Annotated in this window: 49 protein-coding genes, 1 other RNA gene and 3 pseudogenes (1 of these 53 running past the window's edge); 26 read left to right on the forward strand and 27 right to left on the reverse strand. The window is 71.5% G+C overall.

Annotated features, from left to right (window positions below; translation table 11 throughout):
• From ACIOHC_RS03495 to ACIOHC_RS03525, 7 genes are all read right to left on the reverse strand, one after another.
• On the reverse strand, positions 1–25 hold the 5' end (the start) of the coding sequence (locus ACIOHC_RS03495) for a hypothetical protein (RefSeq protein ID WP_351079630.1). Its footprint begins 812 nt before the window's first position; 25 of the gene's 837 nt are visible here — the first part of the coding sequence; it begins with the start codon at positions 23–25; its stop codon lies off the left edge, out of view.
• 192 nt (positions 26–217) lie between these two features.
• Complete coding sequence (locus ACIOHC_RS03500) at positions 218–1,159, reverse strand: N-acetylmuramoyl-L-alanine amidase (protein ID WP_351079633.1); 942 nt, start codon at positions 1,157–1,159, stop codon at positions 218–220.
• A gap of 24 nt (positions 1,160–1,183) precedes the next feature.
• A complete protein-coding gene (locus ACIOHC_RS03505) occupies positions 1,184–1,840 on the reverse strand; it encodes a class I SAM-dependent methyltransferase (protein ID WP_389635451.1) in 657 nt (218 codons plus the stop codon).
• A gap of 164 nt (positions 1,841–2,004) precedes the next feature.
• Positions 2,005–2,598, reverse strand: a complete 594-nt coding sequence (locus ACIOHC_RS03510; RefSeq protein ID WP_351079636.1) for an NAD(P)H-dependent oxidoreductase — start codon at positions 2,596–2,598, stop codon at positions 2,005–2,007.
• A 187-nt stretch (positions 2,599–2,785) separates the two neighbouring features.
• Positions 2,786–4,114 carry a M20/M25/M40 family metallo-hydrolase gene (locus tag ACIOHC_RS03515; RefSeq protein WP_351079639.1) on the reverse strand — a complete coding sequence of 443 codons (1,329 nt, stop codon included), beginning with the start codon at positions 4,112–4,114 and terminating at the stop codon, positions 2,786–2,788.
• Positions 4,111–5,499, reverse strand: coding sequence for a cytosine permease (locus ACIOHC_RS03520; RefSeq protein WP_351079642.1), 1,389 nt, complete (start codon positions 5,497–5,499; stop codon positions 4,111–4,113). Before ACIOHC_RS03520 ends, ACIOHC_RS03515 begins: the two co-directional genes overlap by 4 nt.
• On the reverse strand, positions 5,499–6,452 hold the full coding sequence (locus ACIOHC_RS03525) for a DUF1177 domain-containing protein (RefSeq protein ID WP_351079645.1): 954 nt from the start codon (positions 6,450–6,452) through the stop codon (positions 5,499–5,501). Before ACIOHC_RS03525 ends, ACIOHC_RS03520 begins: the two co-directional genes overlap by 1 nt.
• Before the next feature lie 167 nt (positions 6,453–6,619).
• Here ACIOHC_RS03525 and ACIOHC_RS03530 point away from each other — a divergent pair, with 167 nt between their 5' ends.
• Both ACIOHC_RS03530 and pepE read left to right on the forward strand, forming a co-directional pair.
• Entirely contained in the window at positions 6,620–7,450 is an 831-nt protein-coding gene (locus ACIOHC_RS03530) for an IclR family transcriptional regulator (protein ID WP_351079736.1), read from the forward strand.
• Between the two features lie 80 nt (positions 7,451–7,530).
• A complete protein-coding gene (gene pepE / locus ACIOHC_RS03535; protein ID WP_351079648.1) occupies positions 7,531–8,259 on the forward strand; it encodes a dipeptidase PepE in 729 nt (242 codons plus the stop codon).
• A 75-nt stretch (positions 8,260–8,334) separates the two neighbouring features.
• On the opposite strand, the gene ACIOHC_RS03540 is transcribed toward pepE, so the two are convergent.
• Positions 8,335–10,149 (reverse strand): MFS transporter, encoded by a 1,815-nt coding sequence (locus ACIOHC_RS03540; protein ID WP_401841178.1) that lies wholly within the window; start codon positions 10,147–10,149, stop codon positions 8,335–8,337.
• A gap of 377 nt (positions 10,150–10,526) precedes the next feature.
• On the opposite strand from ACIOHC_RS03540, the gene ACIOHC_RS03545 reads away from it, so the two are divergent.
• From ACIOHC_RS03545 to ACIOHC_RS03555, 3 genes are all read left to right on the forward strand, one after another.
• Positions 10,527–12,704 (forward strand): acyl-CoA dehydrogenase, encoded by a 2,178-nt coding sequence (locus ACIOHC_RS03545; RefSeq protein ID WP_401841181.1) that lies wholly within the window; start codon positions 10,527–10,529, stop codon positions 12,702–12,704.
• Positions 12,705–12,758: 54 nt separating this feature from the next.
• The gene (locus ACIOHC_RS03550) at positions 12,759–13,955 is read left to right on the forward strand and encodes a lipid-transfer protein (protein ID WP_365688446.1); all 1,197 of its coding nucleotides are present in this window, start codon (positions 12,759–12,761) and stop codon (positions 13,953–13,955) included.
• Positions 13,956–14,040: 85 nt separating this feature from the next.
• Positions 14,041–15,471, forward strand: a complete 1,431-nt coding sequence (locus ACIOHC_RS03555) for an MFS transporter (protein ID WP_351079657.1) — start codon at positions 14,041–14,043, stop codon at positions 15,469–15,471.
• Positions 15,472–15,495: 24 nt separating this feature from the next.
• Here the strand turns inward: ACIOHC_RS03555 and ACIOHC_RS03560 are convergent, their stop codons facing one another.
• The 4 genes from ACIOHC_RS03560 to ACIOHC_RS03575 are packed head-to-tail and all read right to left on the reverse strand — an operon-like array spanning position 15,496 to position 19,017.
• Entirely contained in the window at positions 15,496–16,128 is a 633-nt protein-coding gene (locus tag ACIOHC_RS03560; RefSeq protein WP_351079742.1) for a response regulator transcription factor, read from the reverse strand.
• Between the two features lie 5 nt (positions 16,129–16,133).
• Positions 16,134–17,366, reverse strand: coding sequence for a histidine kinase (locus tag ACIOHC_RS03565; RefSeq protein WP_365688369.1), 1,233 nt, complete (start codon positions 17,364–17,366; stop codon positions 16,134–16,136).
• A gap of 11 nt (positions 17,367–17,377) precedes the next feature.
• Entirely contained in the window at positions 17,378–18,097 is a 720-nt protein-coding gene (locus ACIOHC_RS03570; RefSeq protein ID WP_351079663.1) for an ABC transporter permease, read from the reverse strand.
• Positions 18,097–19,017: an ABC transporter ATP-binding protein gene (locus ACIOHC_RS03575; protein ID WP_389635950.1), complete on the reverse strand. Its 921-nt coding sequence runs from the start codon at positions 19,015–19,017 to the stop codon at positions 18,097–18,099. Before ACIOHC_RS03575 ends, ACIOHC_RS03570 begins: the two co-directional genes overlap by 1 nt.
• Positions 19,018–19,324: 307 nt before the next feature.
• On the opposite strand from ACIOHC_RS03575, the gene ACIOHC_RS03580 reads away from it, so the two are divergent.
• The 3 genes from ACIOHC_RS03580 to ACIOHC_RS03590 all read left to right on the forward strand — a co-directional run bounded on the left by ACIOHC_RS03580 (position 19,325) and on the right by ACIOHC_RS03590 (position 22,321).
• A complete protein-coding gene (locus ACIOHC_RS03580; protein ID WP_351079669.1) occupies positions 19,325–20,197 on the forward strand; it encodes a MaoC/PaaZ C-terminal domain-containing protein in 873 nt (290 codons plus the stop codon).
• Between the two features lie 43 nt (positions 20,198–20,240).
• Entirely contained in the window at positions 20,241–21,317 is a 1,077-nt protein-coding gene (locus tag ACIOHC_RS03585; RefSeq protein ID WP_351079672.1) for a Zn-dependent alcohol dehydrogenase, read from the forward strand.
• 62 nt (positions 21,318–21,379) lie between these two features.
• Entirely contained in the window at positions 21,380–22,321 is a 942-nt protein-coding gene (locus ACIOHC_RS03590; protein WP_351079675.1) for a 3-oxoacyl-ACP reductase, read from the forward strand.
• Between the two features lie 374 nt (positions 22,322–22,695).
• Here ACIOHC_RS03590 and ACIOHC_RS03595 read toward each other — a convergent pair whose 3' ends face one another.
• Positions 22,696–24,000: a hypothetical protein gene (locus ACIOHC_RS03595; RefSeq protein WP_351079678.1), complete on the reverse strand. Its 1,305-nt coding sequence runs from the start codon at positions 23,998–24,000 to the stop codon at positions 22,696–22,698.
• Positions 24,001–24,197: 197 nt separating this feature from the next.
• On the opposite strand from ACIOHC_RS03595, the gene ACIOHC_RS03600 reads away from it, so the two are divergent.
• The 4 genes from ACIOHC_RS03600 (at position 24,198) to ACIOHC_RS03615 (ending at position 28,335) form a co-directional block, all read left to right on the forward strand.
• Entirely contained in the window at positions 24,198–25,241 is a 1,044-nt protein-coding gene (locus ACIOHC_RS03600) for an iron-siderophore ABC transporter substrate-binding protein (protein ID WP_351079681.1), read from the forward strand.
• Between the two features lie 222 nt (positions 25,242–25,463).
• Positions 25,464–26,306, forward strand: a complete 843-nt coding sequence (locus ACIOHC_RS03605) for a Nif3-like dinuclear metal center hexameric protein (protein ID WP_351079684.1) — start codon at positions 25,464–25,466, stop codon at positions 26,304–26,306.
• A complete protein-coding gene (locus tag ACIOHC_RS03610) occupies positions 26,303–27,046 on the forward strand; it encodes a C4-type zinc ribbon domain-containing protein (protein ID WP_351079745.1) in 744 nt (247 codons plus the stop codon). Before ACIOHC_RS03605 ends, ACIOHC_RS03610 begins: the two co-directional genes overlap by 4 nt.
• Entirely contained in the window at positions 27,046–28,335 is a 1,290-nt protein-coding gene (locus ACIOHC_RS03615) for a bifunctional RNase H/acid phosphatase (protein WP_401841187.1), read from the forward strand. Before ACIOHC_RS03610 ends, ACIOHC_RS03615 begins: the two co-directional genes overlap by 1 nt.
• A gap of 82 nt (positions 28,336–28,417) precedes the next feature.
• Here the strand turns inward: ACIOHC_RS03615 and eda are convergent, their stop codons facing one another.
• Both eda and yaaA read right to left on the reverse strand, forming a co-directional pair.
• The gene (gene eda, locus ACIOHC_RS03620) at positions 28,418–29,038 is read right to left on the reverse strand and encodes a bifunctional 4-hydroxy-2-oxoglutarate aldolase/2-dehydro-3-deoxy-phosphogluconate aldolase (protein WP_351079690.1); all 621 of its coding nucleotides are present in this window, start codon (positions 29,036–29,038) and stop codon (positions 28,418–28,420) included.
• Positions 29,039–29,109: 71 nt separating this feature from the next.
• Positions 29,110–29,910, reverse strand: coding sequence for a peroxide stress protein YaaA (yaaA, locus tag ACIOHC_RS03625; protein WP_365688374.1), 801 nt, complete (start codon positions 29,908–29,910; stop codon positions 29,110–29,112).
• Positions 29,911–30,069: 159 nt separating this feature from the next.
• On the opposite strand from yaaA, the gene ACIOHC_RS03630 reads away from it, so the two are divergent.
• Positions 30,070–31,512, forward strand: a complete 1,443-nt coding sequence (locus tag ACIOHC_RS03630) for an RNB domain-containing ribonuclease (RefSeq protein WP_401841190.1) — start codon at positions 30,070–30,072, stop codon at positions 31,510–31,512.
• Here ACIOHC_RS03630 and ACIOHC_RS03635 read toward each other — a convergent pair.
• Together ACIOHC_RS03635 and ACIOHC_RS03640 are read right to left on the reverse strand one after the other, a co-directional pair.
• Complete coding sequence (locus tag ACIOHC_RS03635; protein ID WP_401841192.1) at positions 31,457–32,320, reverse strand: hypothetical protein; 864 nt, start codon at positions 32,318–32,320, stop codon at positions 31,457–31,459. The genes ACIOHC_RS03630 and ACIOHC_RS03635 overlap by 56 nt on opposite strands.
• Entirely contained in the window at positions 32,317–33,060 is a 744-nt protein-coding gene (locus ACIOHC_RS03640; RefSeq protein ID WP_351079701.1) for a MerR family transcriptional regulator, read from the reverse strand. Before ACIOHC_RS03640 ends, ACIOHC_RS03635 begins: the two co-directional genes overlap by 4 nt.
• Positions 33,061–33,231: 171 nt before the next feature.
• Between ACIOHC_RS03640 and ACIOHC_RS03645 the strand changes: the two are divergent.
• The 3 genes and pseudogenes from ACIOHC_RS03645 to rnpB form a co-directional block, all read left to right on the forward strand.
• Positions 33,232–33,321, forward strand: a pseudogene (locus ACIOHC_RS03645) (Uma2 family endonuclease); the annotation flags it as partial.
• Positions 33,322–33,325: 4 nt separating this feature from the next.
• Positions 33,326–33,659, forward strand: a pseudogene (locus tag ACIOHC_RS03650) (Uma2 family endonuclease); the annotation flags it as partial.
• 53 nt (positions 33,660–33,712) lie between these two features.
• Positions 33,713–34,114: RNase P RNA component class A (rnpB, locus tag ACIOHC_RS03655), an RNA gene on the forward strand.
• 103 nt (positions 34,115–34,217) lie between these two features.
• Here the strand turns inward: rnpB and ACIOHC_RS03660 are convergent.
• Complete coding sequence (locus ACIOHC_RS03660) at positions 34,218–35,372, reverse strand: glutathione-independent formaldehyde dehydrogenase (RefSeq protein ID WP_351079703.1); 1,155 nt, start codon at positions 35,370–35,372, stop codon at positions 34,218–34,220.
• A 554-nt stretch (positions 35,373–35,926) separates the two neighbouring features.
• Here ACIOHC_RS03660 and ACIOHC_RS03665 point away from each other — a divergent pair.
• Positions 35,927–36,817, forward strand: coding sequence for a metallophosphoesterase family protein (locus ACIOHC_RS03665; protein WP_401841195.1), 891 nt, complete (start codon positions 35,927–35,929; stop codon positions 36,815–36,817).
• 15 nt (positions 36,818–36,832) lie between these two features.
• Positions 36,833–36,943: pseudogene (locus ACIOHC_RS03670) on the forward strand (glycosyltransferase family 2 protein); the annotation flags it as partial.
• Positions 36,944–36,971: 28 nt separating this feature from the next.
• Here the strand turns inward: ACIOHC_RS03670 and ACIOHC_RS03675 are convergent.
• Positions 36,972–37,439, reverse strand: a complete 468-nt coding sequence (locus tag ACIOHC_RS03675; protein WP_351079709.1) for a hypothetical protein — start codon at positions 37,437–37,439, stop codon at positions 36,972–36,974.
• A 232-nt stretch (positions 37,440–37,671) separates the two neighbouring features.
• Between ACIOHC_RS03675 and ACIOHC_RS03680 the strand changes: the two genes are divergently transcribed.
• On the forward strand, positions 37,672–38,484 hold the full coding sequence (locus ACIOHC_RS03680) for a class I SAM-dependent methyltransferase (protein ID WP_351079712.1): 813 nt from the start codon (positions 37,672–37,674) through the stop codon (positions 38,482–38,484).
• 15 nt (positions 38,485–38,499) lie between these two features.
• Here the strand turns inward: ACIOHC_RS03680 and ACIOHC_RS03685 are convergent, their stop codons facing one another.
• Positions 38,500–39,162, reverse strand: coding sequence for a ScbR family autoregulator-binding transcription factor (locus ACIOHC_RS03685; protein ID WP_351079715.1), 663 nt, complete (start codon positions 39,160–39,162; stop codon positions 38,500–38,502).
• Positions 39,163–39,295: 133 nt separating this feature from the next.
• Between ACIOHC_RS03685 and ACIOHC_RS03690 the strand changes: the two genes are divergently transcribed.
• Both ACIOHC_RS03690 and ACIOHC_RS03695 read left to right on the forward strand, forming a co-directional pair.
• Entirely contained in the window at positions 39,296–40,348 is a 1,053-nt protein-coding gene (locus ACIOHC_RS03690) for a ScbA/BarX family gamma-butyrolactone biosynthesis protein (protein ID WP_401841198.1), read from the forward strand.
• The gene (locus ACIOHC_RS03695) at positions 40,345–41,274 is read left to right on the forward strand and encodes an NAD-dependent epimerase/dehydratase family protein (protein ID WP_401841201.1); all 930 of its coding nucleotides are present in this window, start codon (positions 40,345–40,347) and stop codon (positions 41,272–41,274) included. The genes ACIOHC_RS03690 and ACIOHC_RS03695 overlap by 4 nt, the downstream gene beginning before the upstream one ends.
• Before the next feature lie 22 nt (positions 41,275–41,296).
• Here ACIOHC_RS03695 and ACIOHC_RS03700 read toward each other — a convergent pair whose 3' ends face one another.
• From ACIOHC_RS03700 to ACIOHC_RS03710, 3 genes are all read right to left on the reverse strand, one after another.
• Complete coding sequence (locus ACIOHC_RS03700; protein ID WP_351079724.1) at positions 41,297–42,178, reverse strand: PhzF family phenazine biosynthesis isomerase; 882 nt, start codon at positions 42,176–42,178, stop codon at positions 41,297–41,299.
• 243 nt (positions 42,179–42,421) lie between these two features.
• The gene (locus tag ACIOHC_RS03705; RefSeq protein WP_351082535.1) at positions 42,422–42,889 is read right to left on the reverse strand and encodes a lamin tail domain-containing protein; all 468 of its coding nucleotides are present in this window, start codon (positions 42,887–42,889) and stop codon (positions 42,422–42,424) included.
• A gap of 146 nt (positions 42,890–43,035) precedes the next feature.
• On the reverse strand, positions 43,036–43,806 hold the full coding sequence (locus ACIOHC_RS03710; protein WP_351082533.1) for an SDR family oxidoreductase: 771 nt from the start codon (positions 43,804–43,806) through the stop codon (positions 43,036–43,038).
• A 262-nt stretch (positions 43,807–44,068) separates the two neighbouring features.
• Here ACIOHC_RS03710 and ACIOHC_RS03715 point away from each other — a divergent pair, with 262 nt between their 5' ends.
• Complete coding sequence (locus tag ACIOHC_RS03715) at positions 44,069–45,697, forward strand: alkaline phosphatase D family protein (protein ID WP_401841203.1); 1,629 nt, start codon at positions 44,069–44,071, stop codon at positions 45,695–45,697.
• Positions 45,698–45,742: 45 nt separating this feature from the next.
• Here the strand turns inward: ACIOHC_RS03715 and ACIOHC_RS03720 are convergent, their stop codons facing one another.
• A complete protein-coding gene (locus tag ACIOHC_RS03720; RefSeq protein ID WP_401841237.1) occupies positions 45,743–46,747 on the reverse strand; it encodes a Gfo/Idh/MocA family protein in 1,005 nt (334 codons plus the stop codon).
• An 87-nt stretch (positions 46,748–46,834) separates the two neighbouring features.
• Between ACIOHC_RS03720 and ACIOHC_RS03725 the strand changes: the two genes are divergently transcribed.
• Entirely contained in the window at positions 46,835–48,157 is a 1,323-nt protein-coding gene (locus ACIOHC_RS03725; RefSeq protein WP_351082525.1) for a multidrug effflux MFS transporter, read from the forward strand.
• Between the two features lie 5 nt (positions 48,158–48,162).
• On the opposite strand, the gene ACIOHC_RS03730 is transcribed toward ACIOHC_RS03725, so the two are convergent.
• Entirely contained in the window at positions 48,163–48,687 is a 525-nt protein-coding gene (locus ACIOHC_RS03730; RefSeq protein ID WP_351082523.1) for a hypothetical protein, read from the reverse strand.
• An 88-nt stretch (positions 48,688–48,775) separates the two neighbouring features.
• Positions 48,776–50,083, reverse strand: coding sequence for a hypothetical protein (locus ACIOHC_RS03735; RefSeq protein WP_351082521.1), 1,308 nt, complete (start codon positions 50,081–50,083; stop codon positions 48,776–48,778).
• Positions 50,084–50,224: 141 nt separating this feature from the next.
• Here ACIOHC_RS03735 and ACIOHC_RS03740 point away from each other — a divergent pair, with 141 nt between their 5' ends.
• Positions 50,225–51,232, forward strand: coding sequence for a small ribosomal subunit Rsm22 family protein (locus tag ACIOHC_RS03740; RefSeq protein ID WP_351082519.1), 1,008 nt, complete (start codon positions 50,225–50,227; stop codon positions 51,230–51,232).
• A gap of 35 nt (positions 51,233–51,267) precedes the next feature.
• Here the strand turns inward: ACIOHC_RS03740 and ddaH are convergent, their stop codons facing one another.
• The gene (gene ddaH / locus ACIOHC_RS03745) at positions 51,268–52,083 is read right to left on the reverse strand and encodes a dimethylargininase (RefSeq protein WP_401841205.1); all 816 of its coding nucleotides are present in this window, start codon (positions 52,081–52,083) and stop codon (positions 51,268–51,270) included.
• 171 nt (positions 52,084–52,254) lie between these two features.
• Between ddaH and ACIOHC_RS03750 the strand changes: the two genes are divergently transcribed.
• The gene (locus ACIOHC_RS03750; RefSeq protein WP_365688387.1) at positions 52,255–52,893 is read left to right on the forward strand and encodes a TetR/AcrR family transcriptional regulator; all 639 of its coding nucleotides are present in this window, start codon (positions 52,255–52,257) and stop codon (positions 52,891–52,893) included.
• 122 nt (positions 52,894–53,015) lie between these two features.
• Entirely contained in the window at positions 53,016–53,762 is a 747-nt protein-coding gene (locus tag ACIOHC_RS03755) for a bifunctional DNA primase/polymerase (RefSeq protein ID WP_351082513.1), read from the forward strand.
• Positions 53,763–53,853: the final 91 nt, after the last annotated feature.

Here is a 53,853-nt window from a genome sequence, read left to right on the forward strand (position 1 = left end):
CTCGAGTGAGGGAGCGCATATTCACGTAAAGATCCTTAGTCGGTCGTCTCGTCGGGGTGGTCGTCGCTGCGGCCCGCCGGGGTACGGCGGGCACGACGCAAGGCTCGGGGGTGGCTCCCCATCGTACGGATGAATCTATCGTCTGCCGGGCAGGGCTGTGTCCCTGACCGGACCCTGGACGCACTTCCCCCCAATTTCGCCGCAGAACTACCTCTTGTTACCCCTTGAGGTAACTGCTGATGCCATCGGCAATGCCCTGCGCAGCCTTCTGGCGCCAGTTCGCGCTGGTGAGCAGAGCGGCGTCCTCACGGTCACGCATATTGCCGCATTCGATGAACACTTTGGGCACGGTCGACAAATTAAGTCCGCCCAGATCCTCGCGGATGTCCAACCCGCTATTGCCGCCGACATAATTGGAAGGCGCACTTCCGGTATCGCGGACGAAGAGACCGGCGATCCGGGTACCGAGGTCGCGGGACGGCTCGACGATCTTCGTGGTGTCCGCCTTCCCGCCCCGTACCGGCCCGGGGAGGATCACATGGAAACCGCGATTGCCGGCTGCGGAACCGTCCGCGTGCACCGAGACCACCGCATCGGCCTTGGCCTCGTTGCCGATTCGGGCCCGCTCGTCGACACATGGGCCGTACGGACGGTCGTTGTCGTGCGTCAGCACGACGCGTGCGCCCTGTGCCTCCAGGAGCGTGCGCATCCGGTGCGACACATCCAGGGTGAACTCGGCTTCCGGATAGCCGGAGTTGGTCGAGGTGCCGGTGGTGTCGCACTCCTTGTGCGCGGTGCCGATGTCGACCTGGCGGTTGATCTCGCTGGTGTGCAGACGGTTGTTCGGGTTGTGCCCGGGGTCGATGACGACGGTCCTGCCCGACAGCGGCCCGGAGGCCCGGCCGCCCGTGGACCCGGAGGGCTTCGCCGAAGGGGCGGGGGAGGCGGACGTCCTCCCCGGAGCCGGAGCGGTCCTGGACGGCGAGGCCGGCTGCGGCGCCGCGGAGGTTCCGCCGCCGCCCTGCCGGGGCTCGGCCCGCGCTCCGCCGCTGTCGTCGCCCGCGCCGCAGCCCGCAGCGGTCAGGCACACGATGGCGAGCGCGGCGGCGAGCAGGGGCCGGCGGCGCGGGGTGGGGGGAACGCTCTCGTCGTACGGCACCACGCGATGCTATCGGGGCGCGCCTCAGATACCCGGTCCCGTGCGCCGCAGCACACGCAGCGAATCCGTTGCCGAGACCTCGCTGAACGCGCCGGAGGCCAGCGCCCGCAGATAGATCCGGTACGGGGCCTGGCCGCCGTGCGCCGGGTCCGGGAACACGTCGTGGATCACCAGCAGCCCGCCCTCGGCGACATGCGGCGCCCAGCCCTCGTAGTCACCGCCCGCGTGCTCGTCGGTGTGCCCACCATCGATGAAGACGAAGCCGAGCTTCCCGCTCCAGACGGCGGCGACCTGCAAAGACCGTCCGACCAGGGCCACGACGTGGTCTTCGAGACCCGCCGCGTGCAGGGTCCGGCGGAACGTCGGCAGCGTGTCCATGCGGCCGACCTCCGGGTCCACGACGGTCGGGTCGTGGTACTCCCAGCCCGGCTGCTGCTCCTCGCTGCCGCGGTGGTGATCCACGGTGAGGGCCGTCACGCCGGCCGCGCGGGCGACGTCGGCGAGCAGGATGGTGGAGCGTCCGCAGTACGTGCCGACCTCAAGGACCGGCAGCCCCAGTGCGGCGGCCTCGGCGGCGGCCGCGTACAGCGCGAGTCCCTCTACCACCGGCATGAAGCCCTTGGCGGCCTGGAAGGCGGCGAGAATCTCGGGCGACGGCTCGGCGACGGACTCGGCGGGCACGGGTTCCTCCTGGCGGGGACGGTTCTGCGGGGTTCGACGGCGCCCCATCGTGCCGTACACCCCTGCCGTGGGCGTCGGCGGGGGCCGGGCCGGTGGTACGGGAGGCTTACGGCCCGGTGCGGGCCGTAACGGCCTGGCGCACGACAGGGAGCAGGCTCCCGGCGTCAGACCAGCAGTGCGGCGGCCTGCTCGCGTGCCCGGCGCAGCCAGGAGGCGCGCGTCTCGTCGGACGAATCGGTGACCGTACGGAAGACGACCCGGCGCACGTCGGTGACTCCCACGTACGGCAGGACGCAAGCCGACCAGATCCGGTCCAGCGGGTCCCCGAACTCGCTCTCCTCGCGTGCGGCGGGAGTGTCCGAGGTGTTCAGGACCAGGGCCCGGCCGGCCTTCAGCAGCCCGGCGGGCTCGCCCTGCGCGCTGCCGAGCTTGTAGGCGACGCCCGGTGCGAGCACGCGCTGCACCCAGCCCGTGAGCACGGCGGGCGGCATGCCCCACCAGTTCGGGTGGACGAACACCAGGGCATCGAGGGAGGCCACTTCCGCCCGGTGCAGTGCCACCTGCGGGTCGGCGGAACGCGCTGCCGATCGGACCGTCCACGTCTCGTCGGCGGCGAGCACGGGTGCGAATCCCTCGGCACAGAGATCGTGCGCGACCACCTCGCACCCACGGCCGCGCAGCTCCTCCACCACGGCGTCGTACACGGCGTGGTTGAAGCTGCCCGGCCGCGGGTGTGCCAGATATACCCCTGCGCGCATTCCGCTCATCCCCCCGGATGTCGGTGGCCATCGGCCAATGATCCGACTGGATCCTAACTGCCGGTACGGAGAAGGCGGTTCGGGGCGGTCCTTCTTCATGCCGTACGCCCCCGCCGTAGGAATCGGCGGGGGCGTACGAGGGGTGAGCCCGGGTCGGGGCGCCCCCGGCGGGGCTGCGACACGGAGGTCAGCAGCTCTGCCAGAGTCGGGTCATGACGCGGACGCCGAAGCGCAGGCCCTCCAGCGGGACGCGCTCGTCCACGCCGTGGAAGAGGCGGCCGTAGTCCAGGTCGTGCGGGAGCTTGAGACCCTTGAAGCCGAAGCAGCGGATGCCGAGATGGGTGAAGGCCTTGGCGTCGGTGCCGCCGGGGTTGCAGTACGGGACCGGGTGGCCGTCCGGGTCCTCGGCGCGCACGGCCGCGCACATGGCGTCGACCAGCGGGCCGTCGAACGTCGTCTCCATCGCGATGTCGTGGTTGACCCACTCGCGGCTGACCGACGGGAGGAGAAGCCTGTCGATCGTGTCGACCAGCTCCTGCTCGTGGCCGGGCAGGAAGCGGCCGTCCACCCGGGCGGTCGCCTTTCCGGGGATGACGTTGGTCTGGTAGCCCGCGTCGAACATGGTGGGGTTCGCGGAGTTGCGGAGCACCACCTGCATGAAGTCGGAGACCGGGCCCAGCCGCTCCAGGCTGCCCTCGATGTCGTTCTCGTCGAACTCGACGCCGTAGAGGCGGGCGGCCTCTTCGAGCAGGGCGCGGACCGGTTCGATCAGACGGATCGGGAAGGTCTCGCGGCCGATGCGGGCCAACGACTCCGCGAGGTCGGTGACCGCGTTCTCGTCGTTGGGGGACGAGCCGTGGCCGGCCCGGCCGGTGGCGGTGAGCTCCATCCAGGCCATGCCGCGCTGGGCGTTCTCGATCGGGTAGAGGCGACGGGTGTCGTCGATGGCGAAGGAGAAGCCGCCGCCCTCGCCGATCGCCTCGGTGACGCCGGCGAAGAGCTCGGGGCGGTGCTCGACCAGCCAGTGGGCGCCGAACTTGCCGCCCGCCTCCTCGTCGGCGAGGAAGGCGAGGACCAGGTCGCGGGACGGCTCGGTGCCGGTACGGGCGAAGTGGCGGGCGGTGGCCAGCATGACGGCCACCGTGTCCTTCATGTCGATCGCGCCGCGGCCCCAGAGGTAGCCGTCGCGGATCTCGCCGGAGAACGGCGGGACCTGCCACTCGGAGGCGTCGGCGGGGACCACGTCCAGATGGCCGTGGACCAGGAGGGCGCCGCGCCCGGAGTCGCGGCCCGCGATGCGCGCGACGACGCTGGCGCGGCCCGGCGCCGACTCGATCAGTTCGGAGTCGATGCCCACCTCGGCGAGGCGGCCCACCACCCACTCGGCGCTCGCGCGCTCGTCGCTGGTGGGGTTGGACGTGTCGAACCTGATCAGTTCGGCGCAGAGATCGATGACCTCGTTCTGGGCCTCGTCGGAGGCCGCGACGAACGAGGCGGTGGGGTCGGAGGTGGTCATGCTGCTCCCACAGAGGTCGTAGCGCGGGCGGCGGGGGCGTCGGCGTCCTCGTCGTCCAGGGCGGAGGTGCCGTACGGCCTCACCCAGCCCAGCAGGCCGAGGACGCTGTACAGGACGAAGGCGGTGGCCAGCGAGTTCAGGGCCGGGATGCCGCCCTCGTAGAACTTGCCGACGCAGAACGCCGCGATCCAGATGACGATGGACATCGGCACCCAGGTCGGCGAGGACGTCGGCAGGGTCTCGGACTCCCGGGTGTCGTCCAGCGGCTTGCGCATCCGCTTCACGACCCAGTACTCGGCGACGATGATGCCGCCGATCGGCGGGATCGCGACGCCGAGGATGGAGAGGAACTCGGTGAAGTGGGTCATGATCCCGACCGCGGACAGGACCGTGCCGGCGATGCCGAGGACGATCGTGACCGCGCCGCGGTGGATCCGCTTGCCGAAGACGACCTGGAAGAAGTTGACGACGCCGAGCGAGGAGCCGTACAGGTTCCAGTCGTTGATCTTGGCGGTGGACATCAGGACCACGATCACACCGAAGGCACCCGAGGTGGAGAGCACGATGTGCGAGACCTCGTTGCTCTTGACCAGGTGACCCAGGAGCACACCGGTCATGCCGACGATGTACTCGGAGAGGATCATCGACGAGGCGCTCTGCAGGAAGACGTGCGAGCCCTTCGAGTTGTACCGGGTCATCTCCGGGGCCACGATCGCGCCGGTCATGAAGCCGCCCGCGATGGCGGTGGCGGCGACGGCGAGCGGAATCGTCTGGCCGGGGGCCGGCGAGTGGATCAGATCGCTGATCGAGTGGTCCTTCAGCGTCGAGACGATCGACCAGGCGACCATCGCGAAGAAGAGCGGCGTGACGATCTTGGCGAAGACGGCCATGTACTTGAAGCCGAAGATCACCAGCGCGGTGATGGCGATGCCCGCCAGTACGCACCACATCCAGGACGGGCCGCCGACCAGCGCCGAGACGCTGTTGCCGAAGATCGTGTTCTGGACGCCGAACCAGCCGACCAGACTGACCGCGATGACGAAGCTGACCAGCGCCGAGCCGTTGCGGCCGAAGCCGACCCAGCGGGTCAGCATCGGGGTCGCCAGTCCCTCGCGCATACCGGCCAGACCGATCGCGAAGATCACGATCTCCAGGATCACCGCGCCGAGCGTGAAGGCGAGGAAGGCGTTGCCGAAGGTCATGCCGACACCGATGGTGGCGCCGAGGGTGAACTGCGAGATCGAGCCGGACTGGGCCAGCCACTGGAGCAGCATGGACCAGAAGCCGAACCGCTTGTCGCGGGGGACGCGGGAGAGCGCGTAGTCGTCGCTGCCGATGGTCTTGGTCTCGTGGGCCACGGCCTCGGCCTGCGGGGCGGCTGCCATCAGGACTCCTGGGGTGTACGGCCGAGGGTCTGGAGGTGAGCCAGCGACCCGTAGCGGTTGACGAGGTTGTCGAACTCCACCGCGTCGTGGAAGTCCAGGTGGCCACTGCCGTAGGCCTTGGCGACCTCCACGGCGTAGCGGGCGGCGGACGCGATGTCCGTCTCGTGGCTCGCGCCCGTACCGCAGCCCGGTACCGCGGCGGCCGAGGTGATGGCCAGGCCGACGACCGGAGCGGCCGTCGCGGTGGCGGGCTGCAGGATCGAATTGATGTGGTGTGCCCCGTTACCGTACGGGGTGATGTCCTGCGTGGTCACGGGGTACGTGACCAACGGCTCACCGGTCACCACGGCGAGCAGCTCGCCGAGCTGCTCGCTGACCCGCAGCACCCAGCCCTCCTTGACGGTGGGCGACAGGGCGAGGCCCTTGTGGTTGATGATGCGGTTGCCCTTGGTGGTGTCGATGGAGAGCACGGCCTCCATCTCGCCGGTCACCTCGTGGCGGTTCATGGTGGCGATGTCCACGGGCGAGCCCATGAAGGGCACCGGGTCGTGCGGCTCGGTCGGCGCGTCCGGGCAGATGTGGGTGGCGACGATCACGTCGCCGGGCAGCACGTCGCCGCGGCGGCGCATGTCGAGCAGCTTGGCGGCGGTGGCGATCGCGGAGACCGCGCCGTCGGCGTCGGAGACCATGCCGGTCACCTCGGGCCGGGCGCCGATGCCGCCGAGCCGGCCCACCACGCCCAGCGTGCGGGCACTGCCCCCGGACGTACGCCCTTGGGTGCCGGGGATGCGGACCATCACGAAGTCCGTCGAGCCCCGCTCGCCGTTGACCGTGGTGACCTGGGCGGACGATCCCTCGGCCCCGCTCACGGAGTCGAGGTACTCGGCGACCGTCTTGCCATTGACCTGGGGATCGTCCAACAGCTCGACGATGTCCAGCACGTACTTCAACATGGAGGGCCTTTCTCACTCGGCCGGACACCCGGGGCGGCGCAGTCCGGGCACCCGGGCCGGCGCTCGACGGCGCGGGGCGGGGTGCTGAGGCAACATTCGGGATCGGATAGCGTTGAACGCAACTGTTTCCCGTTATTTGCAATTCAGGTCTGAATGGTGAGATGACGATGGCGGACTTCGATCTGGACCGGCGCACTCCCGCCGGGGCGCTGCAAACCGTCGACCGGGCGCTCCTGGTGCTGCTCGCCTTCGAACGGACGCGGCCCGACTGGGGCGTCACCGAGGTCGCCGAGGAGTTCGGCTGGGACACCTCGGTGGCCCAGCGGCTGCTCGCCACCCTCGCCGGGCGCGGCTTCCTGGTCTCCGACCCCGCCACCCGCCGCTACCGCATCGGCCCCGCCGTGCTGCGCCTGGGCAGGCTCTGGGAGCGTTCCGGCTCACTGGAACTGCTGGCCGGACCGGTCCTGGAGGAGCTGCGCCGGGTCACCGGCGACACCGTCCTGTTCTGTCTGCCGGACAGCTTCCACATGCGGTGCGTCGCCGCGGAGGAGGGCGAGGCCGGGCCGCTGCGCTACTACCCGCTGGTCGGCGAGCTCTACCCGGCGCACGCCGGGGCGACCAGCAAGTCGTACTACGCGTATCTGCCCGACGACCAGCGCCACCGGCTCTTCCGGGGCCGCCCGATGGCCCGCTTCACCGACCGGACGGTGACCGACCCGGACCGGCTGGAGGAGGAGTTCCTCAAGGTCCGCGCCCAGGGGTACGCCTGGACGGTCGGCGAGTACGACACCGGCATCGCGACCGTCGCCGTACCGGTGTTCCTCGGGCGCGAGCCGTACGGGAGCCTCAGCCTCGGCGGCGCCGAGGAGCTCTTCCGCGGGGCGCCCGAGGACCGGCTCGACGCCCTGCGCCACGCGGCCCAGCTGCTGGAACGGCGGCTGACCCAGCCCCCGCAGCGGCCGAAGCCCCGCGCCCGCCGCCCTCGTACCGACCGATGAACCAGAACAGAACCAAGAACCAAAACAGAACCAAGAACCAGAACAGAACCAAGAACCAGAACAGAACCAAGAGGAACCCTGTGAATCTGCTGCTGCTCTCCAACTCCACCCAGTACGGGCGTGGTTATCTGGAACACGCCCTCGACACCGTCACCGCGTTCCTGCCCTCCGGCGCCCGGCTGGCCTTCGTCCCCTACGCGCTCGCCGACTACACCGCGTACACCGCACGCGTCCACGACGCCCTCGCGCCGTCCGGCATCAGTGTCCGAGGGGTCCACGAGAACGCCGACCCGGTCGCCGAACTCGCCGCGTCCGACGCCGTGTTCATCGGCGGCGGCAACTCCTTCCGGCTGCTGAGCGCCCTGTACCGGACCGGTCTGCGGGACGCCGTGACCGAAGCGGTGCGCGGCGGGCTGCCGTACATGGGAGCCAGCGCGGGGACGAACATGGCGGCGCCCACCCTCCGCACGACCAACGACATGCCCATCGTGCAGCCGCCGTCCTTCGAGACCCTCGGCCTCGTCCCCTTCCAGATCAACCCGCACTACCTGGACCCGGACCCGGAGAGCACCCACAAGGGCGAGACCCGCGAGGAGCGGCTCACCGAGTTCCTGGAGGAGAACGACGTACCGGTGCTCGGCCTGCGGGAGGGGTCCTGGCTGCGGGTCAACGGGCGCCAGGCCCGGGTGCAGGGCGCCCACCCCGCCCGGCTGTTCACCCGCGGCGCGCGGCCGCAGGAGCTTCCGGCGGGGTCGGACGTCTCGCATCTGCTCACGACGACACCGCGGTTCGACGCCCCGGTGCGCTGAGGCCCTTCGTCCGGATCGGAGAGGATCGGGCCGGGTCAGGCCGCGGCAGGTCGGGTCAGGCCGGATCGGGGCGGGTCAGGGTGCGGCGCCGGGGCCCGCGAGCCCGGCATGATCCAGGCGAGAGGTCCCGGCCGTCAGCACCAGGTCGGCGTCGACCGGCAGCCCGTTGCCCGGGTAGACCGCCGGGCGGGCGCGCGGCGCGTACCCGGCGGCCGATCCGGCCAGCACGTAGCTGCCGCCGGACGGGGCGGCCAGCATGTAGTGGCCGTCCTCGTCCGCCACGGTGAGACCTGCCTGCCGGCCCCGGTGGTCGATCAGCGTGACATTGGCGCGGGCCACCGGCGCACCGTCCGCGTCCAGCACCCGGCCGCGGAAGCCGCCCGAGCCGGTGACGGGGCGGGAGACGGAGCGCGCGGTGACCGGCGCGTCGTCCTCGCTGCTCGCCAGCAGGGCCGGGCGCATCGCCTCGCGCCGCGACGGCAGGAACGAGGCCAGCACCAGTCCGACCACCACCGCGCCCGTCGCGATCAGGAACGAGATGCGGAACCCCTCCATCGAGGGCAGCGACACCCCGCCGGTCCGCACCGAGGTGTTGGCCAGCACCATGCCGATCACCGCGCTGGACACCGACGTGCCGATCGACCGCATCAAGGTGTTCAGACCGTTGGCCGCACCCGTCTCGGACGGATCCACGGCTCCGATGATCAGCGCGGGCAGCGAGGAGTACGCGAGTCCGATACCGGCGCCGAGCACCACCGCGATCACGACCGTCTGCCAGGCGGCGCTCATCAGCCCGAGCCCCGCCCCGTAACCGACCGCGATGATCAGCATGCCGAGCATCAGCGAGACCTTGGGGCCCCGACGGGCGGACAGCCGGGCGTACAGCGGGGCGACGAACATCATCGTCAGGCCCAGCGGCGCCACGCACAGCCCCGCGACCACCATCGACCGGCCGAGCCCGTACCCCGTCGACTCCGGCAGCTGGAGCAGCTGCGGCAGGACGAGCGAGACGGCGTAGAACGCGACCCCGACCATGATCGAGGCGAGGTTGGTGAGCAGCACCTCGCGCCGGGCCGTGGTCCGCAGATCGACCAGCGGGGCCGGGCTGCGCAGCTCGAAGAGGCCCCACAGGACGAGGATCACCACGGCGGCGGCGATCAGTCCGAGCGTGCTGCCCGACGTCCAGCCCCAGTCACTGCCCTTGGTGACGGGCAACAGCAGACAGACCAGGCCGAGCGAGAGCCCGAGCGCGCCGATCAGGTCGAACCGGCCGGGGGCGCGCAGCGTGGTCTCCGGCACGACGAGGACGGTGAGCGCCATCGAGAGCACGCCGAGACCGGCCGCGCCGAAGAACAGGGTGTGCCAGTCGGCGTGCTGGGCCACCAGCGCGGCGGCGGGCAGCGCGAGTCCACCGCCCACCCCGATCGAGGAGCTCATCAGCGCCATCGCCGAGCCGAGCTTCTCGCGCGGCAGCTCGTCACGCATGATGCCGATGCCCAGCGGAATGGCACCCATGGCGAAGCCCTGGAGCGCGCGCCCCACGATCATGATCACGAGATCGTCGGTGAAGGCGCATATCAGTGAACCGATCACCATCACGGCGAGACTGGCGAGCAGCATCTTCCGCTTGCCGTAGAGGTCGCCGAGCCGCCCCATGATCGGGGTCGCGACGGCGCCCGCGAGCAGGGTCGCGGTCATCACCCAGGTGGCGTTGGACGGATCGGTGTGCAGAAGGGCGGGCAGATCCTTGATGACGGGGACGAGCAGGGTCTGCATCACCGCGACGGTGATACCCGCGAAGGCGAGTACGGGGACGACCCCGCCGCCCGCCCTGCGCGGCTGCGGGTCGGGGAGTTCCCCGCTGTGCTGTTCGTTCGTCGGCTGTGGCATCCGTGCGGCCTCCGGGCAGCGTGATCGAGGGTGTGGAGCAAGGTGCGGATCCGGCGCGGGCAGCGCCGACCGCCAAGTATGTGCAGGGTGAAACCTTCCTTGTCGCCGGGGTATTCCGGTGAACGAGGAGCGAACGGGGCGCGACGGCGCGAACGAGGCGCAGCCGCGCACTCGGCCCGGAGCGTGCGCCGATCCGGGCGCCCCGAACCGCTCCATTGCTCGTTCCCCGACCATTCCCCGGCCGTTCCCCGGCTGTTCCCCGGCCCTCCCTGAGGCCGTCCCGCCGACCGTCATCCGGCGCTGCGCCGACCTTCCGTCAGAATGAAACGTGTTCTACTCTTGCGCCGTTCCAGTGGCTGCGACCGGCGAGGATCCGCATGGGCATCGGAATCACCGAAGAACAGAAGGAGTTGGCGCAGGCCGTACGGGGGTGGCTGGCACGCGCCGTACCGCCGGAGGAGATCCGCAAGCTCCTCGACGCCGACGCCCCCGCCACCCCCGGCGTGCGCCCCGGATACTGGGACGGGCTCGCCGAACAGGGCCTCCTCTCCATCCATCTGCCCGAGGCGTGCGGCGGCGGAGGCGGCCAACTCCTCGATCTGGCCGTGGTCCTGGAGGAGGCGGGCCGGGCCGCGCTTCCCGGTCCGTACCTCGCGAGCGCCCTCGCCTCCGCCGTGCTGCACGCGGCGGGCGCGGACGAGCAGGTGCGCGACCTCGCGGCCGGTACGCGCATCGGCGCCGTCGCGCTCGGCCCCGGCACCCTCACCGCCGTGGAGCACGGGGACGGCCATCTCCTCGACGGCACGGCCCCGCCGGTCCTCTCCGGCGCCGACGCCGACCTCCTCCTGCTCTCCGCCGAATCGGCCACCGGCACCCTGTGGTTCGCCGTCGACGCCGCCACCCGAGGGCTCACCGCCCGCCCGCACCGAAGCGCCGACCCGACCCGCCCCACGGCCGAGATCCGCGCCGAGGGCGTCCTCGTCCCCGCGCAACGTGTCGTACGGACCGACACCGCGCACGTCCGTGACCTCGCCGCCGTCCTCTTCTCCGCCGAAGCGTGCGGAACCGCGGCCAGGGCGCTGCACACCGCGGCCGAGTACGCCAAGGTCCGCGAACAGTTCGGCCGCCCCATCGGGCGGTTCCAGGGCATCAAGCACCTCTGCGCCGACATGCTCGTACGGGTCGAGCGGGCCCGCGCGCTGGTGTGGGACGCGGCCCGCGCCGCCGACGAGGAGGACCCGGACGTACGGTCCATGGTCGCCGCCCTCGCCGCGTCGGACGCCCTCGACGCCGCATACGGCTGCGCCAAGGACTGCGTCCAGATCCTCGGCGGCATCGGCTTCACCTGGGAACACGACGCCCATCTGTATCTGCGTCGGGCTCTGGTGGCCCGGCAGCTGCTGGGGGCCGGCGACGCCCACCGGCTGCGGGCCGCCCGGCTGGCCGAGGGCGGGGCGCGCCGCGAGCTCGTCCTGGAACTCCCCGCCGAGGCCGCCGCCCACCGCGCCGAGGCGCGCGAGGCCGTAGCCACCGCCCGGGGCCTCGACCCGAAGGCCGCCCGCCGCGCCCTCGCGCCCACCGGCCACGCCGCCCCGTACCTCCCCGCCCCCTACGGTCTGGGTGCCGGGCCGGTCCAGCAGCTCGCCGTGCAACAGGAGTTGAGGGCGCAAGGGGTGAAGCTGAGCGATCTCGGGATCGCCACCTGGGTGGTGCCCTCGCTCCTCGCCCACGGGACACCGCAGCAGCAGGAGCGCTATGTGCTGCCCACCCTGCGCGGCGAACTCCTCTGGTGCCAGCTGTTCTCCGAACCCGGCGCGGGCTCCGATCTCGCCTCGCTCCGCACGAGGGCGGAACGCACCGAGGAGGGCTGGCGGGTCAACGGACAGAAGGTGTGGACGAGCGCCGCCCGGTCGGCCGACCACGGAATCCTGCTGGCCAGGACCGACCCGGACGCCCCCAAGCACCGGGGGCTCAGCTACTTCCTCGTCGACATGAAGAACACCGAGGGCATCGACATCCGCCCGCTGAAGGAGATCACCGGCGACTGTCTCTTCAACGAGGTGTACTTCGACGACGTCCTGCTGCCCGCCGACGCCGTCGTCGGCGAGATCGACGACGGCTGGCGGGTCGCCCGCAACACCCTCGGCAACGAACGCGTCCACATGGCCGACCAGATGGCCTTCGACACTGGCCTGGAGGCGTTGATCGCCCGCTCCGGCGAACTCGACGGCACGTACCGGGCCCGTATCGGAGCACTCGCGGCCGAGGCCCACGCACTCGCCTGCATCGGACTGCGGACCACCCTGCGGCAGGTGTCCGGCCTGGAACCGGGCGCGGGGGCCTCCGTCCGCAAACTCGTCCAGACCACCCATCAGCAGAAGGTCGCCGAACTGGCCCTCGAACTCCTCGGCCCGGCCGGCGCGGTCGCCGAAGGCGCGGGGGAGCGGGCCGTGCACGGCTTCCTGATGTCCCGCTGTCTGACCATCGCGGGCGGCACCACCCAGGTTCAGCTCAATGTCGTCGCCGAGCGCATCCTCGGCCTCCCGCGCGATTGAAGGGACTTGCCCATGCAGCCCATGCAGTCCATGCCGATGAAGCCGATGAAGCTCATGAAGGCGTACATCGTCGGTGTCGGCATGACGAAGTTCGAGAAGCCCGAGACCCGCGACTGGCAGTACTGGGACATGGCGAAGGAGGCCGGGACGGCGGCCCTCGCCGATGCCTCGCTCCCCTACGACCAGATCCAGCAGGCCGTAGTCGGCTACTGCTTCCAGGCCTCCACCGCCGGTCAGCGCGCGGTGTATGGACTCGGGCTGACCGGCGTGCCCGTCTACAACATCAACAACAACTGCGCCACCGGCTCCACCGCGCTGATGACGGCCCGGCAGTTCGTCGAGGGCGGCGGCAGCGACTGCGTCCTCGCGCTCGGCTTCGAGAAGATGGCGCGCGGTGCGCTCGGTGGCGGCGGCGCCGACGGCGGCGCCTCGGACTTCAGGACATCACCCGTGGCCCGGCACTACGGGATCATGGCCGCCGCCCACGGCTTCGAGATGAGCCCGCCCACCGCCCAGATATTCGGCAACGCGGCCCGTGAGCACATGGAACGGTACGGGACGACCGAGGCCCAGCTCGCCGCGGTCGGCGCGAAGAACCACCGCCACTCGGTGAACAACCCGTACGCCCAGTTCCAGGACCCGTACACGGTCGAGGAGGTCCTCACCGCGAAGACCATCCACCGGCCGCTGACCAAGCTCCAGTGCTCACCCACCTCCGACGGTGCGGCCGCCGCGGTCGTCGTGTCGGAACGGTTCGTCGAGAGCCACGGCCTGGGCGACCGGGCGGTCGAGATCGTCGCCCAGGCCATGACCACCGATACCGACGACTCCTTCGCCTCCGGCACCTGCATCGACGCCGTGGGACAGCCGATGTCGCGCGCCGCCGCCCGACAGGTGTACGAGGCCTCGGGGCTCTCGGCCACCGACCTCGACGTCATCGAGCTGCACGACTGCTTCTCCATCAACGAACTCCTCACGTACGAGGCGCTCGGCCTGTGCGGCGAGGGCGAGTCCGGGAAGCTCGTCGAGTCCGGAGCCACCACGTACGGCGGCCGGTGGGTGGTCAACCCGTCCGGCGGGCTGATCTCCAAGGGGCACCCGCTCGGCGCCACCGGAATCGCCCAGGCCGCCGAACTCACCTGGCAGCTCAGGGGGGAGGCGCAGGGCAGGCAGGTGAAGGACGCGCGGGTCGGCCTGGCGCACAACATCGGGCTCGGCGGGGCGGCGGTGGTGACGCTGCTGCGGCGCTGACGACCGGCGCGCGTCCCGCTACGTCGCAGGACCGGGCCGGGGTCGGTCCGAATACCGATGTACGGGCCCCCGAACGGCTGCGAGGATGACCGTCATGATTGACGTCACGACGCCCGCACCCCGGCTGCACCGGCCCAGGACCCGCACCTGGGCGGCGGTGCTCGCCGCCTGTACCGGCCAGTTCCTCGTCGTGCTCGACGTGTCCGTCGTCAACGTTGCCCTGCCGTCCATGCGCTCCGACCTCGGGATGAGCGCGGCGGGACTGCAGTGGGTGCTCAACGCCTACTCGATCGCGTTCGCCGGATTCATGCTGCTCGGCGGACGGGCCGCCGACATATACGGGCGCAAGCGGATGTTCCTCATAGGCCTCGGGCTGTTCACCGCGGCCTCCCTGGGCGGCGGACTCGCCCAGGAGGGCTGGCAGTTGCTGGCCGCCCGTGCCGCGCAGGGGCTCGGTGCCGCCGTGCTCGCCCCCGCCACCCTCACCCTGCTCACCGCCGCCGTCCCCGAGGGCCCGGCCCGGACGAAGGCGATCGGCACCTGGATGGCCGTCGGCGCGGGCGGCGGCGCGGCGGGCGGGCTGATCGGCGGAGCGCTCACCGATCTGCTCTCCTGGCGGTGGGTGCTGCTGATCAACGTGCCGGTCGGTGTGCTCGTCCTGGCCGGTGCCGCCCTCTGGCTCGCCGAGGGCCGGGCGGGCGAGCGGCGACGGGTCGATCTCCTGGGCGCGGTCCTCGTCACGGCGGGCCTCGCCTCCGTCGCGTACGGCATCGTGCAGACCGAGGAGTCGGGCTGGACCGCCGCCGCGACCCTGGTGCCGCTGCTCGGCGGGGTGGCCGTGCTCATCGCCTTCGTGGCGGTGGAGGCCCGGACCGCGGAGCCGCTGATGCCGCTCAGGGTGCTCGGTGCGCGGGCGGTGACCTCGGCGAACGCGGCGATGTTCGTGATCGGTTCCGCGACGTTCTCCATGTGGTACTTCATGACGGTGTACGCCCAGACCGTGCTGGGCTACACCCCGCTGGAGGCCGGACTCGCCCTGATGCCCACGTCGTTGGCCATCGTGCTCGGCTCGAAGTGCGCGCCCCGCGTCATGGCCCGGGTCGGTGCGAAGAACCTGGCGCTCATCGGTACGACCGTCGCCGCCGCGGGCTTCGGCTGGCAGTCCACGATGGGGACCGACGGCTCCTACCTCACCTCGGTCTGTCTGCCCGGCGTCCTGATGATGACCGGTGCCGGCCTGGCGTCCACCCCGCTCGCCTCGCTGGCCATCACGGGCGCGGCCCCCGGTGAATCCGGTCTGGTCTCCGGCCTCGTCAACACCTCCCGCACGATGGGCGGCGCGCTCGGTCTCGCCGCGCTCTCCACCGTCGCCGCGGCACGCACCGCGGGTGGCACCGGGGCGGCCGAACTCACTGCCGGGTACGCACTGGCGTTCCGCACGGCCGGCACGGTCCTGCTGGGCGGACTGCTGCTGATGGCGCTCTGGCTGCCGCGCCACCGGTCCGCTCCGCACTGACCCGGACGGAGCCGTCCCGCCCGCCTACAGCCACCCCTGCCGCCGTGCCGCGCGCACCGCCTCCATCCGGTTGCGCGTACCCGTCTTGCCGATCGCCGACGACAGATAGTTCCGCACCGTCGACTCGGACAGATGCAGCTTCGCCGCGATGTCGGCGACCGTCGCCCCGTCCACCGAGGCGTTCAGCGCGTCCCGTTCCCGCGCGGTCAGCGGGCTGGGACCGGCGCTGAGCGCGGCGGCGGCCAGCGCCGGGTCGATGACCGTCTCGCCCCTCAGCACCCGGCGGATCGCGTCGGCGAGCTCCTCGACCGGTCCGTCCTTGACCAGGAACCCCGCCGCCCCGGCCTCCATCGCGCGGCGCAGATAGCCGGGGCGGCCGAACGTGGTGAGGATCAGCACCCGGCAGCCCGGCACCTCCTCGCGCAGATCGGCGGCGGCGTCCAGGCCGCTGCGGCCCGGGAGTTCGATGTCCAGGAGCGCCACATCGGGGCGGGACAACAGGGCGGCGCCCACGATCTCGTCCCCCGCGGCCACCTGGGCCACCACCTCGATGTCCGGTTCCAGTCCGAGCAGCAGCGCGAGCGCGCCGCGCATCATCCCCTGGTCCTCGGCGAGGAGGACGCGTACGGACGTGGTCGGACGGTGATCCTGCGGCATCTCGTTCACCGGCCCAGCGTATGGCTCGGGGCGTGCCCGGCGGCCGGTTTCCCGTCCGTCGGGTGCGGCCCGTCCACCGGCAGTTCGGCGGTGAGCACGAAGCCGCGCTCCGGCCCCGGGCCCGCCTTCAGGAAGCCGCCCGCCGCGGCGAGGCGCTCGGTCAGGCCGGTCAGCCCGGTGCCGCCGATGCCGGGTGTGGCCGGTGCGTCGGGGTCCGGTCCGTAGCCGTCGTCCGTGACCGTCAGCCGGACCCGTTCGGGCATGCCGTCGACCACGAACGTGCAGGTGGTGGCGCGGGAGTGGCGCACGACATTGGTGACGGCCTCTCGCACCGCCCAGCCCAGCAGCGCCTCCGCCTGCGGGGCGAGCGGTGGTCCGGAGCGGCGGAGCACCGGTTCGATCCCGGCGGCGGTCAGCGCGGAGCGGGCCCGGTCCAGTTCGGTGGCGAGGCTCCCCTCGCGGTAGCCGGTGACGGCCTCACGGATCTCGGTGAGGGCCTGGCGGCCGACGGACTCGATGTCCGCGACCTGGAGGAGTGCCGCATCCATGTCGCGCGGTGCCAGTCGGCGCGCGGCCTCCGACTTGACCACGATCACGGAGAGCGTGTGGCCCAGCAGATCGTGCAGATCGCGGGAGAACCGCAGCCGCTCCTTCTCGACGGCGGTGCGGGCCAGTTCCTGCCGGGTCGCGCGCAGTTCCATCACGGTCTCCGCGAGGGTGAGGATCGCGGCGGTCACGGCGCCGGAGATGAAGGTGCCGTACCCGATGGTCCACGGGGCGGAGCCGCCGTCCCCGCGCCACACGGCGATGACCGTGGCCACCACGGAGAGCGAGAGCAGACCGACGGCCAGCCGCCGGTCGCGCAGTATGGTGCCGCAGGCCAGCGAGAGCAGCGGGAAGAACAGCAGCCAACTTCCGCCGTAGCCGATCGCGAGCCCGAACGTGACGACGGCCATCGCCGCGAGCAGCCAGTACGACACCGGGCTCTCGCGCTTCTTCTTGTCGAAGCCGCGGAACGCCACCGAGATGTAGAGCGAGTTGAAGACGAACAGCCCGACACCGCCGAGCCAGGGGTTGGGCGCCTCGCCCTGGAAGAGGTTGGAGAAGGCGCCCATGCCCATCAGCAGCCAGGGCAGCAGGGTGTACGGTCCGGGCGGGCCCGGGCGCTGGTTCTCACACCGCTGTGCGCGCCGTGCCCGACGCGCACCCGTCCACCGATCCGTCCGGTTCCTGGCCATGTCCACTCCTGTCACACGGTCCTCGCGGACCGACGGTACGAGATCACGGCGTACGTACCGAACAGCAGGAGCCACGCGCAGAGCACGGCGATCGTGCCGCTGCCGGGCGCGTGTCCGTCGGTGGTCGCCCAGCCCAGGTCGGCGAACCGGTTGGCGGGGGTGAACCGGCCGATCGAACGGAGCCACCCGGGAAGCAGTTCCAGCGGGAACCACAGCCCGCCGGCGATCGCGAAGCCCATCAGACAGGCCATGTTGACGACCCCGGTGCCCTGCGGAGTGAGCCGGTAGCCGTTGCCGAGACCGAGCAGGGTGAACGGGAGCGCCCCGATCCACAGCAGCAGCGTCAGGGCGGTCCACTGCCAGGCGGACAGCCGTACCCCGTCGACCAGTCCGCCGGCCAGCAGCACCGTCAGGATCGTCGGCAGTACGGTCACCGAACCGCTGATCGCCCGGCCCACGACCGCGTGCGAAGGGGCGAGCGGGGTGACCCGCATCTGCTGCAGCCAGCCGAGGGTTCTGTCGGAGGCGACCCCGGTACCGATCGACATGGCGGAACCCAGTGCTCCGTACGCGGCCATGCCGACCATCGAGGCCGTCTTCCACTCATCGGCAGCGCCACCGCCGATGTTGGTGAAGAGCAGGTACATCATCACCGGCATCCCGGTCCCGAAGATCAGGAAGAAGCCGTCACGCAGGGTCCGGCGTACCTCCAGCACGATGTAGCGGAACATCACGCGATCTCCTTCTCGGTATCGGTCGGGGCTGCCCCGGCGGCCGGTGCGGTGAGGGCGAGGAAGGCGTCCTCCAGCGTGGCCCGGGAGACCTGGAGGCCATGGATCAGGCCGAGGCGGGCCAGCTCCACGACGGTGGCGTCCGAGTCGTCCGTGTGCAGCAGCACGCGGTCCCCGGTCACCTCCACGGTGACGATGCCGGGCAGCAGTTCCAGGCCCTCGGTCGGCCGGCCCGCCAGGTCGAAGGAGACGAGGCTGCCGCCGGCCGAGCCCCTGATCGTGTCGCCGTTCCCGTCCGCGACGATCCGGCCCCGGTCGATGACGACGATCCGGTCGGCGTTCTCGTCGGCCTCCTCCAGATAGTGGGTGGAGAACAGGACGGTGTTGCCGCGCCGGGCGTAGGCCCGCATCGACTCCCAGAACGTCCGGCGCGCCTCCACGTCCAGGGCGGCGGTCGGCTCGTCCAGGACGATCAGTTCCGGGTTGCCGGCCAGCGCGACGGCGAAACGGACGCGCTGGGTCTGGCCACCGGAGAGCTTGTCGACGCGCCGGTCCGCGTACCCGGTGACGCCCGCCAGGGCGAGCGCCTCGGCCACCGGCATCGGCCGCGGGTAGGTCGAGGCGACGAAGGTGATCAGCTCGCGGACGGTGACCCGCTGGATGGGCCGCCCGTCCTGGAGCATCGCGCCGACCAGACCGGCCCGGACCGCCTGCTCGGCGGTTCGGCCCAGCACCCGCACACTGCCGGACTCCGGCTCGTCCAGCCCCAGCAGGAGGGAGATGGTGGTGGACTTGCCCGCGCCGTTGCGGCCGAGCAGGGCGACGGTCTCGCCGCGGCCGATGGACAGGTCGATACCGTCCACGGCCCGTACGGTCCGGCCCGCCCGGCCGAAGGTCTTGACCGCCCCGGTGAGGTCCACCGCGGCCGGATTCCCCGTTGTCTGCTTCATGGCCACGACGCTACGGAAACGGGCCCGAGGCCCGGCAGGGGTGTGCGTACGGACTTCGCGATGACATTTGTCATGGGTGAGCGACGCGTCCGAGAACAGACCTGACGAGGCGTCAGCAGCGCTCTTCACAACTGCTGGGCGCTGCGTTATACATGGGGGCATCGGCTAGAACGCGTTCTAGAACGGGGCGTGGCGGCCGGTCCCGCACGACCTCGGTGCGGCCGATGGTGCGGACGGCCGCGCCGAGGTCTTCCCACCATCAAGGAGCAGCTTCGCCATGCCCATTGATGCCGAAAAGGCTGTCGCCGCCGAACCGCGGTCCACCCGGATCAGCTGGGACCACAAGGACGTGCAGCTCTACCACCTGGGGATCGGCGCCGGAGCCGACCCCGACCGGGCCGACCCGGCCACCGACCCCGGCGAACTGCGCTACACCCTGGAGTCACGGCTCCGGGTGCTGCCCTCCTTCGCCACCGTCGCGGGGGCGGGCGCGGGCGTCGTCGGCGGGCTCTCCTCGCCCGGTGTCGACATCGACCTGGCCGCCGTCCTGCACGGCGGGCAGTCCGTACGCGTGCACCGGCCCATCCCCGTGAAGGGCACCGCCGTACAGACCTCGAAGGTCGCCGCGGTGTACGACAAGGGCAAGGCGGCCGTACTGGTGCTGCGTACCGAAGCCGCCGACGACGAGGGCCCGTTGTGGACGAACGACGCCCAGATCTTCGTCCGCGGCGAGGGCGGCTTCGGCGGTGATCGCGGACCGTCCGAACGGGTCGCCCGTCCCGAGGCCGCGCCCGACCATGTGGTGGAGCGGCCGATCCGGCCCGACCAGGCGCTGCTGTACCGGCTCTCCGGGGACTGGAACCCGCTGCACGCCGACCCCGAGTTCGCCCGGTTGGCGGGCTTCGACCGGCCGATCCTGCACGGGCTGTGCACCTACGGAATGACACTGAAGGCCGTCACCGACACGGTGCTCGGCGGTGACGTGACCCGTATCCGCTCCTACCGCACCCGTTTCGTCGGGGTCGTCTTCCCCGGCGAGACCCTCCGCATCCGGATGTGGACCGGCGAGGACCGCGTCCGGGTCGAGGTGGGGGCCGTCGAGCGGGACGACGCCCCGGTCCTCGGCGACACCTTCGTCGAACACTCCTGAACCAACTCCGAGAGGTCCACGGACCCATGAGGGGAGCCGCACGATGCGCGCAGCCGTACTGCACGAGATCGGTCAGGACAAACTGGAGGTCCTCGACGACGTCGAGGCGGTGGGCTTCGGCCCCGGCAAGGTGAGGCTCCGCATCCGGGCCACCGGACTGTGCCACTCCGACGTCTCCGCGATGAACGGGGTGCTGCCGCAGCCCGCCCCCTTCATCCCCGGCCACGAGGGCGCGGGCGAGGTCGTCGACGTCGGCGACGGCGTCACCGGGCTGAGCGCGGGGGACCGGGTGCTGGTCTGCTGGCTGCCCGCCTGCGGGGCGTGTCCGTCCTGCAGACGCGGCCAGACCCATCTCTGCCTGGCCGGCTTCATGAACGCCGGCACCCCCAACTTCAAGCGCCCCGGGGGAGACGTCTTCGGCTTCGCGGGCACCGGCACCTTCACCGAGGAGGTCGTCGTCGGCGCGGGCTGCGCGGTGCCGATCCCCGACGACGTGCCGTTCGAGATCGCCGCACTGATCGGCTGCGGGGTGACCACGGGGCTGGGAGCGGCCATCAACACCGCACAGGTGGAGACGGGTTCGTCGGTCGCCGTCATCGGCTGCGGAGGAGTGGGCATCTCCACGATCCAGGGCGCCAGGGTGCGGGGCGCCGCCCAGATCGTGGCCGTGGACCCGGTGGCCTCCCGGCGCGAGGCGGCGTTGCGGTTCGGCGCGACCGAGGCCGTGTCCCCGGACGAACTCACCGACGCCAAGCAGCGGATCACCGCGGGCGAGGGCTTCGACTACGTCTTCGAGGTCGTCGGCAAGTCCGCCACGGCTCGCACGGCGTACGAGAACACCCGGCGCGGCGGCACCCTCTGCATCGTCGGCGCGGGCGCGATGGACGACAACTTCCAGGCCAACATGTTCGAGCTGTTCTTCGACGAGAAGCGGATCCTGCCCTCCATGTACGGGGGAGGGGACGTGCTCCGGTCGTACGAACGGGCCATCGCGCTCTGGCGGGCCGGCCGGATCGACCTGGAATCGATGATCACCCACCGGGTGCGGCTCGACGGCATCAACGACGCCCTCGACCAGATGAGGACCGGCGAGTCGCTGCGTACCTGCGTCGAACTCTGATCCCGGCTCTGCTCCCGTCCTGCTCCCTCCTTGTTCCCACCTGAGAGGACTCCGAGATTCCGATGTCACTTCCCCTGGACGGCATGTCCGCGATCGTCACGGGCGCGGGCCGCGGCCTCGGACGCGCCGAGGCACTGGAACTGGCGGGGCTCGGCGCGTCCGTCGTCGTCAACGACTACGGACAGCCGGGCCGCGACGGCTCGGGCGAGGCGTCCGCGACCCCGGCCGAGGAGGTCGCCGAGGAGATCCGGGCGGCGGGCGGCCGGGCGGTCGCGCACCTCGGCGACGTCTCCGACCACGACCAGGCCCGCGCCCTGGTGGAACTGGCCGTCGACACGTACGGAAAGCTCGACATCCTGGTCAACAACGCCGGGATCCTGCGCGACCGGATGATCTTCTCCATGACCGAGGACGAATGGGACTCCGTCGTCCGGGTCCACCTCAAGGGCCACTTCAACACCACGCACTTCGCCGCGTCCCACTGGCGTGCCCGCTCCAAGGAGTCCGGCGGTCCGGTCCACGGCCGGATCGTCAACACCTCCTCGGAGGCGTTCCTGGCCGGATCGGCGGGGCAGCCGAACTACGCGGCGGCCAAGGGCGGCATCGTCGGCCTCACCACCTCCACGGCCCTGGCCCTGGCCAAGTACGGCGTCACCGCCAACGTCATCTGCCCGCGGGCCCGTACCCGGATGACCGAGGACGTCTTCGCGGGCTTCCAGGAACCGGCGGACGGCCGGCTCGACGCACTCGCCCCCGAGCACGTCTCACCGCTGGTCGGCTATCTGGCCTCCCCGGCGGCCGCCAAGGTCAACGGGCAACTGCTCGTCGTGCACGGCGGGATGGTCGCGATCGTCGAACGCCCCAGGGTGGCGGCCAAGTTCGACTCGTCGAAGGAGACGTTCTCCTTCGACGAGCTGGACGAGCTGATCTCCCCGTACTACGAGGACCGACCGCCGAACGAGACCTTCGCCGCTGCGGAGGTGCTCGGTCTGAAGCGGGGCTGACCGGCACGGACACGGGTGGGCCCCGGCAGCCGTCCGGCTGCCGGGGCCCACCCGTCCCTCGTTGATGTTCCGCGCGGTCAGGCCGCCCGGCCGTCCCCCTCGGAGGGGCGCCGGTGGCGGCCGTGCGGCTGTGCCGACGTGTCCTCCGTCGACACACCCCCTCGGTGCTTTCCGGAGCCGCCGGCTTCGGCCCGTTTCGCGTCCGCCACCGGCGGACGCGTCTGGGTCGTGTCGGTTCGGGCTTCAGACATGTGGGAAGTCACCCCGTTGTGATCGCTTACGTGTGTGTCACCAGGGCCGATCACGCCACCGCGACACGGCGCGGTCGCCATCGGCGACCGTCGACGACGGCTGCGTGGCCCAGGCCCAGGATTTTAACCAGGCGCCGTGCGTCCCGTGAGAGGCGCCTGCGCAAGTGGAACCGGCCTGCACACGGGAAGAGTCGCAGCGGCGGCGGACGGTTGCATACCGCTTTCCGCGCCCGCCTCCTTCGCCGGTTCCGCGCCGTGTTCCCCTTCCTCCGGCGCCTCCAGCAGCGCCACCCCGCACGCCACGTTCTCGTTGGCGTACGGAAGTCTGAGCACGCCGTCCCGGGTCCACACCCCGCGACCGGCCTGCCACCCCTCGGGGGCGGCGAGTTGATGCAGCCGACGCCCCGTGGGACGCCACACCCCGACCCAGCTGCCCGCCGCCCCGTCGATCCGCAGGGCCACCGCGCAGCTCTCCGGCATCAGGGTCTGCCCGGGCTGGACGGCGAACGGTGTCACCGTGACATCCGCCGGGCTCAGACACTCCGGGAAACGCACCGGCAGACAGCTGCCCAGCACCCCCCACCCGAGCCGGTCGTGCCCCGGCGCGTCCGAGCGGATCAGCAGCAGCCCGCTGTCCGCGTCGGCCAGCAGCAGCCGGTCGTCGCTGTCCGGTGCGATCTGCAGCAGAGGTGTCGTCTCGCCGCCCCGCTCCAGGTCCACGGCGACCGCCTTGACCGGACCGCCGCCCGGCATCTCCCGGTCCAGGGCCAGCATCCGTCCCGCCCGGTCCAGCCAGATCCCGCCGGAGCAGAGCCCCGGCACCTCCGCGACCCGCTCGGGGCCGAAGGCGCCGCCCGCCACCAGCCAGACGGTGGTGGAGTGCGCGCCGACCGACAGGGCGTAGGCGCTCGCGCCGTCCGGTGACGGCGGCAACAGGGTCAGACGCGCGCATCCGACGGCACCGAGGGGCAGTTCACCGGTACCGGGGCCGGTCGGATAGAGCAGCGAGAAGGCATGCCGGTCCGCGACCCGACGCCGGATCAGCACCCGTCCGTCGGTCAGCGGCAGTACCTCGGAGTCCGGCTCCTCCGGCTGGTCCAGGGGAAGCGGCACGGCGTACGGCTCGTGCCCGTCGAGGGTCCAGCGCTCCACGAACCACGCCCGGACGGCCTCGTCGGACGGCTCCGCGGCGACATCGCGCAGGGCGAGCCGGGCCGCGTAGGAACCGTCGGCGGCGATCGTGAACGAGGCCGGGGCGAGGCCTGCCCCGCAGGGCGTGGCGGATCCGCCCCATGCACCGGGTGCGGCGGCCTGCTCGGGCGATATCTCCGTCCCACCGGTCGCGACCGGCTCGTCGTCCGCCGGGGCCGTGTCTCCGGCAGCCCCGGCCGGCCCCTCGGCCCCGTTCTCGATGGCACAGGCAGTCATGGACTGGTCACCTCCGGCACCCGAAGCTAGTTTTCGCACTTCCTGCCGAACAACGCGAGACCTGTCTCTTCACACATAAGGGTGGTGATGGCCGGGTTCGCCTGAGAGGGAGGGGGTGCCTGTGCTCGCCGCGAAGCAGGTGACTAAGGTTAGGCATCCCTAAGCAAGAGTTGCGTGATCCTCGACTGGAGCAAGTGATGTCCCTTCGTCGCCGCGGTACTGCCGCAGTCGGCCTGGCGGTGGCCGCCGCCCTTTCCCTCTCGGCCTGCGGGAGCGACGACGGGGGCTCGGCCGGCTCGGCCGAGTCCGAGGGCGGCGGTGACAAGAAGGCGGCCGTCGCGACGGGCGGCAAGGACTTCGCCGACGCCGCGAAGAAGACGGCGGAGTACGGGACGGACGCCAAGGCGGGCCAGTTCCCCCGGACCCTCACCCATGCCATGGGCAGGACCGAGATCAAGTCCGCCCCCAAGCGCGTCGTCGTGCTGGACGTCGGCGAGTTCGACAACGTGGTCTCGCTGGGCGTCAAGCCGGTCGGCTACGCCCCCTCCGAGGGGGACGCGGCCATTCCCTCGTACCTGAAGAAGGACGCGGGCAACCCCAAGAACGTCGGCACGATCAACAACCTCAACCTGGAGGCGATCGCCGGCCTGAAGCCCGACCTGATCCTCGGCAGCCAGCTGCGCGCCGCCGACAAGTACGACGCCCTCTCCAAGATCGCGCCGACCGTGTTCTCCATCCGTCCGGGCTTCACCTGGAAGGAGAACTACCTCCTCAACGCGGCGGCACTGGACAAGACCGCCAAGGCGAAGAGCGAGCTCGCCGACTACGAGGCGAAGGCCGAGAAGCTCGGCGAGGACATCGGCCCGGACAAGCCGACCATCTCCATGGTCCGCTACCTGCCGGACCGGATCCGGCTCTACGCCAAGGCGTCCTTCATCGGCACGATCCTTGAGGACGTCGGTCTGCCGCGGCCCAAGAACCAGCAGATCGACGACCTCGCCGCGGAGATCAGCCCGGAGAAGATCGACGAGGCCGACGCCGACTGGATCTTCACCGGCGTCTACGGGGACGTGAAGGCCACCAAGCGCGACACCACCCAGTCCAACCCGCTGTGGAAGAACCTCAAGGCGGTCAAGGACGGTCGGGCCAAGGACGTCTCCGACGAGACCTGGTACCTCGGACTCGGTGTCACGGCGGCGAATCTCGTCCTCGACGACCTCCGCGCCGACCTCGTGAAGTAACGATTTCCCCGTTTCTGTCGTCGGGCCGCCGGCCGGCCGCACGCCCCCGGGGCACGCGCGATCGCGGCCCCCGGCGCCCCGCTCGCGGCGCCGGGGGCCGCGCGGCCGTCCTCCGGGTCACCGCGGCCTGCCGACGACCGGGTCCGGCAGCGCTTAGGTCCGTTCGCACGGGTCGCCGAGGCCATGGGCGACGGGGCACCGGGGGCAGGTAGCCTTTTCCTTGTGCCCCGTCTGTCTGAAGTCCTCGCCGAGCTCGACGCTCTCTGGCCGCCCGAGCGGGCCGAAGGATGGGACGCGGTCGGCACCGTCTGCGGGGACCCCGGTTCCGGGGTCGACCGTGTGCTCTTCGCCGTCGACCCCGTCCAGGAGATCGTCGACGAGGCGCTCAGGCTCGGCGCCCAGCTGATCGTCACCCACCACCCGCTCTATCTGCGGGGTACGACGACGGTCGCGGCCGACACCTTCAAGGGCCGGGTCGTGCACACCCTCATCAAGCACGACGTCGCGCTGCACGTCGCCCACACCAACGCCGACACCGCCGATCCGGGTGTCTCCGACGCCCTCGCCGGCGCGCTCGACCTGCGCGTGGAGGGGCCCCTCGTACCGGACCCGGCCGACCCCAAGGGCCGTCGCGGCCTCGGCCGGATCTGTGTGCTCGACCACCCCGAGAGCCTGGCCGACTTCGCCGCCCGCGCCGCGGCGCGGCTGCCCGCCACCGCGCAGGGCATCCGGCTCGCGGGGGACCCGACGGCGACGGTGCGCACCGTCGCGGTGAGCGGCGGCTCCGGCGACAGCCTCTTCGACGCGGTGCGCGCGGCGGGTGTGGACGCCTTCCTCACCGCCGACCTGCGCCACCACCCGGCCTCCGAAGCCATCCAGCACTCCCCGCTCGGCCTGATCGACGCCGCGCACTGGGCCACCGAATGGCCCTGGTGCGAACAGGCCGCGGCGCAGCTCGACGCGATTTCCGACCGCCATGGATGGGGCCTTCGGGTCCATGTCTCGAAGCAGGTCACCGACCCCTGGACCACCACCACCCACCACTCTTCTGGAGCCCCCAACTGAACGCCGCGCCCGCCGACCAGATCCGACTCCTCGACGTCCAGGCCCTCGACGTACGTCTGTCGCAGCTTGCGCACCGGCGCAAGTCGCTGCCCGAGCACACCGAGATCGAGACGCTCATGCGCGACCTCGCGCAACTGCGTGACCTGCTGGTCGCCTCGCAGACCGAGGAGAGCGACACCGCCCGCGAGCAGACGAAGGCGGAGCAGGACGTCGACCAGGTGCGCCAGCGCGCCACCCGCGACCAGCAGCGCCTCGACTCGGGTGCGGTCACCTCCCCGAAGGACCTGGAGAGCCTCCAGCGCGAGATCGCCTCGCTGGCCAAGCGGCAGGGCGACCTGGAGGACGTCGTCCTCGAAGTGATGGAGCGCCGCGAGTCCGCCCAGGAGCGCGTCGCCGAACTGTCCGACCGGGTCTCCGCCGTCCAGGCCAAGGCCGACGACGCGACCGCCCGCCGCGATGCCGCGACCAAGGGGCTCGACGAGGAGACCGCGACCGTCACCAAGGAGCGTGAGCTCGTCGCCGGTTCCGTCCCCGCGGACCTGCTGAAGCTGTACGACAAGCTCCGCGTCCAGCAGGGCGGGGTCGGTGCCGCCCGCCTCTACCAGCGTCGCTGCGAGGGCTGCCGTCTCGAACTGAACATCACCGAGGTCAACGATGTGAAGGCGGCCTCCCCGGACACCGTCCTGCGCTGCGAGAACTGCCGCCGCATCCTGGTCCGTACGGCGGAGTCGGGCCTGTAATGACCCAGCCGCGCCAGCTCGTCGTCGAGGCCGACGGCGGTTCCCGGGGCAATCCCGGGCCCGCCGGTTACGGAGCGGTCGTCATCGACCCGGCGACCGGGGAGACCCTTGCCGAGGCCGCCGAGTACATCGGCGTCGCGACGAACAACGTCGCCGAGTACAAGGGCCTCATCGCGGGCCTGAAGGCGGCGAAGGCGCTGGTGCCGGACGCCTCGGCGGACGGTGCGCTGCGGGTGCGGGTCCGGATGGACTCCAAGCTGGTCGTGGAGCAGATGTCGGGCCGCTGGAAGATCAAGCACCCCGACATGAAGCCGCTCGCGGCGGAGGCCGCCAGGATCCTGCCGGCCTCCGTCGTCACGTACGAGTGGATCCCGCGCGAGCAGAACAAGCACGCGGACCGGCTGGCCAACGAGGCGATGGACGCCGGCAGGCGCGGCGAGCAGTGGGAGCCGTCGTCGTCGACGGCCGCCCTCGACACCCCCCGGCCCTCGACCACCGCCGACCTGCCGCCCGTCTCGGGCCCGCCCGGTGACGCGGCGGCGGGCGCGGCCAGGGCCCGTGCGGCACTGTCCGCGCGCCCGGGAACCGGAACGGCGGCGGAACCGGCCGCGGCAGCCGCGTCCCCGTCCGCCCCTCGGCAGGGCTGGGGTGCGGCGCCCGATCTCGGCGCGCCCGCCACCTTCGTACTGCTGCGGCACGGCGAGACGGCCCTCACCCCCGAGAAGCGGTTCTCCGGCAGCGGCGGCAGCGACCCCGAACTCTCGGCGACCGGCCGCCACCAGGCCGAACTCATCGCCCGGTCGCTGGCTGCCCGGGGCACGATCGAGGAGATCGTCAGCTCCCCCCTGCGCCGCTGCCGCGAGACGGCGGCCGCGGTGGCGTCCCGGCTCGGTCTGGAGGTCCGGATCGAGGACGGCCTGCGCGAGACGGACTTCGGCGCCTGGGAGGGGCTGACGTTCGCCGAGGTGCGTGAGCGCTACGGCCCCGACCTGGACGCCTGGCTCGGCTCCGCGAAGGCGGCCCCCACCGGCGGTGGCGAGAGCTTCGCCGAGGTCACCCGTCGCGTCGCCGCCACCCGCGACCGCCTCACCGCCCGTTACGCGGGCCGCACGGTCCTCCTGGTCACCCACGTGACGCCGATCAAGACCCTGGTCCGGCTGGCGCTCGGTGCCCCGCCGGAGGCCATGTTCCGGATGGAACTCTCGGCGGCGTCGGTGTCCGCGGTGGCGTACTACGCGGACGGGAACGCGTCGCTCAGGCTGCTGAACGACACGTCGCATCTGAGGTAGGAGGCAGGGGCGGGCGGCAGCGGGCGTCCGCGACCGGTGCCCGCCGCGCCGGGAGCGGCCGTCGTGCCCGCGCCCGTCCCCGTCAGCCGCGCAGCGCCGCCGCCTCGCTCGCCAGCCGTTCCACCCGGGCCCAGTCCTTCGCCGCCACCGCTTCCGCCGGGATCATCCAACTGCCGCCCACGCAGCCGACGTTGGGCAGCTCCAGATAGGACGGTGCCAAGGCGGGCGAGATGCCGCCCGTCGGGCAGAACCGGGCCTGCGGCAGCGGCGAGGAGAGCGCCTTCAGATACGCCGTACCGCCCGCCGCCTCGGCGGGGAAGAACTTCATCTCGGTGATCCCGCGCTCCAGCAGCGCGACCACCTCGGACGTCGTGGACACGCCCGGCAGGAACGGCACCCCCGACGCCCTCATCGCGTCCAGCAGTGCGTCCGTCCAGCCGGGGCTGACCAGGAACCGGGCCCCCGCGGCAACGGTGTCGGAGACGTTCGACACGGAGATCACCGTGCCGGCGCCGACCACCGCGTCCGGCACCTCGGCCGCGATGGCCTTGATCGCGTCCAGGGCCGCGGCGGTGCGCAGCGTCACCTCGATGGCCGGGAGCCCGCCCGAGACCAGGGCCCTGGCGAGCGGCACCGCGTCGGCGGCGTCCTCCAGGACGACAACGGGGACGACGGGGGCAAGGTCCAGCACAGAGGAGGTCATGCGCCCCATCTTGCGTGCCCGCAGCATCGTACGCAACGAGTGTTGCGCATGTTGCAATGCGAACTCCGGGATCAGTGGATCTCGGTGACCACGACATCGAGCGACCACGCCCGGCCGGGCCGCGCGGGGGCCTCGGCCTCCACCACGTATCCGAGCTCCCGCAAGGTCTCCACCAGCTCCGCAGGCCCCTTCGGCCGTGCGCCCGCCACCAGCAGATCGCGGACCAACCGCCCCTTCGTCGCCTTGTTGAAGTGGCTGACCACGGACCGCTTCTCGACCCCGTCCACCATCCGGGAGTGCAGAACGCGCACACTCGCCGTGCGCTGTGCCACCTCACCCTTCGGCTTCCAGGCCGCGGTGTACGCGGACGACCGCAGGTCCAGAACGAGCCCGTCCCCGGCCGCCTCCGGCAGGACCTGCGCCATCGGACCGCGCCAGTACGCCCCGAGCGCGCCGAGCCCCGGCAGCTTCACGCCCATCGAGCACCGGTACGAAGGAATCCGGTCGCCCACCCGCACGGCGCCCCACAGTCCGGAGAACACCAGCAACGACCTGCCGGCCCGTCGGCGGGCCGCCGCGTCCAGGGAGGCCAGGTCCAGGGCGTCGTACAGCACCCCCGTGTAGATCTCCCCGGCCGGACGCGTCCCCGCCGTCCGCAGTTCGACGTTCTTCGCGATCTCGCCGCGCAGCCCCTCGCTCAGCCCGAGCACCTCACGGGCCTTCTCCTCGTCCGCGGCGCACAGCTCGACCAGTTCGTCGAGGACCGCGGCCCGTGCCGCGGCCAGCCCCGGCAGCGACAGCGACTCCGGCTTCAGGGGTGCTCCGCGCCCCGACGCGGCCTTTCCTTCGGAGGGCGGCAACAGCACGAGCACGGCGGTTCTCCTTCTTACGGGCAGGCGGGCAGGCGGGCAGGCGGGCAGGCGGGCGGGCCGCGGAGGCCCGCGCCCCAGCGTACGGGGGCGCCGGAGGCCGACCGGAGCCTGTCCGGCACCCGGGATGCCGCCCCGCCCGACCCGCCATACGCTCGATCCATGCCCCGCCGCCATCTCCACATGACCGGGTCGGCCGACACCCCGCTGAGGGCGGCCCTGCGCAAGCTGCGCACCGAACTCGGACTGCCCCACGGCTTCCCGTCCGACGTCCTCGCCGAGGCGGCGCAGGCAGCGGTGGCCCCGGCGGTGTCGAGCCACAAGGACGCGACGGACCTGCCGCTCTTCACCATCGACCCGCCCACATCGGCCGACCTCGACCAGGCCGTACATCTCGAACGCCGCCGTCACGGCTTCCGCGTGCATTACGCCATCGCCGATGTCGCCGCCTTCGTACGCCCGGGTGGCGCACTCGACGCCGAGGCCCACCGCAGGGTGACGACCCTCTACTTCCCCGACGGCAAGGTCCCCCTCCACCCCACCTCGCTCTCCGAGGGCGCCGCCAGCCTTCTCCCCGGGCAGACCCGCCCCGCCGCGCTCTGGCAGATCGACCTCGACGCCGAGGGCGCCGTCGTCGCCACCTCGGTGCACCGGGCCCTCGTCCGCAGCCGCGCCAAACTCGACTACGCGGGCGTCCAGCGGCAGATCGACACGGGCACCGCCGAAGAGCCCGTGGCACTGCTCCGGGACATCGGACGGCTCCGTGAGGAGCAGGAGGTCGCCCGCGGCGGCATCTCCCTCAACGTGCCCGAGCAGGAGGTCGTCGCGCACGACAGCACCTACGGCCTGGAATACCGCGCCCCGTTGCCCGCCGACGGCTGGAACGCCCAGATCTCCCTGCTGACCGGCATGGCCGCCGCCCACCTCATGGCGGAGACCGGGACCGGTGTCCTGCGGACCCTGCCGGTCGCACCGGACGGCGCCGTGGCCCGGCTCCGCCGCTCGGCCGAGGCGCTGCACATCGACTGGCCGCACCACGTCCCGTACGCCCAGGTCGTCCGCTCCCTCGACCCGAGGAAGGCCCACCACGCCGCGTTTCTCCAGGAGTGCACCACACTCCTGCGCGGCGCCGGCTACACCGCCTTCGAACACGGTGAACTCCCCACCCCCGCCGTCCACGCCGCGGTCGCCGACCTCTACACCCACTGCACCGCCCCGCTGCGCCGCCTGGTCGACCGGTACACGGCCGAGCTGTGCCTCGCCGCGGTCGCGGAACACGCCCCGCCCGAATGGGTTCTCGCCGCCCTGCCCGGCCTGCCGAAGGAGATGGCGGACGGCACCAGGCGCGCCAACACGGTGGAGCGCGAGTGCGTCGACGTGGTCGAGGCCGCGCTGCTCAAGGACCGGATCGGCGAGGTCTTCGACGCGTACGTGGTCGACGTGCTGGACCAGGAGCCCACCACGGGCACCGTCCACATCGACGTCCCGGCCGTCGTCGCCCGGGTCGAGGGCGGCACGGAGAAGCTTCCGCTGGGGGAGCGGCTGCGGGTCAGGCTCGCCCAGGCGGATCCTGGCACCGCGAAGGTCCTCTTCGCCCCCGTGTGAGCGCGGCCACGGCGGCGCCCGGGTCATCCGCGTGGAACCGCACCGTCCGCGCCCACCCGCGCTTCCCGAGCGGCCGGACGAACTCCAACGGGGAGTCCAGCTCCACGGTCACCGTCGTCTGACCGCCCACGACGAGGTCGAGCACCCCGTCCGCCTCCGTCCGCACCGGCCCGCCCTCGGGATATCTCCGCTCGACCCGTGCACCGGCCACCGCGTCGGCGGGAACCCGCAGGTCGAACAACCCCCCGTACCGAATGCGCAGCGCCCCGTCGGCGTCCACGACATGCGGCCGGGTCACACACGCGGCGTGGAAGGCGAGAACCAGGACCACCCCGTACACATCGACCACGAGCAGCACCGCGTGCACGACCGGCCACGGGACCAGCAGCGCCAGCATCACCGTCTCGACCACGGCGACGAAGGCCAGACCGTACAGCATCGCGGTCTGCGGCCCGGTGTACGGGACGGCGAGGGCGCCCTCCGGTACACCGTGCCGCCGCCGCAGGACCCACAGCCCGAGACTGTGCAGGCCACGCACCTCGTGCGCGACGAGACGGCGCGCCTTGTCGGGTACGAGGGCACGGAGCGCCGCGCCCATCGCCGCCCGCCGTCCGGCACCGGCCCGCCGCCCCGCGCGCCGGAGCCGCCACAGGGCCATGGCCTCGAACCCGAGCACGCCGATCACCAGCGCCTCGGCGCCGAGCAGCACCGCCCCCGGGATCCGGGCCCCAGCCAGCAGGCAGCCGCCCAGGCCCAGCTCGACCGTCAGCGCGGCGCCCACGGCCCACCGCGCGATCCGCACGCTCATCCCGTCCCCTTCCCCGCCACACGCGCCGCCAGGGCCGCCATCACCCGGCGCACCACCTCGGCCTGCGCGGGCGCGTATTCGTCGAGCAGAGCCTGGCCGAACCCCGCCGTGACCGGCCCGTCGGAAGGGATCGCCGCCAGCACCTCGTCCGGCACGGCGGCGGCCAGGTCGGCGGCGAGCGGGGCGACCCGGGGATCGTCCACGGGCGCCCCGACCAGTGCGTCCAGCCGCTCGTACAGCGCGTTCGCGGCCGGGTCCTCGGCCAGTGGCCTCATCGCGGCGTAGACCTCGCTGCTGATGCCCACCGTGTCCAGGAGCACCAGGTGCTCCCGGTCCTTGGCGGCCGTCGGGGAGTCGGTGGCCGCGGCCGCGCCCAGCAGCTCGGCCAGCGCGGGCGATACGGGCTCGTCGGCGCTCACCGGCCCGTCCAGCAGCCGGGCCAGCCGACGCCGCCGCTCCCGGATCTCGTCCTCCTGCCGGGACAGGTCGGCATCCAACTCGACGATCACGTCGACGAGTTCACGCCCGGAGTCGTCGGCGAGGACATCCCGTACCTCGTCCAGCCCGAGCCCGAGCTCGGTGAGACGCCGGATCCGGGCCAGCACCACGGCGTCCCGCACGCCGTAGGCGCGATAGCCATTGGGCCGGCGTGCGGGCTCGGGAAGCAGTCCGATGTGGTGGTAGTGCCGGATCGCCCGCGAGGTGACCCCGACGAGCGCGGCGATCTCTCCGATGCGCATGGAGCCAGTAGAAACCTTGACGCTGCGGCAAGGTCAAGCGCACACCCCCACCCCTGGGGATCCGGCAACCGCGCTCCCTCCCGTGCCACGATCGAGGGAAGTGGCCCCACCTCACGGACGGCGGATCCATCGATGTCCCAATCTGGCGAGCGACCGAGGATGGGGCGTGACATGACTGCCATGCCGCACGAACCGCTCACGCAGGCGGACGTCCTGCTGGAGGGCTTCCTGGCGCTGGATACGCCGGAGGGCTTCCGGGCCACGCTGCCCCAGGAACCACGTCATCCCCGATGGCACCTTCGCCCCCACCGAGCTGCGTCCGTACCGGGGAGCGGACCCCTGGATGCCGTGCGAGGGAGTGGCCCTCGTCGTCGAGGTCACGTCGACCAAGCCCCGCCGACCGCACGGACAAGCGGCACTGCTACGCCCGCGGCCCCATCCCCCTGTACCTGCCGGTCGACCGCGAGGAGTCCTCGGTGACGCTGTTCAGCGAGCCGGGAGGGGACGACTACCGTCAGCACTGCACGATCCCGTTCGGCAAGTCGCTCACCCTTCCGGCCCCCTTCGCCTTCGACCTGGAGACCGAGGCGTTCGTCTGAGCCACCCCGTCCGGCGCCCCCGGCCGGGCGGGTAGCATGGTCGGCACGGCAGACGAGCCGGGCGGACGGCCGCGTGGGGATCCTCGGATCTCCCCGAGGAACGTCCGGGCTCCACAGGGCAGGGTGATGGCTAACGGCCACCCGGGGTGACCCGCGGGACAGTGCCACAGAAAACAGACCGCCGGGGACCTCGGTCCTCGGTAAGGGTGAAACGGTGGTGTAAGAGACCACCAGCGCCTGAGGTGACTCAGGCGGCTAGGTAAACCCCACCCGGAGCAAGGTCAAGAGGGGCCGTCGCGAGACGGCCCTGCGCGAATGTTCGAGGGCTGCCCGCCCGAGTTCGCGGGTAGACCGCACGAGGCCGGCAGCAATGCCGGTCCTAGATGGATGGCCGTCTCCCCGGCCGCCGCGAGGCGACCGGGCGACAGAACCCGGCGTACAGCCCGACTCGTCTGCCGTCCCGACCTGTGACAGGTCGGGACGGATTCTTCGTTCCGGAACGGCGGGCCCCTTCGCGGTCGCCCTCGGGTGGCAGGCCGTAGGGCGACCGGGCCGGGTTCAGCCGGTACCGTCGGGGTGGAGGACGACCTTGGTCCAACCGTCGTCCCGCGCGTCGAAATGCTGGTAGCCGTCGGGTGCCTGGTCCAGCGGCAGCTCGTGGGAGACGATCCACGAAGGCTTCGCCTTGCCCTGCTCGATCAACGCGCACAGCTGGCGGTTGTAGGCCTTGACGTTCGCCTGCCCCGTGCCCATCGACTGGCCCTTGAACCAGTACAGGCCGTAGTCGAAGGCGACCTCGCCGTCCTCCTTGTACAGCTTGTCCGGACTGCCGGGATCATGGGGCAGGAAGACACCCACGACCCCGATGGTGCCGGTGAACTTCACCGAGTGCACCAGGTTGTTCAGCGTCAGATTCGGGTGCTCGCGCCCCTGCACGTCGTGAGCCTGGTAGCCCACGCACTCGCACCCGCGGTCCGCGCCCAGCCCGTTGGTGTGCTCGTTGACCTGGTCGATCGGTGAGGCCTTGGAGTCGTCGATGGGGATCGCGCCGATCTCCTCGGCCAGACGCAGCCGGTCGGGATGACGGTCCACCACCATCACCTTCGCGGCACTCCTGAGGTTCGCCGACAGCGCCGCCATCAGGCCGACGGGGCCGGCACCGTAGATGACGACGGTCTCACCCGGCTGCACACCGGCGAGTTCGGTGCAGTGCCAGCCGGTCGGGAAGATGTCGGACAGCATCACGTAATCGGTCTGCTTCTCCCGGGCCTCTTCCGGGAGCACCAGACAATTGGAGTCGCCGTACGGAACCCGCAGGAACTCCGCCTGACCACCGTTGTACGGGCCCATCCCCGCGAAGCCGTACGCGGCACCTGCCATCTTGGGATCCACGGGCGTGGTCAGACAGAACGCCGTCAGTCCCCTGTCGCAGTTGCGGCAGAACCCGCAACTGATGTTGAACGGAAGGCAGACCAGGTCCCCCACTCTGACCCGGTCCACACCGTCGCCGACCTCGACGACCTCACCCATGTTCTCGTGGCCCAGGACACGCCCCGTCTCCATGTCCGTACGCCCCTCGTACATGTGCAGGTCCGACCCGCAGATGTTCGTCGAAGTGATCTTCACCAGCACATCCGTCGGCCGCTCGATCCTCGCGTCCGGCACGTCCTTCACGCTCACCGAATGCGGACCGTCGTACACCAGCGCCTTCATGAGTGACTCTCCTTCTTTTCGGCGTTCCGAATCTCGATCGAAGGGATTCACGGCCTGTGATTTCTGTACCTGCGCGGTACCGGCACGAATTCTCGGACAAACCCTCATCGAAAGAAGCGGAGGCGGCGAGAAGAATCACCGTGAGCCGCGCATCGTGCCGGCCGACCTGGTTCCGTCGACTCGCCGGTCGCGGCCTGGAGGCACGGCCCTGCCGGGCAACCCCTTCAAGCGTCCCACCGGGGCACTGCATGTCAACCCGGGAAAGTGCGGTGATCACGTTCTCGTGCGGGAAACACCTGCGACACAGACGCGACAGTCGAACAAGGGGTGATGTGCCGGGCCGCCTCATGGGGCACGATCTTGTTCAGGTGTTCCTGAGGGCTGTCCCGCAACCCTGGCGGGCGCGCGACGACAGCTACGGCACCTCGCCGCGTTGTCGGAACGTCCGCATACATCCGGTATGCGGATGTCCCTCCGCCTTGCGATGCACCGCATCCGACGCCGCGCACTGATCCACCACGGATTACGGGACAACCCTTAGGGAAAGGTTCTCCATGACCGATCGTGCCAATGGAAGACGCGGGTCTCTGCTGGCGGTGAGCGATCTTCACGTCGGGGTGACGGACAACCGTCCCATCACCGCGTCCCTCCGGCCGGATTCGGACGAGGACTGGCTCATCGTCGCCGGTGATGTCGCGGAGCGGGTCGAGGACGTCGAATGGGCACTGCGGCTGCTCGCGGGCCGCTATGCGCGGGTGATCTGGACCCCGGGGAACCATGAGCTGTGGACGACCAAGCACGACCGCGTGCAGCTGCGGGGCCAGGAACGGTACGAGCATCTGGTCGAGTTGTGCCGGGGCCTCGGAGTGACCACTCCGGAGGACCCCTACCCGCTGTGGCCCGGTCCCGAGGGGCCGGTGGCCGTCGCGCCCGTGTTCGTGCTGTACGACTACAGCTTCCGGGCGCCGGGCACGACGACCAAGGAGGAGTCCCTGGCGTATGCGCAGGGCACGGGGGTGGTGTGCACCGACGAGTTCCTGCTGCACCCCGACCCGTACCCGAGCCGTGATGCCTGGTGCCGGGCGCGGGTGGCGGAGACGGAGCGGCGCCTGGCCGCACACGATCCGGAGATTCCGCTGGTCGTCGCCGGCCACTGGCCCCTGGTCCGCCGACCGATGGACGTCCTGACGTATCCCGAGTTCGCCCAGTGGTGCGGCACCGAGCTCACCGCCGACTGGCACCGGCGCTTCAACGTGGCGGCCATGGTCTACGGACATCTGCACATCCCCCGTACGACCTGGTACGACGGGGTGCGCTTCGAGGAGGTCTCCATCGGCTACCCCAGGGAGTGGCGCCAACGGGGCCACCCCAGGGGACTGCTGCGGCGGATCCTCCCGTACGACGAGGGCGTCACCGCGCCGGATCCGGCCGGGCGGACGACATGATCCGGCCGTGGGCCATGGTGGGGCGGTTTCGGTGAGGGTATTCGGACGCCTTGTGGCCCGCGCAAGGCGATGAAGTGGCGCACGGTGTGGCGTATGACTCGGCTGGGGCGTCCGCCGGTCCTCTGAGTGGTCGGTCACGGACGGCTGACCGGCGTCACGCATTCAACTTCGGTCCTCGCATCGGCGGCGGACCGCCGAGAGCAGGCGCCGCATGCCGACCGCATGGCCGCCTTGTTCCTATGACGAGCCGCCGGCAGAGGCCGCCGGTCAGGCCGGGGAAGGCGGCTCGGCTTTCGGCGCGCAGCCGGGATCGGCCCGAGTCGCCGGGATCGAGCCGGAAGATCAGGGCATAGGAGGAGAAGCGGTGGCGGCCCTGGAGGATCAGCTCCTGTCCCGGGACGGCGGTGACGACCCGGAAACCGGGAAACGTCGAGCCTGCTGCGAGGGGCCGTGGCCCGGATGCCGTGCGGTCGGCCGCTCCGACCCGTCTCGCGCAGCCCGCAAACCCGGTGTGTGAGAAAGCCCCGTCCAGCTCTTCGCCGAGGCCGCGCCAGACGTCGTCGACCTCCGCCGCGATGTCCGTCGTGTGCTCATCGATGTGCGGCAACGAGGTGATCTGCATCAGAGCCTCCACCAGGTGTGGTTCGCGAGGACGCGTGCCGCCACCGATCCTGCCCGATGCGGACCTGTGGGACGCGCGATCGTAGCCGCGCGGGACGGTCGCCCGTTGTTCAGGCACCCGTCGTCGCCCACCTGTCGTCGCCGTGCCGTGCCGCGTGGTCCTTCATCGGGGCGCGGCCCGTGGCGGGTGGGTAGGGTGACCCGGCTGCCGATCGACGAGCCGAGGGGCACCCGTGACCTCAGAAGAACACCGTGACACCCGCAGGATGGTCTTCGGCGAGGTGGCCGAGGCGTACGACGCCGGCCGCTCCGGATACGCGGAGCCGATGGCCGCCGAGGTGCTCGCGTACGCGGACCTGGGGGACCGCGGGGCCGTGGAGGTCGGCGCGGGCACCGGCAAGGCCACGGTGCCGTTCGCCGCGCGGGGGGTTCCACTGGTGTGCGTCGAACCCGACGCGCGCATGGCCGAGGTGCTGCGCCGCAACACCGCCGGACATCCGAACGTCCGGATCGAGGTCCGCGACTTCGAGCAGTGGCAACCGGGCGGCCGGCGCCACGGGTTGCTGTTCGCCGCCTCGGCCTGGAACTGGCTGGACCGCGACCGGCGCTGGGACCTGGTGCACGCCGCTCTCGCGCCCGGCGGGGCGACGGCGCTGATCTTCGGCCCGCACGGAATCCATGACGCGGGCCTGCGTGCCGCGCTGGCGGACATCGGGGTCCGCCACGGTGTGACGGGTTCCCCGCACCGATTTCTGGCAAGTGACCTCTCCGGCGGCGAGCCGGGGAGCTGGGACCGGCGCTGGCCGGAGGCGGAATGCCGCCGCGACGGCCGCTTCACCGAGCTGCGTTCGGTCCGGTTCGGGCGGGATCTGCGGTACGGAACCGAGCGGTACCTCCGCCATCTGAACTCGCTCTCCGCCTATCGCGGGCTGCCCGCCGAGAGCCGGGCGCAGGCGCTGGACGAGATCGGCCGGCTGCTCGACGCGCACGGCGGCGGCATCGACGTGCACCAGGTCACCGACGTCTTCCTCGCCCGCGCCCGCTGACCCGGCGCCCCTCCGTCAGCCCGGCGTGCCGGCCCGGCTGGGCACCGACCCCATGGTGCTGATCAAACGCTCGCCCCGGTCCTCGGCCATGTCGAGCGTGGCCAGCACCGCCGGGGTCGAGATGCTCGGCAGCACGTAGTGCAGCAGGACCGAGATCCGTCGGCCCAAGTCCTCGCGCCTGCAGAGGGCTTGGGACATCGCCTGAATGCCCGAGAAGGAGCCGGCCAGCATCTCGGCGGTCTCGCGGGGGTTGACGTGCGGCAGGAGCTCGCCCTGGCTCCCCGCGGCGGTCAGCAGATGTTCGAGCCGGTCTATCCAGGCACGGAACGGGGTGCCCCGGTCGAGCCCCTCCACCGCCTGGTCCATGGCCAGTCCGACACTGGCGCGCACCAGCGGTTCATTGCGGAGCCGGTGGGCGAGCAGCATGCCCTGATCGACCAGTTCCTGAAGCTTCGTCAGTTGCGGGGGCGGTGGATCGCTGTTCAGTTGCACATCCATCACCCCGAGAGCCAGGTCTTCCTTCGAGGTGAAATGGAAGTAGAGCGCACCCTTGGTGACACCCGCGCGCGCGAGGATTTCGCTGATGGTGGCGCTGCTGTAGCCGCGTTCATCGAAAACGGCGGCGGCCGCCACCAGGATCGACCGTCGAGTCTGGATCGCGCGCGCCTGCTGTGCCATCAGCTACGAGTCTCTCTCAGTCGTGGCGTGGTCAGCACCACTGGGATATGGCTGGATAGGAAAACCGGACTGTCAGTATCTTACTGCGGGGGCTGCCTGCCCTCCCGGTATGGATCCTCTGGGAGGAAAATTCATGGTTCAGCTCACCTCGCACAGTGCTTCGTTCTCCGTGGAGGGTGCCGGGTCCGCCGAATCCACCGGGATCCCCGGAGCGGAGGGGGCGGCGTCGAGGGGGAGACGGGCCGAGGCGGATCTCCTGGGGCCGCTGGTCCACCGGTCCGATGGCGAGGACATCTTTCCCACCGGCTGGACCCGGCAGACCGAGACCCAGTTCTCGGTGTCGGCCCGCTGGCCACACGCGCACCGCTTCTTCGCCCCCGTGTCGGGCCGCCATCAGGACCCGCTGCTGATCGCGGAAACCATGCGTCAGACGACGATGCTCCTGGGGCACGCGGCGTTCGACGTCCCGGTGGGGGACCAGTTCGTGATGTGGGAGCTGGCGTACGTCTCCGAGCCCGGTCAGCTGCTGGTGGGGGAGGCGTCCTGGGACATCACCGTGGATGTGTCCTGCTCCCGGATCCGGCGGCGCGGCCGGAGCATCGGCTCCATGCACGTCGAACTGCTCCTGCACCGCCTCGGCACCGTCCTCGCCAGCGGCGGCGGACGTATCAGCTGCACCTCGGCCAAGGTGTACGGCAGGCTGCGGGGCGACCGGCAGCACCTCATCGGTGCCCCGATACCCCTCCTGCCCGCCGTCGCGCCGGGCGAGGTGGGCAGGACCGATGAGCGCGATGTCGTCCTGGCGCCGACGTCGCGGCGCAACGTCTGGCAGCTTCGGCTCGACTCCGCGCATCCGACGCTCTTCGCCCGGCCCAACGACCATGTGCCGGGCATCCTGCTGCTGGAGGCGGCCCGCCAGGCGGCCGTCGCCGTCTCTCCCGGCCGCTACTTCCTCCCGGTTTCGGTGCGGACGGACTTCGTCCGGTACGTGGAACTCGACCGCCCGTGCTGGGTCGAGGCCCGGCCCGTGCCGGCCGGCGACCGCGCGGCGACCGGGGTGCGGGTCACGGCGACACAGGACGGCGAGACGGTCTTCAGCTGCATCCTCGAATCCCCGGACCCGCGGCACGATGCGGCGGGCGACCGGGGGAGCCTGCGGGACGACCGGCAGAATGACCCGTCATGACATCGCGCATACTCATCACCGGAGCGACCGGTTTCATCGGCGGCCATGTGGTGGCCGAGGCCCGGTCCGTCCCAGGTCTCCGGCTGCGTCTGATGACGCACCGGACCGCCCTTGCCGCCCCCACCGGGCCCGACGCCGAGACGGTGTACGGGGATCTCGCCGATCCCGCGACGCTGCACGGCAGTTGCGAGGACGTCGACGCGGTGATCCACTGCGCCTCCTCGATCGGCGGTGACGAACCGACCGCCCGGTCCGTAAACGATCAAGGAACTCGTGCGCTGATGGAAGAGGCGGCCCGCTGCGGGGTCGCCCGGATCATCCATCTGAGCACGGCATCCGTCTACGGCCGGGGGCCGTTCACCCGGCTGCGGCCCGGACAGGCCGAGCCCGCCGCGGCCTCGGCCACCAGCCTGACCCGGGCCGCCGCCGAGCGGCACGTCCTCGCTGCCGGCGGCGCCGTCGTGCGCCCGCACATCGTGTACGGGGCCGGGGACCGGTGGGCCGTGCCCGGACTGGTCGGGCTGCTCCGGCGGCTCTCGGCCGGTCTGACCGGGTGCGAGGCGCGGCACTCGATGATCGACGTCCGGTCGCTGGGGAGGGCGCTGCTGAGTGCGGCGCTCTCCCCGAAGGAGACGGCGGGGGTCTACCACGTCAACCATCCCGAACCGGTGAGCTGTTCGCAGCTGCTGTCCACGGTCGTCGACGGGCTGCGGCTGCCCTGGGGAGCCACGGGCGTCGACGTGGACACGGCCCGTGAACGGCTCGCCGGTGTCCCGTACGCCCTGCACCACCTCGGCATGCTCGCCGTGGACCACTGGTTCACGGACGAACGGGCCGGCCGGGACTTCGACTGGGAGCCGGGTGAGGGGTTCACGACCGGGTTCGCCCGGCACGCCGCGTGGTACCGCGGTCACCTCGGCGGGTGACCGCCCGCGGGGCGTGACTGCGTCACTCCCCGATCCGGGTGCCCGTGCCGCTCACCCGCACCCGGGCGTCGCCCTCCCGCAGTTCGACCGTGAGGGTGCCGGGACGGCCCATGTCCTCGCCCTGGTGGAGGGTGAGGACCGTGGCGTCGGCCACGAGTCCCAGGGCGCGCAGACAGGCACCGAAGGCGGCCGCCGCCGCACCCGTGGCGGGGTCCTCGACCACACCGCCGACCGGGAACGGGTCGCGGACGTGGAAGACGTCCGGCGCTGCCCGCCACACCAGCTGCAGGGTGGTCAGGTCCAGCCGGTGCATCAGGGCTTCGAGGCGCGCGAAGTCGTAACGGAGGTCGGCGAGGCGCTCACGCGTCGCGGCGGCCAGCACCAGGTGGCGGGCGCCCGCGTAGGCGATCCGGGGCGGCAGGGCCGGGTCGAGATCGGCGGCCGGCCAGTCCAGGGCGGCGAGCGCCTCCGCCAGGTCGTCCGGGGCGATGTCCATGACGTCCGGTTCGACGCTGGTGAGGGTGGCGCGGAGTTCGGTGCCCTCCTGGGTGACGGTGACCGGGACCGTACCCGCGGGGGTGCTGAACACCAGATCGCCGGGGCCGTCGCGCTCGGCGAGTGCGAGCGCGGTCGCCACGGTGGCGTGGCCGCAGAACGGGACTTCGGCCTTCGGGCTGAAGTAGCGGATCGTGTACCCCCGGGCGGCGGGCGGCTCCTGGTCACCGGGCTCGTACCGCCCGGTCAGGAAGGCCGATTCGCTGTAGCCCAGCTCCGCCGCGACGGCGAGCATCGCCGCGTCGTCGAGGCCGGACGCGTCGAGGACGACCCCTGCCGGATTACCGCCCTCGGGGTCGGCGGAGAAGGCGGTGTAGCGCAGGATGCCGGTGGCTGAGTTCTGGGTCATGCCGAAGGTCAACCCCGCCGCGGCCCGGGGCATTCCCGGCCGGTGGGCCGGACGGGCGCCCCGGGCCGCGGTCGCCGGGCTCGGAGCCTGTCGGGTGACCTCCGACCGGGGGACGCGCCCCAGCACGCACGCTTCCCGCGTTGTCGTCGGTCGCCGACGCTCCGCGTCGACTCCCTCCTCCGCCCCGGAATCGCACGCACCGGACCGCGTCCGCCATCCGGTCCGAGGTCACCCGACAGACTCTCAGTGGCAGTTCTTGACGCCCTTGTCCGACCTGGTCCAGGAGCAGGAGTCCTGGAGCTTGCCGTTCGGCTTGATCAGCCGGGCCTTGTCACCGGTGTTGTTCCAGACGTACGAACCGCGGTTCCAGTAGACGTGGCCCGACCCGTTCCTGCCCTTGCCCGTGTGGACCTTGACGGTCTTGCCCGCGCCGACGGTGTAGCTGCCGAAGGTGTACGTGTAGCCGGTGTTGTCCTTGAGCTTGTACCCCTTGAGCTGCAGCTTCGACTTGCCGTTGTTGTGGATGTCCACCCACTCGGCGTTGAGGGAGGCGTTGGTGCGGGTGTCCTTGCCGGGGCTGTCGTACTGGATCCTGCCGAGGTGCAGCCCGCCCTTGTGCGAGGCGGCCGAGGCCGGGACCGTGAGGAGCAGCGAGCCGGCCAGGGCGGTGGCGGCGGCCAGGGCGAGCGGTGCCGCGGTGGGTATGCGCATGCTGTGATCCTTGCGTGGAGTTCCGGTGAAGAACTGTGAGCATAAGGGCAGCGCACGCCTGTTCGGCCGGAAAGGGCGCAATCCGGCCGGGGTGCGGTCGTCGGGCGGCAACCGTCCGCGCCGGGCGCTCGGTTCGGGCGGATCCGTCAGCCGCGTCCCACGTACGGCATGGTCGTCGCCAGGATCGTCGCGAACTGCATGTTCGCCTCCAGGGGCAGCTCCGCCATGTGGAGCACCGTCCGGGCCACGTCCGCCGTCGCCATCACCGGCTCCACCGCCAGTTCGCCATTGGCCTGAAGGGTGCCCGTCCGCATCCGCTCGGTCATGTCCGTGGCGGCGTTGCCGATGTCGATCTGGCCGCAGGCGATCCGGTACGGACGGCCGTCCAGCGACAGCGACTTCGTCAGGCCCGTCATGGCGTGCTTGGTCGTGGTGTAGGCGACCGAGTGGGGGCGCGGCGCGTGGGCGGAGATCGAACCGTTGTTGATGATCCGGCCGCCCTGCGGGTCCTGCGCCTTCATCAGCCGGTACGCCGCCTGCGCGCACAGGAACGCGCCCGTCACGTTCACGTCCACCACCGCGCGCCAGTCCTCCGGCGAGACGTCCTCGACCGGGACGGAACGCGGGCCGAACGTGCCCGCGTTGTTGAAGAGCAGATCGAGGCGGCCGAAGCACTCCCGTACCGAGGAGAAGAGGGCGGCCACGTCCTCGGGGCGGGAGACGTCGGCGGGGACGGTGATCACCCGGGCGTTCTCCCCGGCCAGTGCGGCGGTCTCGGCGAGGGGTTCCGGGCGTCGGCCCGCGAGTGCCACCGACCAGCCGGCGCCGGTCAACGCGAGCGCCACCGCGCGGCCGATTCCGGAGCCCGCGCCCGTCACGACCGCCGTCTTCGAGTCGTTCAACAGTTTGTTGCTCATGGCGCCGCAGCGTACGCCTTCGCGTTCCGCGGGTCGCGTGGGGCCACATGGGGTCAAGAAGGTGTGCGGGGCGGCGGGTTCGCGCTTCGGGCGGCGCACGATGATGATCATGGTTCCCGTCCTGTATGCGCGCTTTGCCTCGTGGATCCATTCCTGCCGCGTTCCTCATCCGCGCGACGTCAGGGCGACGCGAACACGACAATCGTTCGATGTGCTGGACCGGTGGACTTTCCGAGCACACCACCAGCCAGGGGAGGGACAGATGACGTACTCATCGCACCAGCAGGAGATGCGCGACGCCGCCAGGCACGTCGGACGCCGCCGTTTCCTCACCGTCACCGGTGCCGCCGCCGCGCTCGCCTTCTCGGTCGGTCTGCCGGCCGCGGGCACCGCGAGCGCCGCCGAGCTGGACGCCCGGAGGATCAGCGACGACCCGTTCACGCTCGGCATCGCCTCCGGCGACCCGCTGCCCGACTCGGTCCTGCTGTGGACGAGGCTCGCCCCGCGACCGTACGAGCCCGGCAGCGGACTGCCCCGGGCCCGCGTCCAGGTGCGCTGGGAGCTCGCCCGCGACGAGCGCTTCTCCCGCATCGTCCGGCGCGGAACGGCCACCGCCCACCCGGAGTTCGACCACAGCGTCCACGTCGAGGTCAAGGGCCTCGAAGCCGACCGCGTCTTCTACTACCGCTTCCGCACCGGGGCATGGACCAGCCCCGTCGGCCGGACCCGCACCGCGCCCGCCCGCGGCGCCCGCAACAGCGCCCTGAGCCTGGCCGCCGTCTCCTGCCAGGCCTACCACGACGGTTACTTCACCGCGTACCAGCACCTCGCCCGGGAGGACGTGGACGTCGTCTTCCACCTCGGCGACTACCTCTACGAGTACGCCGTCAACGCGACCGGCGGCGCCCGCAACCACACCGACCACACGCTCCCCGCCCACTTCGACAAGGAGACGATCACGCTGGAGGACTACCGGCTGCGGTACGGCCTCTACAAGTCCGACCCCGATCTGCGCGCCGCCCACGCCGCGCACCCCTTCGTCGTCACCTGGGACGACCACGAGACCGAGAACAACTACGCGGGCGACATCCCCGAGAACGGCGTCCCGCCCGAGGAGTTCCTGCTGCGGCGCGCCGCCGCCTACCGGGCGTACTGGGAGAACCAGCCGCTGCGCACCCCGCAGCGCCCGACCGGTCCCGACATGAAGCTCTACCGGCGCCTGCACTTCGGCGCCCTCGCCCAGTTCGACATCCTCGACACCCGCCAGTACCGCAGCGACCAGGCGTACGGCGACGGCTGGCAGAAGCCGGGACCGCAGTCCGAGGACCCGTCGCGCACCATGACCGGCGCCGCCCAGGAGCGCTGGCTGCTCAGCGGCTGGCACACCTCGCGGGCCACCTGGAACGTCGTACCGCAGCAGGTCACCTTCGCCCGGCGGCGCGATGTGCCCACCGACGCCTACAAACTGTCCATGGACGCGTGGGACGGCTACCCCGCCTCCCGCGACCGGGTCCTGAAGGGGGCCGAGGCCGCCGCGATCCACAACCTGATGGTGCTGACCGGCGATGTGCACGTCGGCTACGGCTTCGACCTGAAGCAGGACTTCGACGACCCGTCGTCCCGCACCGTCGGTACGGAGATCGTCGCCACGTCCATCACCAGCGGCAAGGACGGCTCGGACAGGCCCGGCAGCTGGAACAACCAGATGCGGGCCAATCCGCACATGAAGTTCTTCAACGGCCGCCGCGGATACGCCGTCATCACGCTGGGCCGTGAGCGCGCACGCGCCGACTACCGCACGGTGTCGGCCGTCACCACACCCGGCGCGCCCGTCGCGACGGCCGGATCGTTCGTCACGGAGGTGGGGAACCAGGGCCTCACGCCCGCGTAAGAGGTTCTGCGAGCTCCTCCGAGGCCCCGCGCGCAGAGGTCCCGGTCAGCCGAGGTCGTCGGCCGGGTAGCGGACGCCGATGCGGTCACGCACCGCGTCGAGCGTCCGCATCACGGCCAGGGAACCGTCCAGCGGCACCAGCGGCGACTCCGTCTCGCCCGCCCGCAGCGCCTGCGCCACCTCCGCCTGTTCGAACTGCATCCCGCGCAGCCCCGCGCCCGCCGCTCCCGCCGTGAACTCCTCCGGCTCCTGTCCCGGCCGGTGCAGCACGAAGCGCTCCGGATAGAAGAAACCGTGCGGGAAGTCGATCCGTCCCTTCGTCCCGGTGATCGCCGCGGTCACCGGGGTGTCCCCGACGATCGAACAGTTCAGCAGCGCCGAGGCGCCCGCCCGGGACCAGCTCAGCAGCATGGCCGTGTTCAGATCGACGCCCTCCGGGGAGAGCAGCGCGTCGGCCTGCACCCGGTCCGGCTCGCCCAGCAGCAGCTGGGCGAACGACACCGGGTAGACCCCGAGGTCCAGCAGCGCGCCACCGCCCAGCGCCGGGTCGCGCAGCCGGTGTCCGGGGCCGAAGTCGCCCGCGAAGCCGAAGTCGGCCTGCACGGTGCGGATATCGCCGATGGCGCCGTCCCGGACGAGCTCCGTCATGCGCCGGATGACCGGGTTGCAGTACGTCCACATGGCCTCCATCAGGAAGAGACCGCGGTCCCGGGCGAGCTTCACCAGCTCACCCGCCTCCCGCGCGTTGAGCGTGAACGCCTTCTCGCACAGCACGTGCTTGCCGGCCTCCAGGCAGAGGGCGGCCGCCTCCCGGTGCGCCGAGTGCGGCGTCGCGACGTACACCACGTCGACCTCGTCGTCGGCGGCGAGAGCGGCCCAGCTGCCGTACGCCCGGGGTATCCCGAACCGCTGCGCGAACGCCTGCGCCGAGGCGTCCGTACGGGATGCGACGGCCACCACCTCCGCGTCCGGCATCGCCCGCAGATCCTCGGTGAACGTCGCGGCGATGCCGCCGGTCGCCAGTACGCCCCAACGCACGGACCTGCTCATGCCTGTCATGACTGCTCCCCAAAAAGGTCTCGACCAGTGCGGCTGAGCTGAGAGCATAGAGGCGGATTCAATGACATGGAGATGAGAATGCCGGAGAGCGGCGCAAGCCGGGCCCAGCAGGAACGCACACACATATCGACCACCGGGACCGGGGCCGAGGAGCCCGCGGCCACCGGCGCACCCCCCGGGAATCCGGCCGCCACCGAAGCGGCCCGGCGCACCGGACTCCTCGTCACCCTGGTCCTCGGCGGCCTCACCGCGCTGCCGCCGCTCTCCATGGACATGTACCTCCCGGCGCTGCCCGCGGTCACCGACTCCCTGCACGCCTCCGCCGCGACCGTCCAGCTGACCCTCACCGCCTGCCTCACCGGCATGGCGCTCGGACAGGTCGTCGTCGGACCGATGAGCGACCGGTGGGGGAGACGCCGTCCGCTGCTCCTCGGCATGATCATCTACGTCGTCGCGACCGCGATCTGTGTCTTCGCCCCCACCACGGAACTCCTCATCGGCTTCCGTCTCCTGCAGGGTCTGGCCGGTGCGGCGGGGATCGTCATCGCCCGCGCGGTGGTGCGCGACATGTACGACGGCGTGGAGATGGCCAGGTTCTTCTCCACCCTGATGCTGATCTCCGGCGTCGCGCCGATCGTCGCCCCGCTGATCGGCGGCCAGGTGCTGCGGTTCACCGACTGGCGGGGGATCTTCGCCGTCCTCACCGTCGTCGGCGTGGCCCTGACCCTGATCGTCTGGAAGTGGCTGCACGAGACCCTGCCGCCGCAGGACCGGCACACCGGCGGCATCGGCGACGCGCTGCGCACCATGCGCGGGCTGCTCGCCGACCGGGTCTTCACCGGCTACATGATCGCGGGCAGCCTCGCCTTCGCCGCCCTCTTCTCGTACGTGAGCGCCTCGCCGTTCGTGGTGCAGCAGATCTACGGAGCCTCGCCGCAGACGTTCAGCCTGCTCTTCGGCATCAACTCGGTCGGCCTGATCGTCGTGGGCCAGATCAACGGCAAGGTGCTGGTCGGCCGGATCAGCCTGGACAAGGCGCTCGCCTTCGGCCTCTCGGTCATCGTGCTGGCCGCGGCCGCACTGCTGCTGATGACTTCCGGGGTCTTCGGGGACGTGGGGCTGGTACCGGTGGCGGCCGGTCTCTTCGTGCTGATGTCGGCTATGGGGCTCGCGATGCCGAACACGAACGCGCAGGCCCTGATGCGTACGAAGAGCGCGGCCGGGTCCGCCTCCGCGCTGCTCGGCACGTCGTCGTTCCTGATCGGGGCAGTCGCCTCGCCGCTCGTCGGGATCGCGGGCGAGGACACGGCCGTCCCGATGGCTCTCGTGCAACTGGTGTGCGCGGCGGGCGCGATGGCCTGCTTCCTGGGGCTGTGCCGGCCCTGGCAGCGGGCGGCGTAGCGGGGTCAGCCCCAGGTGCTGCCGCTGATCAGGTCCGGCCCGAGGTGGCGGGAGACGACGGAGGCGAGCGCCGGTACCGCGCCCTCTTCGGACGCGTGCTTGAAGGTGTGGACCACGCAGGTCCGCACCGGGTGCGTCGGCCCGCCGGGGTCCGTGTGCTCGTCGGCGGACAGTGGCCGGTGCTGCGGGCGTGCCAGGGCGAAGCGGACGAGCATCGTGCGGTGGTCCTCGTAGCGGAAGTACTCGGTGATCGCCCGGTTGCCGAAGTCCATGTGGGCGAAGGTGACGGCGATGTCCTCGGCGCCGTACGGAGCGGCCCGCAGCGCCGGCGGTACGTCGAGGACCGCGTCCCCGGCGGCGAGCAGCCGGGCCTCCTCGTGCGACGAGCGCCCACGGCACTCGGACCAGGCGCTCGCGCGCCGGATCGACCACGAGGCGCCCGAAGGCCTCGGGTGGAAGCAGAGCCGGCTCCGCGGGCGCGATGAAGGTGTCGGTCCAGATGCCCATGCCCCGTTCTGGCAACGGGGCATGGTGCCGCGCGAGCGTTTTTCCGTACGGCCGGACAGGACCTGGGGTCCTTTCGTCCGGATCGGCCCGGCGCGATCCGGACGGGAGGCCCTAATGGGCGCTCGGGTAGCCGATCAGATGCGGGCGGTCCTTCTCGTCCGTCCAGTGGAACAGCCCGACACCGTCCGACGTCACCTCGCCCGGGACCAGTTGGTTCGAGGGCAGGGCCCCTGTCGTGCCGCTCCTGATCGCGACCGCGACGGGGGTGCCGCCGCCGGCCAGTACGTCCGCCGCGTTGCGGGCGTTCGCCGCGCCGTACGCGATGCCGTCGTCGTTCACCGACGCCAGCGTCAGCGGCTTCGTGCCGTCCGTCCCCTCGAAGCAGAAGCCCCGCTTGGTCAGCAGGTCGAAGGCGAGCGGCCCGGCCACCAGGAAGTTCCCCGAGGGCGCGGAGACGAGCTGCGGGTACTGGCCCGGCTTGATCGCGGGCTTGCTGCACTCCACCGAGGCGAGCGGCTTGCCCGTCTCCACGTCGTGCACCGTCCACAGGTCGTGGGTGGTGGCGCGCTTGGCCCCCTTCGCGAGCTGCCACTTCGCCAGCACCATGCCCGGGATCACCGAGGTCGGGATGCCGCTGAGCCGGTCGGTGCCCTTGGGGGCGACATCGCGGCTGAACCAGCCGCCCTGCACCCAGAACTCCTTGGCCCCGGTGACGAGAAGGCCCTTCTCCGTCATGCCGAGCACCTCGGTGAGCTGCTTGCAGCTCGTGCAGCCCTTCGGGTACTTGAGCGCGGAGGCGGCGACCGTGGACACCCGGCCGGTCACCGGGTCGACGACCGCGCTGTTCGTCCGGCCGTCGCCGATGAGGATGCCGGGGCCGGTGGTGGAGACCGTCGGCACGGAGTTCCACGGCACCTCGACGCGTCGCCGGGAGCCGTCCTGCACGTTGTAGACGTCCAGCGAGACGATCGTGTCGGCGGGGGTCAGCGCGTTCTCGCCGACCTTCCCGTACGCCCATGTCACGAAGTACTCGTGGTCGCCCACGGTGACCGGGACGAGCTTCGGGAAGTGCTGCGGGGACGGGGGCCGCCACGCCTCCCCGTGCCAGCCCGCCTCTCCGGTCTCCGAGTCGATGGTCCGCAGCTGGTACTTGCCCTCCGAGACCCGCGCCAGGTAGGCGAGAGCGCCCGTCGTCCGGGAGATCGCGTAGTCGGGCGAGGTGCCGATGAGCTCCCAGCCGCGCTCCGGCGCGAACACGGAGGGAACGGTGAGCCGCGTCACCGCGGACGCACTCGTCCTCACCTGCTTCTTCGACTTTTCGGAGCTCTTCTCACCGCTGCCGCAGGTGGCCAGCAGAAGAAGCATGGCAAGCAGGAGAACTCCGCCGACCAGAACCAGGCGCACGATCTTCTGTCTCATGGTTTCCCTCGATGGGCGATCCCGACCTCGCGCCGGTCAGCGTAGCAACTGGCGCAGGGCTCGCGGCAGTTCGCAGGCATTGTGGTTCACCACCGGTGCCGGGCCGGAAGCGGGCGGGTGGCCTGCGCCTACAATTCGTCGGTGAACGCCACCCTCTCCACCGCGGAAGCCCTGCGCACGGCGCTGGCCGGACTGCTCGACGGGCTGCCGCCCAAGCAGGCCGCCCAGGCCGTCGACCGGCTCATCGCCAACTACCGCGGGACCACCCCCACCCACGCCCCGGTGCTCCGCGACCGCTCCGACGTCGCCGCGTACGCCGCGTACCGGATGCCCGCGACCTTCGAAGCCGTACGGGCTGCCCTCGCCGCGCTCCAGGAGGCCGCCCCGGACTGGTCGCCCGCCACGCACACCGACATCGGCGGCGGTACCGGAGCGGCGAGCTGGGCCGTGGCAGGGACCTGGGAGGGGCCGCGGACGACCGTCCTGGACTGGGCCGAGCCCGCACTCGCCCTCGGCCGTGAACTGGCCGCGCTCTCCGGCATCCCCGGCCTGCGCGCCGCCGAGTGGCGCCGGGCCCGGATCGGCGCGGGCCTCGACCTCGCCCCCACGGACCTGGTCACCATCTCCTACGTGCTCAAGGAACTGACCGCGGACGTCCGCACCGGCCTCGTCGACACCGCGGCGGCCGCGGCACGGGCGGTCGTGGTGGTCGAGCCGGGCACCCCCGACGGCTATGCCCGGATCATCGAGGCCCGCGACCGGCTGATCGCCGCCGGGCTGAAGGTCGCCGCCCCGTGCCCGCACGACGACGCCTGCCCCATCGAGCCGGGCACGGACTGGTGCCACTTCTCGGCCCGGGTCAGCCGGTCCTCGCTGCACCGGCAGGTCAAGGGCGGCTCGCTGCCGTACGAGGACGAGAAGTTCAGCTATGTCGTGGCGACCCGTTTCGGGACGGAGCCCGTCCGGGCGCGGGTCACCCGCAAACCGCAGATCCGCAAGGGGCAGGTACTGCTGGACCTGTGCACCCGTGACGAGGCGCTGCGCCGCGCCACGGTCACCAAGCGGCACGGCGAGCTGTACCGGGCCGCCCGGGACATCGCGTGGGGCGACGCGTGGCCGCCGCACGACGCGGGCCGCTCCGGCGACTGAGGGCCGCCGGACGACCGAACCGCCGGACGGGCCGGCTACCCGCGCAGTTCCTGAGTGCAGCACTTCACGCTGCCGCCGCCCTTCAGCAGCTCGCCCAGATCCATCGGCACGGGCTCGAAGCCGCGTGCCCGCAGCGGATCGAAGAGCCCCGTGGCCGCCTGCGGCAGCAGCACATGGAGCCCGTCGCTCACCGCGTTCAGGCCGAGCGCCGCCGCGTCCGCCTCCCCGGCGATCAGCGCGTCGGGGAAGAGCCGCGCCAGCACCGACCGGCTGCCCGGCGAGAAGGCACCCGGGTAGTACATGATCTCGTCCCCCGCCTCGTCGAGCACGCACAGCGCCGTGTCCAGGTGGTAGTAGCGCGGGTCGACCAGGTCGAGCCCGATCACCGGGCGGCCGAAGAACTCCTGCGCCTCGTCGTGCGAGAGCGGGCTGGACCGGAAGCCCCGGCCGGCCAGGAGGTACGACGCGGTGACCGCGAAGTCGCCCTCGCCCTCGTTGACATGGGCCGGTTCGTGGATCTCGGTGAAGCCGTTGGCCCGGAACCACTCACGATGGGCCTCCGCCTCCTCGAACCTCTCCCGGTACGCGAACCGGGCACCCAGGACGCGGCCGTCGACGACGGTGGCGCCGTTGGCGGCGAAGACCATGTCGGGCAGGTCGGGCCGGGGAGTGAGCAGCTCCACGGTGTGCCCGAGGGTGCGGTAGCGGTCGCGCAGGTCCTCCCACTGGGTCTGGGCCAGGGGGAGCTCCACGGGCTTGCTGGGGTCCATCCAGGGGTTGATGGAGTACGTCACCCTGAAGTGGGCGGGAGCGCACATCAGGTAACGGCGGGGTGTGGCTTCACGAGGCAATGAAGGCTCCTCACGAACACGGCAGGGGTGGCCTGCGGGGGACTTTGCACGGGTGTGTGCGTGAGCCCATGGTCCGCTCTCCGGGGCCGGTTGTGCAGTGATCCGATCGGGTGGTTCCCGACGATGATGAGACGATACGTATCGACTCGTGCCGCTGCTAGATTGACCGGCATGGCAGAGAACAGGCCGCCCGACTCCAGCCGCCGCAGCGAGAGCTCGCGCCGCGCGATCCATGACGCGGCTCTCGGCCTGGTCGGTGAGGTCGGCTACCCCAGGACCACCATCGAGGCCATCGCCGCACGGGCCGGCGTCGGGAAGCAGACGATCTACCGGTGGTGGCCCTCCAAGGCGGCCGTCCTCCTGGACGCCTTCGTCGCCCTCGGCGACCGGGCCGCCGAGCGGAGCGGTGGGGGCGAGGCCCAGGGAATTCCGGACACCGGTGATCTCGCGGCCGACCTCAGGGCCGTGCTGCGGGCCACCGTCGACGAGCTGACCGACCCCGCCTTCGAGGCGCCGACCAGGGCGCTGGCGGCCGAGGGGATCGTCGACCCGCGGCTCGGCGCCGAATTCGTCCAGAAGCTCCTCGACCCGTCGCTCCGGCTGTACGCCGCACGGCTGCGCGCCGCGCAGGAGGCGGGCCAGGTGCGCGCCGACGTCGACCCGCGGATCGCCCTGGAACTCCTCGTCGGACCGCTCACCCACCGCTGGCTGCTGCGGACCCTCCCGCTCACCCATGCGTACGTGGACACGGTCGTCGACTACACCCTGCGCGGGTTGACACCGTACGGAGACGCACCCGTCATTTCATGACAAGAAGCGTCATATCGCCCAGCTCATGGCGCTGTCTGCCGTACCCCGCTTCGGGACTCCGGCCACCCGAGGCGCAGGATGGTGGGACGATGGACAGGGGCAACGCAGAGGTAAGGGGATAGATGGGCGCCGATTTCGGCCGTTATCGCGGCTCCGAGAGCAAATTTTCCCAATGGCTTCGCCGCCGACCCAGACCGCAGCAGCGCGAGGTCGACGACACCGCCCGGGAGGCGCTGCTCCTGGCCGTCGCCGAGGCCGGAATGCCGATCGCGCCCGCCGCCCACCCGGTCGGCTACCGATGTTCCTGTGAACGCATCGGCTGTCCCACTCCCGCCCGGCACCCCATCTCCTTCGCCTGGCAGACGCAGTCCACCACCGACCGGGCCCAGATCGAGCGCTGGGCACGCAGCCAGCGTCAGGCCAACTTCATCACGGCGACCGGCATGATCCACGACGTGCTCGACGTCCCGCTGTCCGCGGGCGGCCAGGCACTGGAGCGGCTCCTCGCCGCGGGCATCGACGTCGGCCCCGTCGCCCGGTCCGGCGACGACCGGATGCTCTTCTTCACCGCCACCCGTGGTACCCCCGAGGACGAGGACGAGTGGTGGCCGTGCGAGCTGGACTGCCACCCCGAGACCATGGACGAGCACCCGGGACTGCGCTGGCACTGCCGCGGCAGCTACGTACTCCTGCCGCCGGCCAGGCTTCCCGGTGAGCTGGACGTGCAGTGGGTCCGGGGGCCGGAGAACCCGCTGCCCGATCCGCTGACGCTGCTGGAGACGCTCACCGACGCGTGTGCGCAGTACGCGGACGCGGCGGACCAGGGCGATCTCGACCAGGGCTCGGTGGCGTGGCCGATGAGCCGCTAGTAGTGCTTGGTCATGTTGGTGCGGGGTCTGGCATGTTGCGGTGACAGGTGGGGCAGGCGCCGGTCCAGATCGCGAGGAGTATCTGCAGCTC

It is taken from the genome of Streptomyces sp. NPDC088252 (assembly GCF_044740965.1).
GTDB lineage: Bacteria > Actinomycetota > Actinomycetes > Streptomycetales > Streptomycetaceae > Streptomyces.

Bases quoted from the DNA above. Each gene is read 5' to 3' on its own strand.
- ACIOHC_RS03510 (WP_351079636.1), bottom strand. From the start codon at position 2,598: ATGCGCGCAGGGGTATATCTGGCACACCCGCGGCCGGGCAGCTTCAAC.
- ACIOHC_RS03515 (WP_351079639.1), bottom strand. From the start codon at position 4,114: ATGACCACCTCCGACCCCACCGCCTCGTTCGTCGCGGCCTCCGACGAG.
- ACIOHC_RS03520 (WP_351079642.1), bottom strand. From the start codon at position 5,499: ATGGCAGCCGCCCCGCAGGCCGAGGCCGTGGCCCACGAGACCAAGACC.
- ACIOHC_RS03525 (WP_351079645.1), bottom strand. From the start codon at position 6,452: ATGTTGAAGTACGTGCTGGACATCGTCGAGCTGTTGGACGATCCCCAG.
- ACIOHC_RS03530 (WP_351079736.1), top strand. From the start codon at position 6,620: ATGGCGGACTTCGATCTGGACCGGCGCACTCCCGCCGGGGCGCTGCAA.
- ACIOHC_RS03540 (WP_401841178.1), bottom strand. From the start codon at position 10,149: ATGCCACAGCCGACGAACGAACAGCACAGCGGGGAACTCCCCGACCCG.
- ACIOHC_RS03545 (WP_401841181.1), top strand. From the start codon at position 10,527: ATGGGCATCGGAATCACCGAAGAACAGAAGGAGTTGGCGCAGGCCGTA.
- ACIOHC_RS03550 (WP_365688446.1), top strand. From the start codon at position 12,759: ATGAAGGCGTACATCGTCGGTGTCGGCATGACGAAGTTCGAGAAGCCC.
- ACIOHC_RS03555 (WP_351079657.1), top strand. From the start codon at position 14,041: ATGACCGTCATGATTGACGTCACGACGCCCGCACCCCGGCTGCACCGG.
- ACIOHC_RS03560 (WP_351079742.1), bottom strand. From the start codon at position 16,128: ATGCCGCAGGATCACCGTCCGACCACGTCCGTACGCGTCCTCCTCGCC.
- ACIOHC_RS03565 (WP_365688369.1), bottom strand. From the start codon at position 17,366: ATGGCCAGGAACCGGACGGATCGGTGGACGGGTGCGCGTCGGGCACGG.
- ACIOHC_RS03570 (WP_351079663.1), bottom strand. From the start codon at position 18,097: ATGTTCCGCTACATCGTGCTGGAGGTACGCCGGACCCTGCGTGACGGC.
- ACIOHC_RS03580 (WP_351079669.1), top strand. From the start codon at position 19,325: ATGCCCATTGATGCCGAAAAGGCTGTCGCCGCCGAACCGCGGTCCACC.
- ACIOHC_RS03585 (WP_351079672.1), top strand. From the start codon at position 20,241: ATGCGCGCAGCCGTACTGCACGAGATCGGTCAGGACAAACTGGAGGTC.
- ACIOHC_RS03590 (WP_351079675.1), top strand. From the start codon at position 21,380: ATGTCACTTCCCCTGGACGGCATGTCCGCGATCGTCACGGGCGCGGGC.
- ACIOHC_RS03595 (WP_351079678.1), bottom strand. From the start codon at position 24,000: ATGACTGCCTGTGCCATCGAGAACGGGGCCGAGGGGCCGGCCGGGGCT.
- ACIOHC_RS03600 (WP_351079681.1), top strand. From the start codon at position 24,198: ATGTCCCTTCGTCGCCGCGGTACTGCCGCAGTCGGCCTGGCGGTGGCC.
- ACIOHC_RS03615 (WP_401841187.1), top strand. From the start codon at position 27,046: ATGACCCAGCCGCGCCAGCTCGTCGTCGAGGCCGACGGCGGTTCCCGG.
- eda (WP_351079690.1), bottom strand. From the start codon at position 29,038: ATGACCTCCTCTGTGCTGGACCTTGCCCCCGTCGTCCCCGTTGTCGTC.
- ACIOHC_RS03630 (WP_401841190.1), top strand. From the start codon at position 30,070: ATGCCCCGCCGCCATCTCCACATGACCGGGTCGGCCGACACCCCGCTG.
- ACIOHC_RS03635 (WP_401841192.1), bottom strand. From the start codon at position 32,320: ATGAGCGTGCGGATCGCGCGGTGGGCCGTGGGCGCCGCGCTGACGGTC.
- ACIOHC_RS03640 (WP_351079701.1), bottom strand. From the start codon at position 33,060: ATGCGCATCGGAGAGATCGCCGCGCTCGTCGGGGTCACCTCGCGGGCG.
- ACIOHC_RS03660 (WP_351079703.1), bottom strand. From the start codon at position 35,372: ATGAAGGCGCTGGTGTACGACGGTCCGCATTCGGTGAGCGTGAAGGAC.
- ACIOHC_RS03665 (WP_401841195.1), top strand. From the start codon at position 35,927: ATGACCGATCGTGCCAATGGAAGACGCGGGTCTCTGCTGGCGGTGAGC.
- ACIOHC_RS03675 (WP_351079709.1), bottom strand. From the start codon at position 37,439: ATGCAGATCACCTCGTTGCCGCACATCGATGAGCACACGACGGACATC.
- ACIOHC_RS03685 (WP_351079715.1), bottom strand. From the start codon at position 39,162: ATGGCACAGCAGGCGCGCGCGATCCAGACTCGACGGTCGATCCTGGTG.
- ACIOHC_RS03690 (WP_401841198.1), top strand. From the start codon at position 39,296: ATGGTTCAGCTCACCTCGCACAGTGCTTCGTTCTCCGTGGAGGGTGCC.
- ACIOHC_RS03695 (WP_401841201.1), top strand. From the start codon at position 40,345: ATGACATCGCGCATACTCATCACCGGAGCGACCGGTTTCATCGGCGGC.
- ACIOHC_RS03700 (WP_351079724.1), bottom strand. From the start codon at position 42,178: ATGACCCAGAACTCAGCCACCGGCATCCTGCGCTACACCGCCTTCTCC.
- ACIOHC_RS03705 (WP_351082535.1), bottom strand. From the start codon at position 42,889: ATGCGCATACCCACCGCGGCACCGCTCGCCCTGGCCGCCGCCACCGCC.
- ACIOHC_RS03710 (WP_351082533.1), bottom strand. From the start codon at position 43,806: ATGAGCAACAAACTGTTGAACGACTCGAAGACGGCGGTCGTGACGGGC.
- ACIOHC_RS03715 (WP_401841203.1), top strand. From the start codon at position 44,069: ATGACGTACTCATCGCACCAGCAGGAGATGCGCGACGCCGCCAGGCAC.
- ACIOHC_RS03720 (WP_401841237.1), bottom strand. From the start codon at position 46,747: ATGAGCAGGTCCGTGCGTTGGGGCGTACTGGCGACCGGCGGCATCGCC.
- ACIOHC_RS03725 (WP_351082525.1), top strand. From the start codon at position 46,835: ATGCCGGAGAGCGGCGCAAGCCGGGCCCAGCAGGAACGCACACACATA.
- ACIOHC_RS03730 (WP_351082523.1), bottom strand. From the start codon at position 48,687: ATGCCCCGTTGCCAGAACGGGGCATGGGCATCTGGACCGACACCTTCA.
- ACIOHC_RS03735 (WP_351082521.1), bottom strand. From the start codon at position 50,083: ATGAGACAGAAGATCGTGCGCCTGGTTCTGGTCGGCGGAGTTCTCCTG.
- ACIOHC_RS03750 (WP_365688387.1), top strand. From the start codon at position 52,255: ATGGCAGAGAACAGGCCGCCCGACTCCAGCCGCCGCAGCGAGAGCTCG.
- ACIOHC_RS03755 (WP_351082513.1), top strand. From the start codon at position 53,016: ATGGGCGCCGATTTCGGCCGTTATCGCGGCTCCGAGAGCAAATTTTCC.